Raw genomic sequence first — 54,549 nt, 5'->3', positions numbered from 1 at the left:
TCGCCGAGCTGGTGTCCGGCCTCGCCGAGTACACCGGTAGCGCCGCACCCGGCAAGCACGGAACCCGGCCAAGCCCTGGGTCTGTGGAGAAATAACAGACTGCGGGGCATGGTCTTCCGCAGGTGCTGGTACCTACGGTGAGTTCCACGGTTGCTGCGATACTTACGAGCCATGAGTGCGCAGCCTTCTGGAGATCCGGTCCCTCGACCTGCCGGGGCATTTTGCTGGGTGGACCTGAAGACACGGGATCCGAAGGCAGCGGCGGCTTTCTTCGAAAGCGCGTTGGGCTGGACCGTCGAGATCGACCAGGGCTCGTGGCGACGGGCTACCGTCATCCGGGTGGGCGAGCACCACATCGGTGGACTCAGCGACGTGACCGCAGCTGTGTATCCTCCCGGGACACCCCCGCACATCGCCTGCTACCTGGCAGTCGACGACGTGGACGCGCGGATCGCGGCCGCGGTCGAAGCCGGCGCCCGACTATTGGTGGCGCCCTTCGATGCCGGGGACGACGGCCGGATCGCGACACTGATCGATCCGTTCGGCGCGGCCGCGTCTCTGTGGCAGCGGCAGACACCGCAGCGAGGTTGGACGCATCCGCGGGCGACCAGGGCGGCACCGCGACGATTACAACATCTGAGCGCAGATCCACCGGCGGCCGCCGAGTTCTACCGGCGCTTCCTCGGAATGAGCGATCCTGATACCGATTTCGCCGGAATCGCGGGGAGGAACACGGTGCCGGGCTGGCGACTGATCGTCGCCGTCGACTCCGTCACCGAGGTTCAACGGCGAGCCGGTGGGTCGCCCGGCGGAACTGGGCAGATGGGTCCCGCAAACGACCGGGGTGCGGTTGTCGATCTCACCGCACCCGATGGCCTCACCTTCGCCATAGAGAGCTGACTCCGGGAACCGGTTTCGCCGGGGACCGAGTCCCATCCCGATCCTGAACTCACCGACCGAGCCGTGACCCTGCGCGCCTGGCGCCCGAGCGACCACGCGCAGAGATTCGGTGGCTTCTCCGACCCCTGTGCCGGCGGTTCGGGCGGGCGGGGCATCGGTCGACGGACTCTTCAGCCTCTTACCTACCGACCCGAGAGAGAACAGACAATCATCGCCGACCAGCGGTAATTGCTCCTATCGCTATCCAGGTATGCCTCGTGCGCCCGACCGGTCGATGTGAGGGTGCCGTCACGGTGGACACGTCACTCGGTATGTCCGTCATGGGTATGTCGCGATCGGCACGGGTTATGGATGGTGTCCGGGAAAGCTGCAAGTCCAGACCTGGATAAATCTTAGTGGGCGCAGAGGGGTTCGAACCCCCGACCGCTGGTGTGTAAAACCAGAGCTCTACCGCTGAGCTATACGCCCGGATCCCCCGGAATGTATCCGGGGGGAACGATCTATGAATCTAGCGCGGCGAGCGCTTTCTCCCAAGCCGCCTGGTCACGGGGCTCTCCGGGACCGTTCATCTCCGAAAATCGGATGATTCCCTCGCGGTCGACGACGAAGGTGCCGCGGTTGGCGAAGCCGGTGGTGTCGTTGAAGACGCCATAGTCCTGTGCGGTCTTTCCGTGCGGCCAGAAGTCCGACAGCAGCGGAAAGGTGTAGCCCTGTTCGGCGGCCCAGATCTTGTGGGTCGGCGGGGGGCCCACCGAGATCGCGATGATCTCGGCGTTGTCGTTCTGGAAGCGCGGCAGTTCGTCGCGGACCTTGCACAGCTCGCCTTGGCAGATGCCGGTGAAGGCGAGCGGGTAGAACACGATCAGGACGTTCTTCTCGCCGCGGTAATCCGACAGCGAGACTTCCTGATTGTTCTGGTCCTTGAGGGTGAACTCCGGCGCCTGGGCACCTACCTCGAGGGGCATGGGTATCCTCCGAATCTCCCGCCGCGCACCTGTATTCCGGGTGCGCGGCGCAGCTGTGGGCGGCTCAGCGCTGTTTGGTCGGTGCCTTGGGTTGCACCAGCCGACTGGCCGACCATTCCCCGAGCTTGATCGCCGAGGTCTGGGTGAGCCCGGCCGTCGGTGCGGATTCGGCGATCTCACTGGGATCGACGTGCCCGTCCTTACCGGTCTTGGGGGTCAGCACCCAGATGAAGCCGTCGTCGGCCAGTGGGCCGATCGCCTCCATCAGCTCGTCGACCAGGTCGCCGTCGCCGTCCCGCCACCACAGCAGAACGACATCGATGACCTCGTCGGAGTCCTCGTCCAGCAGTTCACTGCCGGCATTCTCCTCGACGTCGGCCCGGAGGTCGTCGTTGGTGTCCTCGTCCCAGCCCAGCTCCTGAACAACCATGCCGTGGGTGATGCCAAGCTTCTGAGCGAAATTCTGATCGTCCGCCGCGGCGACCACGGTGGCGTCCTCCTCAACTCCCGACTACAAGATATCTGCAAGCGAACATGGTTATCGGCCCTAACGCAAGCCGATCGGGTAGATGGAATTTCTGATGTCGCGACAAAAGCCTGGTGACGGGCGATCGAGATCATCCGGGGCAAGTATCGCGTACCGCGTTGCGCGCGTCGTTCACGCGCTTGCTCGCATCGTTGAGCGGTCCGACGGGGGAGGCGTAGTTCATCTCCCGGGTCGATCGGGACAGGGCGCGGGCCGCGTCGACGTAGTCGGCGAATTTCGCCTTCAGCTCGTCGGGCAGGTCTGCGCCGGCCGCGTTCATGCCGCCTTCGACCTGATCGGCGGCGTTGTCGAGCGCGGTGACCGCGGCATCACGTTTGGCGTCGTAGTCGGGCGCGTTGCTGTCGTGCGCGTCGACGAACTCGTTGTATTTGGTGACGCCGGTGCCGGTGGTGCCGGGGAACAGGCCGCAGTTGTCGGCGATCGCCTTGTCGCGGGCAGCCGCGATCTGCGAAGACGTGGCCGCCGCGGACGAGGACGAGGCGAAACTGCGATAGGCGGTGGCTTCGGCGGCGTTGGGCGTCGCGACGCCCTCGATCTGGTTCGCGCAACCCGCCAGGGTCGCGCCGGTGACCAGTGCCGCCGCGGCGCAGATCAGCCCGAATCGGCGCGGGTCCAGCCGTTGCATCGTCCTCCGACTCCTCGGTTACCACTGCGTAGCCCTGCCTGTCGAACGGTACTGGATGGGCGGCTGACATGATGATGTGGGACGCGCCGCGCAAGGACGCGGGTGCGCCCGGAACTAGTCGTCACGAGTGACCTGCACACCAGCGGGCCACTCGGGGTCACCGCAGCCATCAGCTCGACCACCCCCTGTACGAGGAGCAGTTTTGACCGATCTGATCCACTCTGGCGTCCCGGCGGAATCCGCTGAGCCGGGTTCCGCTCCCACCCCTCGCGACGCCCACGGCGTGCCGCCCGGTGGCCGAGTCCGCGTGATTCGTGAAGGAGTGGCCTCTTACCTACCGGATATCGATCCGGAGGAGACCAGCGAATGGCTCGAATCATTCGATGTGATGCTCGACCGCGAAGGCCCCGCCCGCGCCCGCTACCTGATGCTGCGCATGCTCGAACGCGCGGGTGAGCGCCGGGTCTCGATTCCTGCGCTGACATCCACTGATTACGTCAACACCATTCCGACCGAGAACGAGCCCTGGTTCCCCGGCGACGAGGAGACCGAGCGGCGCTTTCGGGCCTGGATCCGCTGGAACGCGGCCATCATGGTGCACCGGGCGCAGCGCCCGGGTATCGGCGTGGGCGGGCATATCTCGACGTATGCGTCTTCGGCGGCGCTGTACGAGGTCGGGTTCAACCATTTCTTCCGCGGTAAGGACCACTCCGGCGGCGGGGATTCGATCTTCATCCAGGGGCACGCCTCGCCCGGTATCTACGCCCGCGCCTTCCTCGAGGGCCGGTTGTCGACCGATCAGCTCGACGGTTTCCGCCAGGAGTACAGCCACGGCGGTCTCGGTAAGGGCCTGCCGTCGTATCCGCATCCGCGGTTGCTGAGCGATTTCTGGGAATTCCCGACGGTGTCCATGGGGCTGGGCCCGATGAATGCCATCTACCAGGCCCGGTTCAACCACTACCTGCACGATCGCGGGATCAAGGACACCTCGGATCAGCATGTGTGGGCGTTCCTCGGCGACGGCGAGATGGACGAACCCGAATCGCGTGGTCTCGCCCAAGTGGCGGCCATGGAGGGGCTGGACAATCTGACCTTCGTGGTGAACTGCAACCTGCAGCGCCTCGACGGCCCGGTCCGCGGCAACGGCAAGATCATCCAGGAACTGGAGTCGTTCTTCCGGGGCGCCGGCTGGAACGTGATCAAGGTGATCTGGGGTCGCGAATGGGATGCGCTGCTGGGCGCGGACCGCGACGGTGCACTGGTGAACCTGATGAACACCACGCCCGACGGTGACTACCAGACCTACAAGGCCAACGACGGTGCCTATGTCCGCGACCATTTCTTCGGCCGCGACCCGCGCACCAAAGCTCTGGTGCAGGATCTGTCGGATCAGGAGATCTGGAACCTCAAGCGCGGTGGTCACGACTACCGCAAGGTGTATGCGGCGTACGCGGCGGCACTGGCACACAAGGGCCAGCCCACGGTGATCCTGGCGAAGACGATCAAGGGTTACACCCTCGGTAAGCATTTCGAAGGCCGTAACGCCACGCACCAGATGAAGAAGCTGACGCTGCAGGACCTGAAGGATTTCCGCGATCTCCAGCGGATCCCGATCAGCGATGCCGAGCTGGAGAAGGATCCGTATCTGCCCCCGTACTACCATCCGGGCGCGGAAACCAAGGAGGTCCAGTACATGCTGGATCGCCGTAAGGCGCTCGGTGGTTACCTGCCGGAACGGCGGACGAACGTCGCACCCCTGAAGCTGCCGGGCGACGAGGCGTACAAGTCGGTGCGTAAGGGGTCCGGGAAGCAGAACGTGGCCACCACCATGGCCCTGGTGCGGCTGATGAAGGAGCTGCTGCGCGATAAGGAGATCGGCAAGCGGATCGTGCCGATCATTCCGGACGAGGCCCGCACCTTCGGGATGGACTCGTGGTTCCCGTCGCTGAAGATCTACAACCGCAACGGTCAGCTCTACACCTCGGTCGACGCGGAATTGATGCTCGCCTACAAGGAGAGCGCCGTCGGGCAGATCCTGCACGAGGGCATCAACGAGGCGGGGTCCACCGCATCGTTCACCGCGGTGGGCACCTCGTATGCCACCCACGGCGAGCCGATGATCCCGCTCTACATCTTCTATTCGATGTTCGGGTTCCAGCGCACCGGCGACGGACTGTGGGCCGCGGCCGATCAGCTGGCTCGTGGGTTCGTACTCGGCGCGACCGCCGGGCGGACCACGCTCACCGGTGAGGGGCTGCAGCACAACGACGGGCATTCGCTGCTGCTGGCGTCGACCAATCCGGCCGTGGTGTCCTACGATCCGGCGTTCTCTTTCGAGATCGCCCATATCGTGCGCGACGGGCTGCGCCGGATGTACGGCGGTACTCCGGGCGTGGACGGGTTCGGTGGGGAGAACATCTTCTACTACCTCACCCTGTACAACGAGCCCTACCAGCAGCCGGCCGAGCCCGAGGACCTGGACGTGGACGGTCTGCTCAAGGGCATCTACCTGTACCGCAAGGGCGGTGCGGGCGATGTGCGCGCGCAGATCCTGGTCTCCGGTGTCACTGTGCCCGACGGGCTGCGGGCCCAGCAGCTGCTGGCCGACCACTGGGGTGTGGCCGCCGATGTCTGGTCGGTCACCTCCTACGGTCAGCTGCGCCGTGAGGCCCTGGAATTGGAGATCGAGGCGCTGCATCATCCGGGCGAGGATCCGGGGAAGCCCTATGTCGCCCGTGCGCTGGCCGGCGCCGAGGGGCCCTTCGTGGCCGCCTCGGACTGGATGCGTGCGGTACCGGACCAGATCCGCAAATGGGTGCCGGGCGATTTCACCACCCTCGGTACTGATGGGTTCGGGTTCTCCGACACCCGGCCGGCCGCGCGCCGGGTCTTCAATGTGGACGCCGAATCCATCGCCGTCGCCGCGCTGGCGGGGCTGGCCCGGATGGGCAAGCTCGACTCCGCCAAGGCCGCCGAGGCCGCGGCCCGGTACCGGATCGACGATGTATCCGCGGCGGAGAAGTTCACCGCCGGTGGCGCAGGAGATGCGGAGTGACGACAACTCGATGATCGAACGCAGGCCACCGCGACCCCGCCGGGTCTCCGAAGGCTCCTCCGAGCACGAGGTGTATCTGCCGACCGGCGCCCTGTCGCCGAACCGGCAGACCCGCGACCCCTTACCGGACACACTGCTGCGACGCGTCAAGCAGTTCTCCGGGCGGCTGTCCACCGAAGCCGTGGGGTCTATGCAGGACCGGTTGCCGTTCTTCGCCGATCTGGACGCCGCGCAGCGCGCGGGTGTGCAGATGCTGGTGCAGACCGCGGTGGTCAACTTCCTGGAATGGCTCCAGGACCCGGACAGCGATATCCGGTTCAGTCTGGATGCCTTCCAGGTGATTCCGCAGGATCTGGCGCGGCGGCTGACGCTGCGCCAGACCGTGGACATGGTGCGGGTGGCCATGGAGTTCTTCGAACAGTGGCTACCCGCGCTGGCGCGTAACGATCGCCAGCTGGTGGCGCTCACCGAGGCGGTACTGCGGTACGGGCGTGAGCTCGGCTTCGCGGCCGCCTCGGTGTACGCCAGTGCCGCCGAATCCCGGGGCGCCTGGGATACCCGGCTGGAGGCGCTGGTGGTCGACGCGGTGGTGCGCGGGGACACCGGCCCGGACATGCTGTCGCGGGCGGCTACGTTGAACTGGGACGCCACTGCGCCCGCCACGGTGCTGGTGGGTACCCCGCCGCTGGATCAGGGCATCTCGGTGGTCGGGGCAGTGCACACCATCGCGGCCCGGCACGGCCGGGCCGCGCTCGCGGTGGTGCAGGGGGCACGCCTGGTGATGGTGGTGAGCGGCCATCTCAGTGACGCTCCGTACTCCTCGCCGTTCATGGACGATCTGCTCACCGAGGCGTTCTCCGACGGACCCGTGGTGATCGGGCCGACCACCCGTACCCTGGGCGCGGCGCACGGTAGCGCGCTCGAGGCGCTGGCCGGTATGGAGGCCGTCATCGGCTGGCGGGACGCGCCGCGGCCCGTGCACGCGATGGAACTGTTGCCCGAACGCGCCCTGCTCGGCGACCGAGCTGCGGTGGACGCACTTGTCGAGTACCTTGTGCTTCCGTTGGCAGCGGCGGGCTCCGCCCTGGCCGACACCCTGGATGCGTACCTGGAATGCGGCGGTGCGGTCGAGATGTGCGCTCGGCAACTGTACGTTCATCCAAATACTGTGCGTTATCGCCTGAAGCGCATCGGTGAGGTCACCGGCCGGGATCCGCTCAACCCGCGGGACTCCTACGTGCTGCGAATCGCCGCCACAGTAGGTCGGCTGACACGAACACGTAACGAATCGTCGACATCTGCCCCAGAGGAATCTTTTGTCCCGATGGACAAAGATGGGCTGTAACGGCTGGGATCCTTCCGCCGATCCGGGCACCCCACGCGGGCTTTTGTGGGGACCATACAAAAGCCGTCCGCAAGCTCTATTCACGTCGACATCTCGCGAGAGCCGCTTCACAGTGTTTTCTTAGGTACGTGATCGCGTTGTTCGCCCCTGGACAGGGCTCTCAGACACCCGGCATGCTCGCGCCTTGGCTCGACCTACCGGGAGCGCATGACCGCCTGGCACTGTGGTCGAAGGAATCGGGTCTGGATCTGGTCCGGCTCGGTACCGAAGCGACCGCCGAAGAGATCACCGACACCGCGGTGACCCAGCCACTCGTGGTCGCGGCCGCACTGCTCGCCTTCGCCGAGATCGGCGAGAGCCGGGTATCGGCCGACACCATCGTGGCCGGCCATTCGGTGGGTGAACTCGCCGCCGCCGCCGTCGCCGGAGTGATCTCCGCCGACCAAGCGGTTACGCTGGCAGCCATCCGCGGTGCCGAAATGGCGAAGGCGTGCGCGCTGGAACCCACCGGTATGTCCGCGGTGCTCGGTGGCGACGAAGCCGCCGTGCTGGCCCGGCTCGAGGAATTGGAGCTGGTCCCCGCCAACCGCAATGCCACCGGCCAGATCGTTGCGGCCGGCCGGCTCGACGCTTTGGCCGAACTGGCGGCGAACCCGCCGGAGAAGGCCCGAGTGCGGGCGCTGCCGGTGGCGGGCGCGTTCCACACCGAGTTCATGGCACCGGCCCAGCAGGCGGTGGCGGCGGCGATCGCCGAGATCACCCCGCACGAACCCACCCGGACACTGTTGTCCAACTCCGACGGTAAGCCGGTCGAATCCGGCGCCGATGCGGTGGCTAAGCTCGCCGCGCAGGTCACCCGGCCCGTCCGGTGGGATCTGTGCACCGAAACCGTCCGGCAGGCCGGCGTTTCGGCGGTGGCGGAGCTGCCACCGGCGGGAACCCTCGTCGGCATTGCCAAGCGGGAGCTCAAGGGCACCCCCAACCTGGCGTTGAAGACACCCGAGGACATCCCCGCGCTGGCCGGGCTCGCGAGCTCCGGCTAGCGTGCCTGCGGCCGGGTTTCCACCGATTCAGGGCGGGAATCCGGCACCGGGCGGCGTAACCGATCGCCGTCCCGGCCCGAAGTACCAAGTAAAGCCATACCCGGAAAAACAAGAAGGGAGCCACGAAGTGGCCGCTCTGACCCAGGAACAAATCGTCGAGGAACTCGGCAAGATCATCGAAGAGGTGACCGGTATCGAGCCCTCCGAGGTAACGATGGAGAAGTCCTTCGTCGATGACCTGGACATCGATTCGCTGTCGATGGTCGAGATCGCGGTGCAGATGGAGGACAAGTACGGCGTCAAGATTCCCGACGAGGATCTCGCCAGCCTGAAGACCGTCGGCGATTCCGTCGCCTACGTCCAGAAGCTCGAGGCCGAGAACTCCGAGATGGCCGCCGAGCTCAAGGCCAAACTCGGCAACGCCGAGTAGGGCCGACACCGTGACCACTCCTTCCACCTTGAACGGGAACTTCCCCAACGTCGTCGTCACCAGCCTGGCGGCGTCCACGTCCATCGCGGGAGATGTCGATGCGACGTGGAAGGGCCTCCTCAACGGCGAGAGCGGTATCGACGTTCTCGAGGACTCCTTCGTCGAGGAATACGACCTGCCGGTTCGTATCGGCGGCCACCTGAAGGTGTCGCCGGATACCCTGCTGAGCCGGGTCGAGATCCGGCGAATGGCCTACGTCGAGCGGCTGGCCACTGTGCTGGGCCGCGAGGTGTGGCGCAATGCGGGCAGCCCGGAGGTCGATCCGGACCGGCTGGGTGTGGCCATCGGCACTGGACTAGGTGGCGGTGACGCGCTCATCGATTCGGTCGACAAACTGAAGAACGGCGGTTATCGCAAGATCTCGCCGCTCGCTGTTCAGATGGTCATGCCGAATGGGCCGTCCGCCGTCGTCGGTCTCGAGCTGCAGGCCCGGGCGGGAGTGGTCACTCCGGTCTCGGCATGCTCGTCCGGTTCGGAGGGCATCGCGAACGCGTGGCGGATGATCGTCATGGGTGACGCCGATATGGTCGTCACCGGCGGCGTCGAGGGCTTCATCGATGCGGTGCCGATCGCGGCGTTCACCATGATGCGCGCCATGAGCACCCGCAACGACGACCCGAAGGCGGCCTCGCGTCCCTTCGACTCCGACCGTGACGGTTTCGTGTTCGGCGAGGCCGGCGCGCTCATGGTCATCGAAACCGAGGAGCACGCCAAGGCCCGCGGAGCGACCATCCATGCCCGTCTGCTCGGTGCCGGGATCACCTCCGACGGTTTCCACCTGGTCGCCCCCGACCCCGAGGGCACCGGCGCCGCCCGCGCCATGACCCGGGCCATGCAGACCGCGGGGCTGTCCAAACAGGACATCACCCATATCAACGCGCACGCCACCGCCACCCCGATCGGCGATACCGCCGAGGCGAACGCGATCAACAAGGCTGTCGGCAACCATGCCTCGATCTACGCGCCCAAATCGGCGCTGGGGCATTCGATCGGTGCCGTCGGCGCGCTGGAATCGGTACTCACCGTGATGGCCATCCGGGACGGTATCGTGCCGCCCACCCTGAACCTGGAGAACCAGGATCCCGAGATCGACCTCGACGTGGTGCACGGGGAAGCCCGCCGCCAGGAGATCGAGTACGCGATCAACAATTCGTTCGGTTTCGGTGGGCACAATGTCGCGCTCGCCTTCGGCCGGGCCTGACGGCCTTCCGGACCTGATCGAATAGTTCGACGACCCGAAGCGGGGCCGCCGGCGATACCGGCGGCCCCGCTTCGTGCTTCGACACCTGTGGCCCGTGCCTCGGCCACACATCATCGAGGAGAGAACGCGATGACAATCATGGCTCCGGCCCGCCGGCAGGAAACCGCAGTAGATCCGCGGGATCCGCTCGGCCGGCTGCAACGCTTCTTCGATCCCGGCACGGTGCTACCCCTGCATCCGCGGGACAAGTCGGGTGTGCTCGCCGCGATCGGTGAGGTGGACGGTGTGCGGACCGTCGCCTACTGCTCGGATGCCACCGTGATGGGCGGCGCCATGGGTGTCGAGGGCTGCAAGCACATCGTCGGTGCCATCGATACCGCCATCGACTCCGGTGTCCCGGTGGTCGGGCTGTGGCATTCCGGCGGGGCCCGGCTCGCCGAGGGCGTCGAGGCCCTGCACGCCGTCGGCCTGGTCTTCGAGGCCATGGTCCGCGCGTCCGGCCTGGTACCGCAGATCTCGGTGGTGCTCGGTTTCGCCGCAGGCGGCGCCGCCTACGGCCCCGCTCTCACCGATATCGTGATCATGGCGCCCGAGGGCCGCGTTTTCGTCACCGGCCCCGATGTGGTGCGCAGCGTTACCGGTGAACAGGTCGATATGGCCACCCTCGGTGGCCCCGAGACCCACGGCAAGAAGTCCGGCGTCACCCATATCGTCGCCGACGACGAAGCCGATGCCGTGCACCGGGCGCGCCGCCTGGTCTCGATGTTCGCCGAACAGGGCGAATTCGACCTGGTTGCCGCCGAACACGGCAATGTCGATCTGCAGGCCATGCTGCCGGAATCGGTCAAACGTGCCTACGACGTGAAACCGATCGTGCACGAACTGCTCGACAACGTGGACGGCGAATCCAGCTTCGAAGAACTGCAGGGCGGTTACGCCCGCTCCATGGTCACCGGCCTCGGCCGGCTCGCCGGGCGCACCGTCGGTGTTCTGGCGAACAACCCGCTGCGGCTGGGTGGCTGCCTCGACTCCAAGAGCGCGGAGAAAGCGGCCCGGTTCGTCCGGTTGTGCGATGCCTTCGGTATCCCGCTGATCGTGATCACCGATGTCCCCGGCTACCTGCCCGGCGTCGGCCAGGAGTGGGACGGAGTGGTGCGCCGTGGCGCCAAACTGCTGCACGCCTTCGCTGAAGCCCGGGTGCCGCGGGTCACGCTGGTCACCCGCAAGATCTACGGCGGCGCCTATATCGCGATGAACGCCCGCTCGCTCGGTGCCACTGCGGTCTATGCCTGGCCCGGGTCGGAGGTCGCGGTGATGGGCGCCAAGGCCGCCGTCGGCATCCTGCACAAGAAAGCCCTGGCCGCCTCGCCGGAGGACGAGCGCGAAGCGCTGCACGAACGGCTCACCGCCGAACACGAGGCCATCGCCGGTGGCGTGGAGCGGGCGCTGTCCATCGGTGTCGTGGACAAGATCATCGATCCGGCCGAGACCCGCAGCGTGATCGCCGCGGCCCTGGCCGCCGCTCCCGCGCGGGCCAGCCACCACAAGAATATTCCGCTGTGATGCGGTAGGCACTGCCTCGGCGAGGGCCCCGGAGCCGGTTGCTCCGGGGCCCTCGCCTCTGGGTAGGGCCTGCGAACCGTGCGGCACCGGGGTGTTCGGCGGTTCCGCACGGCTGACAATTTCGGAAATGACCGGGTTCACGGCCTGCGTGGACAAGAATGCGCGCATGGGACGCGATGGTGCGGGGGCTCGCGAGCGTAAAAGGCATGGACGGCACTACACACCGACCGCGTTGGCGGAGTTCCTCGCCGGACGGGTGGCGGCGCGGGTGGCGATCCCGGGGGCGGGACTGCGGGTGCTCGATCCCGCGTGCGGGGGTGGGGAATTGCTGTTCGCGATCCGGGCCGCCCTCGCCGAGCGACTGCCGGAGGTACCCGTCGAGATGGTGGGATACGACCTGGACCCGGAGGGTCTGGGAGCGGCGCGAGACCGGGCTGCTCGGGCCGGGGTGGTGGTCGACTGGCGGCAGGCCGATTTCCTGGCCGAATGTGCTGCACTACCGACGGCGTCCTTTCACGTGGTGATCGCGAATCCGCCGTACGTGCGGACCCAGCAGCTGGGTGGTGAAGCGGCGCAGGCGTTGCGTGGGCAGTTCGGTCTGCGCGGCCGGTTCGACCTCACCCATCCGTTCGTCGCCGCGATACCGCGCCTGCTGGTACCGGACGGGGTGTTCGGGCTGTTGTGCGCCAATAGGTTCCTGACCACGAAGGCCGGTGCGAATCTGCGTGCGGTGCTGCTGGGGGAACTGACGGCCGTGGAACTGTACGACCTGGGCGATACCAAACTGTTCGAGGCGGCGGTGCTACCGGCGGTGACCATCGCCGTGCGCGGCCGGGCGCGCGAGCGGTGCCGGTACGTCTCGGTCTACCAGGAGAGTCCCGGCGCGCGGGCGAGTGTGCTTCCTGGGCCGGTGGCGGAGGAGGTGACGCCGCTGCCACCCGGTGGGACCGGCGAGCCGGCATGTGGCCAGGGTGCAGAGTGGCCGGGACGAGCGGCTCCGGCGTCGCCGGGGACGGGGGGCTGTCTTCCTGCCGGCCGCACCGAGCGCGACGGACGGAAGTCGTCGGCCGATTCGGATCGGGACGAGGGCGTGCCGGATCGCGGGCCGTTCATGGAAGGAGCGGACCTGTTCGAGGCGCTGTGCGCTGGTACCGATGCGTCGATCCGGTGGCAGGGGCGGCGGTTCGCGGTGACAGTGGGGGAGCTGGCGGTTCCGGCCGGTTCGGCGTCGGTGGGGTGGCGGATGGCGCGAGTGGGACACGATGACTGGCTGGACGCGGTGTCGGCGCGGATGTGGCGGACATTCGGGGACCTCGCGCGTATCCGGGTGGGGATCAAGACCAATGCGGACCGCGTCTTCATCTCCGAGCACTGGGGAGACCCGGTTACCGAACCGGAGCTGCTGTGCGATCTCATCACCCACCACGACCTGCGTCCGTGGCGAGTCGAGGGGAGTCGCCGCACCCGGGTGCTGTACCCGTACGACCTGGACCATCCGCGCCGGATACCAGTGGATCTGGCGCACTATCCGCGTACCGCCGCTTATCTCGAACAGCATCGGGAGGTGCTGAGCGCACGGAGTTATCTCACCGACGCCGGCCGGAAATGGTTCGAGCACTGGGTTCCGCAGCGGCCGAGTATGTGGCAAACGCCCAAGGTGGTTTTCCCGGATATCAGCGATCAGCCGCGGTTTGCGCTGGACCGGTCGGGCGCGGTGGTCAACGGTGACTGCTACTGGATTTCGCTGTCCGAGCTGGCTGGTGATTTCCCGGCCGAGGAACTGGCCTGTTTGATGATGGGTATCGCGAACTCCGCGCTGGGGGTGCGGTTCTACGACGCCGTATGCGGTAACCGGCTGTACTCCGGGCGCCGCCGCTGGATAACCCAGTATGTTTCCCGGCTGCCGCTACCGGATCCCGCCACTGCGCCGGCGGTGGCGATCGCCGGTCTGGCCCGTGAGCTGGCGCAGGAACCGGAGCCTGCGCCGGCTGCGCAGCACGAACTGGACGACCTGGTGAATCGGGCCTTCGCGTTGTGAGGGTGTTCAGCCTGCGGTGGGCCCGGAGACTATCGGCAGCAGCGTGCGGCGGGCGAATTCGCGTCCGGCCGCTTCGTCTTCGATGGGGATGAGGCCGTCGGGTGTGAGGGCCAGCGACAGGGCCAGCCGGGCCATGATCTCGGCGACCAGGTCGGGGTCGAAATCGGCGCTGTCACCGTAATCGCCGAGTTCGCGTAGTTTCGCGGCCAGATAGGTGCGGCCGACGGCGAGAATCGGACCGGCCTCGGTGGTGAGGCGGGGCAGTACCAGGTCCGGTTCGGTGCGCAGCAGCCGCGACAGCAGCGGATTGCCCGCGATCGCGGAGATGAACGCGACGAAGATCTCCACCAGTTGGTCCTCGGAGCCCGCCACCGTGCGCACCCGATCGTCGATTTCGGCGACGAAACGCTGCGCTTCGCGGACAGTCACCGATTCGACGAGGTCGTTCTTCGATTCGAAGCGGCGATAAAGGGTCGCGGGGCTGATCCCGGCACGCCGCGCGATCTCGCCCATGCTCGTGCGTTTGATCCCGAAGTCCAGGAACGCCGAGAGCGCGCTGTCGAGGACCTTCACGCTGTCGGCGGGTGCTTCGGACAGGATGCGCTGCAGAATCGGTGGTACGGGTGGCATGGTTTCCCCACTGTATCGGACCCCGTGTTCACCACATGACCTGCGCGTTGGTTTCGTGCCTGGCGTCACTCCGCGAACAGGTCGAGCTCGGCCATCTCTCGTTCTATTGCGTTGGCCGCGAAATCTTCGCCGCTGGAACGGAGTTCGTGGACGCGGCGCAACAGTGCTTCGATACCCCCCGGCTGCGCGGCGATATCGGCCACACTGACCCGCCTGCTCGGCCGGCGCGCCTCGGAATGCTCACACGCCACCCGTCACACCTCCTGCCGGCACCCTGGGTGCCTACACGCTCGGGCTTGCTCGAAACGCCGGCGTCTTGCAGGACAGTGGGTTTCGAGCTCACCCGTCTCCCCGGATACGTCCCTCTCATCGTATCAGCCACCAACTGGACGCTTGTCCAGAAAAGTGTCCGGGATGGCGCTTCACAGCTCCTTGGCGGTCTGGTGCTCGGACATATGGTGCAGGTAGACCATGGCATTGAGCTCGAGCCCGCGCTGTTGTTCGGGAGTCAGCTCCCGGCGCACCTTGCCGGGGACACCGGCCACCAGTGAACCCGGCGGAATCTGCGCACCCTCGGGGATCAGCGCATTGGCCGCGACCAGGCTCCCGCGCCCGATCACGGCACCGTTGAGCACTGTCGCACCCATGCCGATCAGGCAATCGTCCTCGATCGTGCAACCGTGCAGGATCGCGTTATGGCCCACCGACACACCGGCACCGACGGTCGTCGGGAAACCGGGGTCGGCGTGCAGTACACAGCCGTCCTGGATATTGCTGCGCTCGCCCACGGTGATCAGTTCGGTATCACCACGCAGGACAGCGTTGTACCAGATACTGGCCTGCGCCTCGAGCTTCACTCTGCCGATCACGCACGCGGTGGGCGCGATCCACGCGGAGTCGTGAATCTCGGGCTGATGTCCGCTGACTTCGATCCTCATCACGCCAACCTAGCGCGGAGCTTCCCGGATTCATCCGCGGGGAGCAAGCGCTGCGGTGCAGCCTCGGCGCGCGCCCGGCTGCCGCCCTGTCCTCTCCCTTTCCGTCCCGGGACAGCACGAGGGCCGTCGGCGTCAGAGCCTGGGGATACGGTGCGGTGACCGCCGCCTCTAGTCCTCGCCCGGACAGGTCTGCCCGGGGGATTCGTTCAGCAACCACTCGGCGCCGACACCCTCCGGCAGGTTGCGCAGCTTGTCGGGGTTGCGTACGGCGTGGATGGCGGTGATCCGGCCCGCATCCACGGTGAAGGAGAAGACCCCGGGATGCCGGCCGTCGAAAACGAGCAGCCCCGGCGAGCCGTTGACCTCGATCGAACGGCCCCAGCCGCCGGGCGCCGACGGTGCGTGATACCAGCCGAGGAGCATCTTGGCGATGAGTTCGGCGCCCTGCACCGGCCTGCGGATCGCGGGCACCTTCCCGCCGCCGTCCGCGGTGAGCGAGACCCGTTCGTCGAGCACACTCAGCAGTGCGTTCATATCCCCGGACCGCCAGGCCAGCGCGAACGCCGAAACCACCTTCCGGTGCTCGTCCGGTGACGCGGGGAATCGCGGCGTACCGTCCTCCACCCGTTTCCGGGCCCGCGAGGCCAGCTGACGGACCGCGGCCGGGGTGCGGCCCACCACCTCGGCGACCTCCGGACCACCCATGCCGAACACATCGTGCAGAACAAAGGCGGTGCGCTCGGCCGGCGACAGCGATTCCAGCACCACCAGCAGTGCCATGGTGACCCGTTCGTCCTGCGAGATCCGGTCCGCCGGATCCTCCCAATCCGCCACTGCGGGCTCGGGCAGCCATTCGCCCACATACTGTTCGCGCCGCACCCGCGCCGACCCGAGCTGGTCCAGCGCCAGTCGCCCGACGACCGTGCTGAGCCAGGCCTGCAGATTATCGATCGCCGCACCACCGGTTTCGATATGCCGCTGCCACCGCAGCCACGCCTCCTGCACCACATCGTCGGCATCGGCCAGGCTGCCGAGCGTGCTGTAAGCGAGCCGGCGCAGGTACGGGCGCAGTTCCTCGAAACGAGCGGCCAGGTCGGTGGGGGCGGGTCCGTCGGTCACTGTGGTTCCTTGTCGTCGGGCCCGTGGGCGCCGGGCGAAACGGTGTCGTCGCGATGACGAAACCGGCATTCGATGTGTGACAATCGCGGCACGCACCAGGATATTGCGCCGTAACCGAATGCGATCCCGCCGACCTGCCGGCCGCGACGATCGGGGAGGCGATCTCCACCGGATCGGCGAAGTGCATGGCGGTTCTCCCAGGCGTCCGGCGCCCCCACAGCCGCACGCATGTGGTGATGGTTAGGCTCGGCCGGTGCGTAGCGGTGTTTCGACGGCGGCCGGTCTGCTGGCCGGATTCGCGCTGGACCGTCTGTTCGGCGATCCGCAGCGGTGGCATCCGGTGGCCGGGTTCGGGATGCTCGCGGCATCCCTCGAGACGACGACCTACGCGGACCGGCGGCGGGCCGGGATCGTGCACGAGATAGTGCTGGTAGGCGCGACCGTGGGCGTAGGTCTCGCGATCCGCCGTGGAGGTGCGTTACCCGTAGCCCTGGCGACCTGGACCGTGCTGGGCGGCCGGAGTCTGGCGCGGACCGGGCATGCGATGGCGCAGCGGCTCGAATCCGGCGATCTGGCGGGAGCCCGGGAACTGCTGCCCGCGCTGTGCGGTCGTGACCCGGAGGTCCTCGATGCCGACGGGCTGGCCCGGGCCGCGCTGGAGTCGATCGCGGAGAACACCTCCGATGCCGCAGTCGCGCCCTTGCTGTGGGGTGCGGTGGCGGGTGTGCCCGGGCTACTGGGCTACCGGGCAGTGAACACGCTGGACGCGATGATCGGGTACCGCAACGAGCGGTACCGGCGGTTCGGCTGGGCTGCGGCGCGCGTCGACGATATCGCCAACCTACTGCCCGCGCGCGTGACCGGCCTGCTGACCGCAGTGGTGGCGCCGGCGGTCGGCGGCCGGTCGGGTGAAGTCGTGCGGATATGGCACCGTGACGCGCACCGGCATCCGAGCCCCAACGCAGGCGTGGTGGAGGCATCGGCCGCGGGCGCGCTCGGTATCCGCCTCGGCGGGCGCACCGAATACCGGCACGGGATCGAACAGCGCCCGGAACTTGGCGACGGCCGGCCCCCGGCCGTCGCCGACCTGCGCCGGGCGGTGCGGTTGTCGACACTGGTGCAATACGCGGCGCTCGCCTCGGCCGTAGTGCTGGTCGTGGCTCGGTCTGCGCCGAACCGCGCTAGAGGTCAGAGCAACGATTGAATCAGTCGGTCGCGGCGTCTTGAAAGAGACGAGAAGGCGGTGGCCTGCCGCGGCGGTGAAGCCAGAAGCTCCATAGCCCCCGTATGGTGTGGCCTCGTATCAGGGGCGGGCGGCGCCCAGGAAGGTGTCCCGCTCGGCCGGTGTGAATACCAGGGCGGGGCCGGTCGGATTCTTGGAATCGCGCACCGCGACCACGCCGCCGTCGAGGTGCGCGATCTCTACGCAGTCGGCTCCGCCGCCGCTGTGGCGCGACTTGAACCACTGGGCGCTGGATAGATCAACGTTCACGAGCTGACACTCCTTGCAATTTCTCTTATCAGGTCGCGGCTCGGCCGAGGTTCTGGCCCCGCTGCTTGCAGGGTGGCGAATGCGTGTCGAAACCTGAGCACATCCGCAAGACGGGATCAGGTCCCCATAAGCGTGCCACCAAGACTTGGCCGGTGTCTGTTCGGCGAGACCTTTCGCCACCGCCGCTTGGTCGTCGTCGAGACCATAGCTCTCGCATAGAGCGAGGACATCGCGTACCCGGACCCGCTCGGTCAGGCCACGTTCCAGCCGGCTGAGTGTCGACTTGTTCCACTCCATCAGCGCAGCGGCCCGATCGAGTGTCATCCCCGACCCCTCCCGCGCCTCCTTGAGATAGCGGCCCAGCTGCCGACGCGGCAGTGTCCCGCCCACCTCGAGCGAGCGATCCTCCTTCATGCGTTCCCCTCCCCGTTGCATTACAAAGCGATGGTTTGTTGCAGAACGCGCCGATCATAGAATGTGTTGCACAACACTGCATTGTGATTCGGTGAAGTTTCGCTGACCAGGTGCTTTGCCCTGTATTCGACAGTTGCTGCGCGGCAGTCTCATAGCGAATCAATCTGACCGAAGACACCGGAGGTGCCGTGATGGATACCGTTCCGCCCCTGAGTCATAGCGCCCTACCCGCCCTGACCGTCGACCGTGCACATCGGATCATGCAAGAGCATATCGACTGCCCGATTACGGTATGCCGCCTGAAATACCAGGCCAAGACCATGCTGGTGGACCATGATCGGCTGATTCCGGCCGACCGCCCGCACTTCGGAGTGTGAAGGCCGTGGACATGGACGGTCAGCTGCGCGAGCTCGAGATCGGCGTGATCCAGGATGTAATCGACGCCGTGGACGCCCAATTGGACGACGCACTGAATCTTGCGGTGCCGCGGTCCCGGGTCTATGCCGCTGTCATCTATGCGGTCATGGTCAGCGCCACGGAATCCGGTCGCTTCGGCTCCGGGATGCTGATCAATGCGCCACTACTGGACTCGATTCTGTCCGGCGCCGAAGGATCCGAACACGGTGCGCTGGTCTTTGCCACTTTGGTGGGGCTGAATACGCTCGAATGACCTCCGGATCCGGTCCTGGCCGGGTGACTCCGGTGGTGACCGATCGCACCCCGGCGCAACGACGGCCGGGCGCGCCGCACTGCACCGTGTGGGCGCCCGGCCGAAGTATCAGTCAGCGGCTGTGGAGAGGGCGACGATTTCGTCCAAAACCTCGGCGGGTACCGGGAGTGCCGCGATCTGGTGCGCGGCCGTCGCGGCTGCCGCGCGCAACGCCGTGTCCTGGAGGGCCTCGGTGACCGCGCCGGGGAGTGCGGCGGCCGTATCCACCACCGATGCGACCCCCGCAGCCTGAGCCCGTGCCGCGTTGATCGGCTGGTCGGCGCCCTGCGGCCAGAGCACGAGTGGCACGGCCCGGCTCATCGCCGCCAGCACAGTTCCGGCGCCGCCGGCCGAGACCACCAGATCGACGCCGGACAGCAGCTGGTCCATCGGTGCGAACTGTACGAAATGCACCGATTCGGGGTGTGTAACAGGTGGCGCGGCGGTCGTCTCCTCCTTCATCGCCATGCCGACCGTCGCGATCACGGTGGCGCCCGTGGATGCAACGGCCCCCACCACCTCGTCGAGTAGGGCCCGGTCCGAGAAAATGGTGCCGAGGGTGACGAGCACGCGCGGCTGCCCGGGTTGCCCGGCCGGCGGCTCCCATACCGAACCCGGTGTGGAATGCGGTTCCGGCCGCATGGGTAGCCGCCGCACATCGCTGCGCAGGTCCGGTCCCTGAACAGCGGGTGGGCAGGGGTCGATATAGCAGCGCGGTGCTGCCGGGACGAGCCCGCGGTCGCTGTATCGCTTCGCGGCCGCGCCGGTGATCTCCGCGACGATCGGTTCGGGTAACGCCGGGCCCAGACCGATCTGGTGCCACGGCACCTCGAGGGTGGCGGCCACCGCCGGGCCGACGGTGTCGAACGCCTCCGCGATCACCGTGTCCGGGCGCCATTCGCGCGCGGCAGCGACAGCATCGTCGATCGCTGTTTCCAGGCGGGCGCCACCGAAGATCTCGCCGATCACTTCCGGCGTGGGCTGCATGACATCGACCCCGGTGCGTTCCTGGGCAAGGAGTGAGAATTCCAGTGGCATGGTCCCGGCGGGAAGAAGGTCGGCGCCGGGCAGTTCGCGCGCCACCACCTCGGCCATCCCGGAGCAGGTGAGAACTCCGACGCGGTGTCCGCGGTCCAGCGCCGCCCGAGCCAGCGGCACGACCGGGAACAGATGGCCGAAAGCCGGGGTGACAGAGAAGAGTAAGCGCAATTTTGCTCCAGAGATGTGCAGTATTCCGGTGCGGAAAGCTCGGCGGTACTTTCCGGCTCGTGTTGTGCAGAACGTATTTCCGATGCTGCCGCACCGCTTTCGGAGTCGACGGTAGTGGGCCCGCGGCGTACCGGCGGAGGTCGGGAGTGAGCGGGTGACTCAGGGCGGGGATCGCCCCTCGGCAGTACGGCGTGACAGGGGGCGACGGGCAGTGTGATCACTGCTGCTCACGTTCCCGTTCGACGGTTGCGGTCAGTTGGCGCGCGGGGCCGGGGGCCGGCGCGCCGTCACTGGGTGCACTCGGCCGGGTTGCCGTCCGGATCGGATTCTTTCCGGGGCGGCCGGCAGCGTTGGAGCGGCCGGTGTGCCGGGGCGGCAGTGCGCCCGGCAGAGTCGGCGATGTGTGGAGTGGCGTCGCTGCGCCGCCCGGTCTGCACACACAAACCTCGGCGCAGGCCACGCCTACCCACGACAACAGCAGCGTCCCGGGGGGCAGCTTGTCGAGCGGACGTGCGGCGGCGGCGCGGTACGGGTGCCGTCAGCGAGGAGTTCGTCCGTAGCGGTCGGCCAGACGTGCTTCCTTGGTAGCGGGTTCGGATTCTGGGGCGTCCGGTTCGGGTTGCGCCGGGGCCCGCGACTTGCGGCGTTCCCGGATCTCGGCCCAGGCGAAGTAGCCGAGGCCCAGGGGGGCCATGATGCCGAACGCGAGCCATTGCAGGCCGTAGGAGAGGTAGGGCCCGGAGTCGAGCTGGGGGAGGGGGACGGGTGTGAAGGCGCCCGGCTGGTCTTCGGAGAGCTGGAGGTAGGCGCCGCGCTCACCCACGGGGACCGGTGTCAGCGGTAGCCCGAGGACGGTGGTTTCCTGCGGGACGTCGATCGAGTAGACGTGCGGGATCCCGTTCTGTACGGCCGGGGCCCGCTCCGGGTCGATGTTCTCCGAGGCCCGCACCCGTGCCTCGACCCGGTGGGTGCCGGTGGGTGCCGGTTCGATCGGCGGCGGCTGGGAACCGTCCACCGCGGCGATCAGCCCGCGGTCGACCAGCACTGTGCGGCCGTCGGTGAGGGTGAACGCCGCCAGCACGCCGTAGGCGGGGGCGCCGTCGAGGTGCCGCAGGCGGACGAGCACGGTCGAATCCGGGACATAGCGGCCCTCGGCGTAAACCTTCTGCCACTCGGTCGCGGCGTCACCGTCGAGTAGATCGGTGATCGGGACCGGGTCGGCGTCCACCGAATCCTCGATCAACTGGTTGCGTTCGGAGGTGCTCTCGTTCTTGCCCAGCTGCCAGGGCGCCAGCACCGTGAAACACATGTAGGCGAACCCGGCCACCACCGCGGCCAGGATCAGCCAGCCCGGGCGCAGCACGAAGGCGAGGCGGCGCATCAGACCGGCTCCGGTTCACCGGCGCGGGCGGCGAGCGTCGCGCGGACCCAGTCCAGCAAGCCCGGCACCGCGGCCTCGATCTGGTCGCGGACCAGGTCGAACTCGGCGGTCGTGCCGTAGTAGGGGTCGGGCACATCCGTACCGTCGGCATCGGGATCGAAACTCCGCAGCAATCGCCGGCGCTCCGACGGCACCCCGCGGAGGGCGAGGTTGCGATCGTGGTCGGTCGTCATCGCGACCACCAGATCCGCGTCGTGGTGCTCGGCGCCGAACTCGGCGGCGCGATGGCCGGTGGGGTAGCCGTGGCGCCGCAAGGTTTCGGTGGTGCGCGGGTCGGCCTCCGCACCCGTATGCCAGCCGTGGGTGCCCGCACTGCTCACCCGGACCCGATCGGTCAGGCCGGCGCGTGACAGATGCCCGGCCAGGATCTTCTCCGCCATCGGGGACCGGCAGATGTTGCCGGTACAGACGAACGATATGTGCAGCTCACCCACGACAGCCATTCTGGCGTGTTGCACCCCGTGAGCGCCACGTAGGGTGCGTCTCATGCTCGCTGACCAGGTCGATCTCGCCGGTTTACGTCATCACGGTGATGTGGAAGCCCTCCCGGGGCTGCTGGATTTCGCGGTGAACGTACAGGGCAGCGGGCCGCCGGAATGGCTGCGGGAGCGGCTGGCCGCGGCCCTCGACTCGCTCGGACGGTATCCGTCGGCCGAGGACGACCGGCTGGCCCGGGAGGCGGTCGCCGCCCGGCACGGGATCGATCCGGGCCGGGTACTCACCCTGGCCGGCGGTGCGGAGGGGTTCGCCCTGCTGCCCCACCTGCGTCCGCGGCTGGCGGCGGTGGTGCACCCGTCGTTCACCGAACCGGAGTTCGCGCTGCGTGCGGCGGGGGTCCCGGTGACGCGGGTCGTATTGGAGCCGCCCTACACCCTGGATCCGGCGCTGGTTCCCGAGGAAGCCGACCTGGTGGTGGTCGGCAATCCGACCAACCCCACCTCGGTGCTGCACCCTGCGCGAACCCTGCGCGCGCTGCAACGCCCCGGACGGATCGTGCTGGTGGACGAGGCGTTCATGGACGCAGTGCCCGGGGAACCGGAATCGCTGGCCGCGGAGGCCGGCGACAACCTGCTGGTTTTGCGCAGTCTCACCAAGACCTGGGCGCTGGCCGGGTTGCGCTGCGGCTATCTCCTCGGTGCGCCCGCGGTGTTGCAGAGACTCGTGCACGGGCGCGCGCATTGGCCGCTGGGCACACTCCAGCTGGCGGCGATCACCGCTACGGCGTCGCCGCGGGCCGTGGCGGAATCAGTGGACCGGGCGCGGCGGATCGCGCGTGACCGGGAGGCGATGGCCGGCCGGTTGAGCGCGGCCGGGCTCCGGGTCGGCTCACCGGCTGCGGCCCCGTTCCTACTGCTGGAGGTCCGGGACGGGGAGCTGGTGCGGAAGTATTTGCGGCAGCAGGGTGTCGCGGTGCGGCGTTGCGATACTTTCCCGGGGCTGGGGCCGGATCATCTCCGTGTCGCGGTGCGGCCGGGTGCGGAGGTCGATCGGCTCGTCGACGCCTTGCGTGCAGCGGGATCATCGGGTTGACGGTTTCGGTGGGCCTCCCGGTCCGCCGGTAGACGAAAGGTGTGGTGTGGCGAGGCTCGCGGAACTCATCCAGACGCTGGAGACGGCCTATCCGCCTCGGCTGGCCGAATCGTGGGATTCGGTCGGGCTGGTGTGCGGGGACCCGGGGGAGGATGTGCGGCGGGTGCTGTTCGCCGTCGATGTGACCGAGGAGGTGGTCGAGGAGGCCGTGTCCTGGGGAGCCCAGGCGCTGGTGGCGCACCACCCGTTGCTGCTGCGGGGAGTGGACAGTGTGGCGGCCGACCGGCCGAAGGGGGCGCTGATCCATCGGCTCGTCCGTGTGGGCTGTGCGTTGTTCACCGCGCATACCAACGCCGATTCCGCAGACCCTGGTGTTTCCGACGCGCTGGCGGCGGCACTCGGCCTGACCGTCATCGGCCCGATCGATCCGAAACCGGTTCCCGCCGTGGACAAGTGGAGCATCCAGGTTCCGGGCGGCCACGCCGAAGCGGTGCTGGCGGCACTGTTCGCGGCCGGGGCCGGCGGCTCCGGAGCGTACGAGGAGGTGGCGTGGCGGGTCGCCGGGACCGGTCAGTTCCGGCCGCGCGGCGGTGCGAACCCGGCCATCGGCACGGTCGGTGAGCTGACCAGGGTGAGCGAGGACCGGATCGAAGTCGTCGCCGCCCCCCGCGACCGCGGCGCGATCCTCGCGGCCCTGCGCGCCGCGCACCCTTACGAGGAACCCGCCTACCACGTCACCGAACGCGCCCAGCTACCCGGCAACCTCGGCCTGGGTCGCGTCGGAATACTCGCCGAACCGCTCACCCTGCGGGAGTTCACCGCCCGCGCGGCCGCCGCCCTACCGGAAACCACCTGGGGTGTGCGCTCCGCCGGCGACCCCGGCCGCGTACTGCGCCGGGTCGCCGTCTGCGGTGGCGCGGGGGATTCGCTGCTCGACACCGTCACCCGGCTCGGTGTCGACGCGTACCTCACCGCCGATCTGCGCCACCATCCCGTCGACGAACATCTACGCCGGTCGGGTCCGGCGCTGATCGATGCCGCGCACTGGGCCACCGAGTTCCCGTGGTGCGCGCAGGCCGCGGACGTCGTCAGGGTGGGTCTGCCGGAGCTGGAAACGCGGGTGTCGCGGGTGCGGACCGACCCGTGGACCGTCGGGTGCGGCGGCTGAGACTGCGGGCCCGGATCGGTCGCCCGGGTTGGGACCGGCGGCCGGTCGGCTCGTCCGGCGACCGAGTACGGTGGACGTTCTATCCGTCCACAGCGTGCAGGGAGTTCGTTCGCGTTGAATGTCGAACCATCGATTCAGGCCCGACTGCTGCGTCTCGCCGAGGTCGACACCGAGCTGACCCGGATCGCGCACCGGCGCAGCGTTCTGCCCGAACAGCAGGAGGTCGACCGGTTCGAGGCCGAACGCAATGCGCAGAAGGACGCGGCCGTGGCCGTCGAGATCGTGCTCGACGATCTGGACCGCGATATCCGCAAACTCGAGGGCGAGGTCGAGGCGGTCCGCAAACGTGAAGAACGCGACCGCGGGGTGCTCGAAGCGGGTTCGGTCGGCGCCAAACAGCTGTCGGAACTGCAGCACGAACTCGGCAGCCTGGAACGGCGCCGTTCGGTACTCGAGGACGAACTGCTCGAGGTGATGGAGCGGCGGGAAGCCTCCGCCGCCGATCACGAACATGCGGGCGCTCGGCTGGACAAAGCCGAATCCGATCTCGTCGCCGCTCGTGAACGCCGCGACGCGGCCGTGGCCGACCTCGACGCGGCCCAGCAGCGATGCGAGACCGATCGCGCGAACCTCGACGGCATCTTCCCGGAAGAACTGCTGAAGATCTACGACCGGCAGCGCACCGAGCGCGGGACCGGCGCGGCCCTGCTACAGGCCCGCCGGTGCGGGGCATGCCGGATCGAACTCGACCGCGGGGAGATCGCGCGGATCGCGAAAACGGCGCCCGATGTGGTGGTGCGCTGCACCGAATGCGGTGCGGTGCTGGTGCGGACCAAAGAATCCGGGTTGTGAGTTCGGGCCCCGGAGCGGGGTCGTGCGGTCGGCACGGAGCGGGAGGCCGGAATGAGTGCGCGTGAGGTGATCGTCGAGGCCGACGGGGGGTCGCGGGGTAACCCGGGGCCCGCGGGTTACGGCGCCGTGGTGTTCGACGCGGATCGGGTGGCGGTCCTCGCCGAACGTAAGGAAGCCCTCGGTGTCGCCACCAACAATGTCGCCGAGTACCGAGGCCTGATCGCGGGGCTGGAGGCCGCGGCGGAACTCGGTGCGCGGGTGGTCGCGGTGCGGATGGATTCCAAGCTCGTGGTCGAGCAGATGTCGGGGCGCTGGAAGGTCAAACACCCGGCGATGATCCCGCTCGCCGACCGTGCCCGCCGCCTGGCCGCGGGATTCGACCGGGTGAGCTATCGCTGGATTCCACGCGCCGAGAACTCGCATGCCGACCGGCTCGCGAACGAGGCCATGGATGACGGCGGGCTGATCGAGGAAGTGCACGAGGCCGTCGCCGCCACCTCCGCGGGAAGTAGCGGGTCCGCGCGCCCGGCCTCCGGGAAAGCGATGGCGAACGCCACGTCTGCCGGTACCGAGGCTCCGGGGCCCGCCGCCAGGTTCGCGGGTGCCGACCCGGTCGCCGATTCCCGCAGCGCCTCCGCACGCCTTTCGGCGTCGCCGGGCTGGACCGGTGCGACCGGCCGCCCCACCCGCTTCCTGCTGCTACGGCACGGGCAGACCGAACTCTCGGTGCAGCGGCGTTATTCGGGCCGGGGTAACCCGCCGCTCACCGCGGTTGGTCGCGAGCAAGCGGCGCGGGCAGCGAAAATGCTTGCCGCCAAAGGTGATATCGGCGCGGTCGTCTCCTCGCCGCTCGGCCGTGCCCGGGAAACCGCCGAAGCGGCGGCCGCCGCGCTCGGGCTGGAAGTTCGGGTGATCGACGGGCTCACCGAAACCGATTTCGGCGACTGGGAGGGCCTGACCTTCCGCGAGGCCGCCGAACGCGACCCGGACCTGCACGCCCGTTGGCTCGGCGATCCTTCTCTGCCCGCTCCGGGCGGGGAGAGTTTCGACGCCGTCCGCGAACGAGTGGAGGAAGCGCGCCGCGACCTGGTGGCCCGGTATCCGGGCGCGAACATCGTTGTGGTCAGCCATGTGACCCCCATCAAAACGCTGCTGCAGCTCGCGCTGGGTGTCGGCCCGTCGCTGCTGTACCGGCTGCACCTGGACTTGGCGTCGCTGTCGCTGGCCGAGTTCTATCCGGACGGTGGATCATCGGTTCGGCTGGTCAACGATACGAGCTATCTCTGACCGGCCCATTCCGCGTCTTGCCCCAACCGTCCTGCATCAGAGCGCGGGCCGGTGAGCGGCCCGGTATCGGAGCGTGCGGTTCACGCACCGGGTATCGCGAGCGTAGGTAGCGGGCGGTGAAATCGTCGAGCGGATAGAAGAGTTCGATCGCCAGTTCCGACAGCGTCACATCGGCGGGAGCGCCGAAGGTGGCCATGGTTCCGAACAGGGACAGCTCACCCTCGGATGTGTTCAGGCGTAACGGCACCTGGAACGGGCCGGGTGCGGTGGAGCCGGGCGTTTCGGTGCTCGCGGCCGGGGCGGGATAGCCGGCGACTTCGTCGTAGAGGTCCCGTAACCGCGGGTCTCCGGTGGTATCGACCTGCCGCGCCAGGCGTTCCAGGAGTTGTTCGCGCACCTGCTGCGGGTTGGCCAGCCGGGCGGTGAGCCCCCGAGGATGCAGAACCAAGCGGTACACATTGGGTTGTCCCGACAACAGATCCGGTGCCACCTCGTCCATCAGGACAGCCAGCGCCGCGTTTCCGGCGATCACATCCCACCAGCGGTCCACCGCGACAGCGGGATAGGGCTCATGGGCGACGAGCATATGGTCGAGCGCGGCGCGTGCCGAGGCCAGATGAGCATCGTCGAGGCTGCTCTCCTGGTACGCCGGGGCGTAACCGGCGGCGACCAGCAACGTATTACGTTCGCGCAGCGGCACATCCAGAGTCCGGCACAACCGCAGGACCATATCCCGGCTCGGGGCCGCCCTACCGGTTTCCACGCACGACAGGTGCCGCGCCGACGAACCGGCCGCCAGCGCCAGGTCCAGCTGGCTCATCCGCCGCCGCTGTCGCCATTCCCGCAAAAGTCCGCCGATCCGGGACGGGCCGGTGCCCGCACGAGGTACCACCGAGCGAGCGTATCCGGCGGCCGGGCGCCGAGACCATGACCTCCGAGGTCATTGAGCCGCTGACCCGTAGCGGGAACAGTCGGAGGCGAGCAGAAACTCCGATCGGAAGGCAGACCATGACCACCGTGACAGCCCCCGCCCCCGCCGCCCACGACGATCTGTTGCGCCGTGTTCTGCGCCTCGACGGCTGGGGCACCGGGGCTTTCGGCCTCCTGATGCTGGCCGCCGCGGCACCGCTGCGGGATCCGCTGGGCCTACCGACTGCGTGGTCGATACCGTTCGGTGTGGCCATGCTCGGCGGTGCGCTGGTCCTGCTGCTGGTCGCCGGCTACCCGGTGATCTCACGGCGGCACGCGACGGCAGTGGTCGCCGTCAATGCTGTTTCCGTGCTGGGCATGCTCGCCCTGGCCGGGTCCGGTCTGCTTCCGCTCACCGCCGCCGGAATCGTGTTCCTGCTGGTCGGCGCCATTGTGGTCGCGGTGTTCGCGACTGCCGAATATGTGGGGTTGCGCCGGATGCCCGGCTGATCCGGCGCCTGCCCCGGAGGGTCAGCTCTGGGCCTGATCGTCCTGTTTGATCGCCGAGACCTCGAATTCCAGGACGACCTTGTCGGAGATCAGGACGCCGCCGGTTTCCAGTGTCGCGTTATAGATGATTCCCCAGTCCTTGCGGTTGATGGTCGTGGACCCCTCGAAACCGACCCGGACGTTGCCGAACGGATCGTTGGCCTGCCCTTCGAAAGTGAACGGGACTGTGACCGGCCGGGTGACGCCCTTGATGGTGAGGTCGCCGGTGACGTCGAAGGTGTCGGCGCCGGTGGGGGAGATCGCCGTCGTGCGGAAGGTGATCTCGGGGTACTCGTCGAGGCCCAGGAAGTCCAGTCCGCGCAGGTGGTTGTCGCGATCGGCGTTACGGGTATCGATGCTGGCGACCTGGATGGTGACCTCGCCGGACGACTTCGCCGGGTTCTCGCTGTCGAAGTAGGCGCTGCCGGTGAACTCGTTGAACGAACCGCGCACCTTGGTCACCATCGCGTGCCGGGTGACGAAACCGACCCGGGTGTGGGTGGGGTCGAGGGTGTAGGTGCCGCTGAGTTCTTTCAGGTTCGTCGCGCTCATCGAGATCCTCCGGTTCGAAGAAGTAGTTGATGTGTCATACATATGGTGCGGCCATCTTGGTGATATGTCAACTACTGCGTTAAGCTGGCCATATGACCGAGACGCGATGGCTCGACGAACGGGAGAGCCGAGCCTGGCGGGGCTACCTGACGATGCACACCCAGCTGGTTGCCCGGCTACACCGGCAGCTGCAACACGACTCGGGGCTGTCGCTCTCCGATTTCGAGGTATTGGTCCGGCTCACCGACCGGCCGGAACCCCGGATACGGGTAGGTGAACTGGGACAGATCATGCAGTGGGAGAAGAGTCGCCTGTCACATCATCTCGGCCGGATGCAGAAGCGCGGACTGGTGCGTCGCGAGGACTGCCCCGACGATGCCCGCGGCGCCTTTATCGTGCTCACCGAACAGGGGCGCACCGCGATAGAACAGGCTGCCCCCGGCCATGTGGAAACCGTGCGCGAGCTGCTGTTCGATGCCCTCACCGACGAGCAAGTGGAAGCTTTCGGCGCCATCGTCGGCCGTATCCTCGAACGACTCGACAACGTGCAATAGACGAGCTCCAGCCCTCGTTACGCCGGATAGGTGTGGATCTCGGTGGCCTTGAGCGCCGCCCATAGTTCCGTCCCGGGCGTGATCCGGAGTTCGGCGACTGTGACGGGGGTGATATCGGCCAGCGCCGGCACCGCGCCGTCGAGGCGCACCCGCACGGTATGGGCGTGCTGCTCCAGACCCGCCACGGTCACCGGCCACGTATTGCGCGGGCTCCCACCAGGGCGCTCCGGATGCAGACCGACGGCCGACGGCGCGAAGGTCAGATACACGGGGCCGGTGGCCGGTTCGGCGACGGTGAGTTCACCACCGCCGTCGAGTCGCACCCGAGTGCCGGTCGCGGTTCCACGGAACAGGTTGAGGCCCACCAGATCTGCCACATAATCCGAGCGTGGACGCCGCGCGACCTCGGCCGGCGCCCCCTGCTGCACCACTGCACCCTGCTCTACGATTACCAGCCGATCGGCGAGCACCATAGCGTCGAGCGGGTCATGGGTGACCAGCAGTGTATGCCCGGGATAATCGCCGAGATGGTGGGCCAGTTCGGCCCGCACCCGCACCCGTGTAGCGGCATCCAGCGCGGCCAGCGGTTCGTCCAGTAACAGCAGCGCCGGGTCGACGGCCAAGGCCCGCGCCAGCGCGACCCGCTGCGCCTGACCCCCCGAAAGCTCCCGCGGCCGGGTCCGGGCGTAATCGGCCAGTCCCACCCGGCGCAGCCAGTCCGCAGCCTGTTCGCGAGCCGCTGACCGTCGCATACCGCGGGCGCGGGGCCCGAAGGCGACGTTGTCGAGGGCGTCGAGGTGGGCGAAGAGCAGATAATCTTGGAACACCACGCCGACCGACCGGTGTTCGGCGGGCACGAATTCGGTGGGTGGCGCGTCCCAGACCTGTTCGTTCAGCCGGATCGCCCCCTCGGTCAGCGGAGTCAGCCCGGCCAGTGCGCGTAGCGCGGTGCTCTTCCCGGCGCCGTTGGGGCCGAGTAGTGCGACGACCTCCCCGGGGTCGAGGGTGAGGTCCAGGTCGAGGGTGAAATCGCCGCGGGTGACCCCCAAGTGCGCCGCGAGTGTCACAGTGCCCCCCGGATCCAGCGTTCCCGCAGTGCCGCCAGCACCACCACCGACACCAGCAGCAGCACCAGGCTCAGCACGATAGCGGCCGCAGGATCGGTTTCCAGCGCCAGATACACCGCCAGCGGCATCGTCGTGGTGCGGCCCGGGAAGTTACCGGCGAAGGTGATGGTGGCACCGAATTCGCCCAGTGCCCGCGCCCAGCACAGCACGGTTCCGGCCACTACACCGGGCAGTATCGAGGGCAGGGTTACGCGCCGGAAGGTGAGCCAGCGGGAAGCCCCCAGGGTCGCGGCCGCCTCCTCGTACCGGGGGTCGGCGCCCCGGAGCGCGCCCTCCACGGAGATCACCAGGAACGGCATGGCGACGAACGCCTCGGCCACCACCACGCCGGCGGTGCTGAACGGCAGCGCGATCCCGAACCAGTCGTAGAGGTACTGGCCGATCACCCCGCGTCGGCCGAGCACCAGCAGCAATGCCACACCGCCGACCACCGGCGGCAACACCAGCGGCACGGTGACCAGCGCGCGGATCAGCCCGCGTCCGGGTAGATCACCCCGCGCCAGCAGCCAGGCGAGCGGGATACCCAGTAGCAGGCACAGCACGGTGGCCAGGCTCGCGCACACCAGCGAGAGTCGCAGCGCCTGCCCGACTTCCGCGCTGAACAACCGTTCCGGAAGGCCCTGCCACGGTGCTCGGATCAGCAGTCCGGCCAGCGGAACCATCAGAAACAGCAGGCCCAGCACCGCGGGGACCAGCAGCACCAGCGGCCGCCGCCCACGCACTGCCCGGCGCCGGCGCAGTGTGGCCATGCGGGATTGTCCCGCTGCCGGGCGCCGCGCGGGCCCGCCGCTCACGGAGCGTCGAAACCGGCCGTCGTGAAGACCGATCGAGCCTGCGGAGTCAACGCGAAATCGACGAACGCCGCCGCCGCGGCCGGATTCGGGGCCGCGGCCACCGGCGCCATCTGATAGTCGTTGATCGCTTTCTCCGATTCCGGGAACTCGATCCCGGTCACCTTTTCGCCCCCGGCCCGGACATCGGTCCGGTACACCAGCGCGGCATCCACCTCACCGAGCGTGACTTTCGTGAGCACCGCTTTCACATCGGGTTCACGGGTATCGGGTTGCGGGGTGATACCGGCCGCGGCGAAGGCCTTGTCGGCCGCCGCCCCGCACGGCACCTGTTCGGCGCACAGGGCGATCCGGGGTTCGGTACGGCCGAAATCGGCGAGACCACTGATACTGCCCGGATTCCCGCGCGGCACCGCGATTTCGAGGCGGTTACGCGCGAAGGTGACCGGCCCCCCGGTGATATCACCGGAGACCACCACCTGTTCCATATTGTGTGGCGACGCCGAGGCGAACACATCGGCCGGTGCGCCCTGCCGGATCTGTTCGGCCAGCGCCGAACTGCCCGCGAAACTGAACACCACATCCACGTCCGGGTGGGCGTCCTCGAACTGTGCACCGAGAGTGGTGAATACCTCGGTGAGCGAGGCCGCCGCGAACACCGTGAGGCTGCCGCCGAGTCCATCACCCGGCCCGCCGCTCGATTCACCCCCGGAGTCCTCCGACGCGCAGCCGGCCAGCACAACGACCAGCGCGACCGCCGGGGTCAGACGGCGTAATACCCGACCTGTCATCGTTTTCATGAGATCTCCGGTATCTCGACGACCACATGCGTCGACTTCACCGACGCCACTGCCACACTGCCCACTTCGAGCCCGAGTTCTTCCACCGATTCCCGGCTCAGCAGCGATACCAGCCGGAACGGCCCGGCCTGCATCTCCACCTGCGCCATCACGGTATCGGTGAGCACCCTGGTCACAATGCCACGCATCCGGTTGCGCGCCGAGGCCGCCACGGTTACGCCCGGTTCGGGCGCGTCGGCGATCTCCCGCGCGAACTCTGCCAGATCCTGCCCGCGCACGCCTTTGCGTCCGTTTTCCAGCCGGATCGACGGCAGCCGTCCCTGGTCGATCCAGCGCCGCACGGTGTCATCGCTGACCCCGAGCAGTCCGGCAGCCTCACGGATTCGCAGATACGTCACGAACAGCAGTATATCTACTTGAATACGGAGATATGTAGCCTGAGGATCCTCGGGTGCAGTCGCCGGCATGATCCGGCATCCTCGTGTTTCTCGGTATCGGCTCGGGTGACGATCGCCGAAAGGTGATACCGGAGTATGAGGCGGCCCGCCTGGCTGCGCACCTAGCGTTGTGGGAAAGATCAGGAGCGTGCATGTTCTTCCCTCGGACCGCCCGGCGTGCAGCCACACGTCATTACTGGTCGATGGGTACCGCGGCGGTGGTGATTGCGGCATCGGCCATCTCCGGCTGTGCCGGGGCACAAGTTCCCCGAGACGACGGGCCACATCTTCAACGCTATGTGGATGCGATTACGGCGCTCGGTGTGACCGGTGTGCAAGCTCGCGCCGTGGACGACGCGGGCCGGAGCGCGCTGGCGGTCAGCGGCGTAGCCGAAACCGATACCGAACGGCCGGTGCCGCACAACGGGTATTTCCGCGTTGCCAGTGCCACCAAACCCATGGTTGCCACCGTGGTTCTGCAGTTGGCCGGGGAAGGGCGGCTATCGATCGACGACAGCGTGGAGGCGTACCTGCCCGGAGTGGTCGTGGGAACCGGAGCCGGACGCGAGATCGATGGCCGCAGGATCACACTTCGGCAACTGTTACAGAACACCAGCGGTCTACTCGACGACTATCCGGGGTTCGATTCGAAGGCGCAATACTACGAGCATCGGTTCGATACCTATTCACGTGCCGAACTGATTCGGCGCGCTATGGCGGTTGCACCCGCTTTCGAACCCGGCCAGGGGTGGGCATACTCCAACACGAATTTCCTTCTTGCCGAGAGCATTATCGAATCGGTCACCGGTAACAGCTGGCAGGTAGAGATCGAACAGCGAATCTTGCGGCCACTCGGCATGCGGCATTCGGTATGGCCCAGCGGGAGTACCACCCTGCCCGATCCGCACGCCCGTGCCTACTCGGTATTTCCCGGCAGCGACGAGCTCGTCGACACCACCGAGGTACTCGACGGTACGGAGAATCTGATTTCCACGACCGCCGATATGAATACGTTCTATCGGGCACTGCTCGGTGGAAAGCTGCTGCGGCCCACGGAACTCGGCGAAATGCAGAGAACCGTCGATATCGACGACCGTACCGAATTGCTCTGGCCTGGCGGGAAATACGGTCTCGGATTGGTGCAACGGCCACTTCCCTGTGGGGGCGAATACTGGGGTCACGGCGGCGGTGATGCCGGGTATATCACCAGCGACGGGGTCGCTCCCGACGGCAAACGCAGCGTAGTGGTTTCCCAGACGACGGCCCTGCCGGAAAAGATGATCGAACAGGAAGCCGAGGCGAGTGAACTGGTCGCTCACGCACTGTGCGGCACATAGTGACCGGCTCGGCAGCAGTCTGCATTCGAGGTTCCCGTCGAGCACCCACAACCGCAGCCGGCGGGCCGTCCACTCCCGCCACCGCTGTTCACTCCACTGCGTGGCTTCCGCATGGAAGTGCCCGGCGGCGACCCGGCGAGCGCTTCCAGCCGCACCGTCCGCGCTGTCGGCCATTCGTCCGGCCCGATCGTTCGGATCGCCATGCCCAGATGTTCCACCGAAAAACCCTGTGCAGCAATCGATTACTCGCCTCAGGCGCGCTGCCGCACCAACTCCGACACCGGGCTGATCCTGGTGCCGAATGCCGACCACAGAGTCCCGTCGGTCGTCCGGCGCAGCGTGAACCGGTACTTGCCGTAGCACGCACGCGATACCGGCGACAGCGGCAACCGGCCGACAACACGGTAGGGGTTCCCGTTGATCCGTACATTCTGCTTCATACCTGCTTGCCCCTCTCGCCGTTCCTGATGATGTCGAACGCCACAGTGGCAGGAGGGTGCTGAAATACACCTGAAACCAGCTGAAAGCCCTTTCAGACTCGCCGGGAAAGCGCTCTGCCGGAGCGAACCGGCGAGCATTGCGAAGTATCCGGACCCGGCGCCGCACGGGTGCTCATATGCTGGGTCAACGTGCAGGTGAAAGCTCTGATTGGGCTGCCATGACACCATGCCGTGGCCGGATGTACAGCGCCCCGAGCCCGAGTACATGACCTGGGAGGAGCTCGAGTCCCTGCCCGAGGAGATTGCTGAACGCATCGAACTCTGGGAGGGCCGAGTGGTGTGGTTGCGCCGAGGTCCCCATGAGCACCAGGAATTCACCAATCTCCCGTGGAATGGTCTGCGGCGATGTGCGCGGACCCTACACCCTCGTGCCGGATGTGCAGCCTCCCCGAGCCCGGGATCACGGTGCTGCACCGCGCCAACTACATCCTGGCAGGTGCCTGGTCACCGACCGCTCCGGGAGTGATCGCGATCAACCGTTCCCGATCGGTATCCCCTGGCCCGACCTGGAATTCTGACCGCATGCGTCGATGGTGTGTGCCCTATACCCACAGCGCGATCTGCTCTGACTGCCGAACAGTCTCGTGGCTACGAGACCCGCGGTTCAGCGCTCTGCGTCCGGCAAAAGGCTTCCGGAGCGTTCGGAGATCTGGGGGCCTCAGAGAGAGCCTTCGCTGCCGGGATTTTCGCGAAGTAGCCCGCGCCGACGGCAATGTGCATCGGTACATACCAGAGCCGCTCAGCCCGGTCATGGTGGTGAAACCGAAATCCTGCAACGCTTTCTTGGCCGGAATCTTGGTTAATTGGGCAGCGCCCAAGCTGACCGGAGTGGTGGTGGCGAAGCGTCGGGGCGTGATTGATCCGAGCTCGCAGTTCGTGCTGATGACGGTCCGGGATCTGGTGGTTATGCTCACTGGCAGCAGCCGAGTGAGTTGCCGTGAAATGCCGTGTGAACTGGCCATATTCGAGGTGGCCGGGAGTATCGCACAGCCGGGCATCGACCGAACCATGAAGGGATTCAGTCATGATCAGTCCTGCATCTCTCGGTGTGATCGGTGTCTGTGAGTGCTGGGTGTGGCGGCCGTGCCCGCCCCCGAAGTTCCCGTGGATCGACGACCAGAGGGTCGCGAATCGAATAATATTCAACGCCTGGATGTTTCGCCGGAAATCGGCTGTAGTTCGGTCTACCACGTGCGCTGGCACGTATGAGATGGCAGGTTATTACGCATGTCGGGTGTGGAGACAGCAGTCGCGGGCGGGGTCGGTAAGGCATTGGTCCAACCGTCGATGTCGTTGTGGCGCTGGTGGAGACCACCCACGGACAGGGCATCGGTCGCGGCGTGGGCCGATGAATTGGCTGTGGCAGTACGTAACAGGGAACGACGGTCGGGTGAGGATCTACGGGTAGGCAAGGGAAACTACATGCGCGTCAGTTTCACCACCACCTCGCCATCACAGCCTGATGAAATGATCGAGTCGGCTGATGTCTCCGACATCACGGCCTATTACGAGCTGCTCGATCGACCGCTCCCGCGTCTGGTCGTACTCGGTGAGCCCGGTAGCGGCAAAACCGTCGCCGCAATCCACCTGGTGCTGGGACTCCTGGACACACGCCGGGGCTTGGCCGACGCGGTGCGCGCTGAGCACCCGGTTCCGGTGCGAGTCAACGCCTCGGGGTGGGATGGCACGCAGGATTTCTCCGGCTGGTTGACGACCCGGCTCGGCTACGACTACCCCCAATTGCGGCCGGTACTGGCACGAAAGTTGGTCGAGGACAGGATGATCCTGCCGATCATCGACGGTCTCGACGAAATGGACACTCCCGACGGTCAAGGGGCGCGGGCCCGCGCGCTGCTGGACCAGCTCAACACTGCCTGGCGCAACGAACCCGTTGTCGTCGTGTGCCGCACCACCGAGTTTCAGGAACTGGCAGACCTCCGTGCAGACAACGGGCTGCACGGCGCCGAAACCGTCACCCTGCAGCCACTGTCAATCGACCGGATCGACAGCTACCTCACCAGCTATCGGAAGGGTATCGGTCCCGCCAGCGAGGACTGGTCCGAGGTCACCGCCCACATCGTTTCCGAGCCGGACGGAGCCCTGGCAACTGCGCTACACAGCCCTTGGATGCTCAGCCTCGCCATCAACGCCCTGCACCCTGCCCCTGGCATCACTCCTGCGCCAGGCATCGCTGACCGGCTCACCAGTTGCACCACCGTAGACGCCGTCGAGGACCTCCTGTTCGCCGCCCAGATCCCCGCAGCGGTCGGTCTCAAACAGAAAAAGCAATACCGCAAGTACACCCGCGATAATGTCCACGTCTGGATGCAGTCACTAGCCCATTTCCTCGAAGACCGCCGTAACACCGGGCGCGACGGTACCTCCGTTCGGCTCGATGAGATCTGGGAAGTCGCAGGGAGTACCCGATGTCGTATCTTGCACGGACTTACCGTCGGCATCATCGTCGCGATCACGTTCGGTTTCGGCATCGCTGCTTACTATGTCGGGCTCTTGCGAGTGCTCATTATCGGGGTTGTGGTGGGAGCCATGATCGGGCTCGTGGTCGGGGGCAGGGCTGGACTCATCGAACCTACGGCGAAGCGCATGGTATGGCGGGCGACCGAAAAGTCGAGATGGCGCAAAGCGCTCTCGGTCGGGCTCGTGGTTTGGCTTGTGGTCGCAGGCGGTCTTGAGCTCGGGATCGAGCTCGCTGGCGAGAGCGAAATAGATTCTGCCCGCCACCCCTTGGCTTACCTCGTGGCTGGGGGTTTGTTTGGTGTCGCGTTCGGGGCCATGTTCGGGGCCATGTTCGGGGTGGTCGAATCTACGCGAGTGGTGAGGCGGGCGCCCGGACGGTCGAGATGGCGCAGAAGGCTCGTGGTCGGGGTTCTGCTCGGGTGGACAATCGTCAGTCACACCGTAGGCGTGATCCTCGGGGGCTCGGTCGACTCGTCGTGGTGGGACCAGCTCGCGGCGAACGTGGTGCTGGTTGTGGTCGCGGTTGGGCTCGTCGAACCTACGACGAAGCGAGTCGCGGTGTGGCGGGCGCCCCAGCTGTCAGGATGGCGCAGAGGTCTCATCATCGTACTTGCGCCCGTTGTCGTGCTCGTTGTCGCGGTCGTTGCCGTGCTCTGGGGCATTTTCATTTTCATGGCCCTGCTCGTGCCCATGCTCGAGTTCCAGGTCGTGATGTCGAGGTCTGACAGGATCGGGGTCGTGGCCATGTTCGCGGTTGTTGCCGTGCTCGTGGTCGCGGTCGGCGTTGATGCTAAGGACCAGTTACGCAGCGTGGTCGATGAAAGGCGACTGATTCGGGGCGATATCCAAGTCGCAGTCCTTGCCGGCGTGATGGCCTGCCTCGCGTCCGGTCTGATAATCGCATCTGTACATATATTCATGTTTACTGTTGACCGAGGCTTGTTTATGCGTGAGCTTCTGTTGGCGTTCGGACTCGTGTTGACGGTGGTGTTCGCGTCCGGTCGTGCGACTGGGAGATTCTTAACTGCGACGCTTATCTTCCGGTGCACCAAGGCCTTTCCGAATCGACCGACTGTGTTTCTGGACTGGGCTCGCCGCAATGGATTGCTACGTGTGAACGGCACTGCCTACCAATTCCGGCACGAAACCTACCGGCAATGGCTACTACAGCAACCCTCACTCGAGTAGCTGGTATGCGATGACCAGGGCGGCGACGGCATCGACTCTGGCGAGAATGGTCAGCGTGACTGCCCGGGAGACAGTGATGCGCTCGCCGCTTGGTGGTGGCGAAGCGTCGGTGGGATCAGCGATCTGTGCGCGCTGCTATGAACCGGGCGTGGACACGTACCTGGATCTAGATCGGCCGATCGGCGTCCTGCTGTGGGGTTCTGCATCACATCGACGACGTTCTCGATCCGGCCGGGAACGTGCGCGGCTGGATCAATACATTGCCAACCGGCTCGTTCGTGATGCTGACACACCTGTGCGACCCTGACCCCGGCGACATCCTGCACCGGTACGCGCTGTCGTGCCGGATGCGATACCTGGAAACGCTCGGGTCCGGCTGGTTTCGAACCCGCGAGCAGATTGCTGGGTGCTTCGATGGACTGTGGCTGGTCGAGCCCGGGTTGATCAAGCCCGGCGACTGGTGGCCGTGTGGTCTGCCGGCGCGGCCGCGGTCCGGCCTGGACCTCGCTGAAAAGCGAGCTTTTGGTGACGGACGCTGTCATGGCGACTCCGGCGGTCTTCCAGCCGAGTGCCGCGGTATCGACTCGGTTACCGTGAGACTCATGACGATCGAGCCGACGCCCGAATATCTTCCCGCATTGCGGGCCGGAGATGCCGATCGCGAGCGGGCCGCCACGATCGTCCAGGCGGCATTCGCCGAGGGGCGGTTGGAGCTGGCTGAGTTCGACGAGCGCATCGCAGCTGTCTATGCCGGCCGCACCGTGCCGGAACTGGAAACGCTCACCGCCGATCTGGTGCCGGCCGCGCACGGAAGCCGGACCGACCGGCTCGTTCTGCGATCCACCGGTAGCTCGGTGAAGCGCGAAGGGCAATGGCGGGTGCCGCCGCAGATCGTCGTCGAAACCGAGCACGGCGCCGTCCGTCTCGATTTCACCGAGGCCGTGGTGCGCTCACCGGAGGTGTGGGTGGAGGTGAAATCCGCGCACGGGTCGATTGTTCTGATCGTCCCCCCGGGCTGGAGCGTCGATATCGACGAAGTGACCAGCGAGTGGGGCAAAGTGACCAACACAGCGGGCCCGCCGGTATCCGGTCTGCCGCTGCTGCGGGTCTCCGGAGTCGTCCAGCATGCGAGGGTCACTGTCCGGCATCCCAAGCGCCGCTGGTGGTGGCCGTTCGGAGCACGCGCGAACAATCGGTGAAGCGCTGGCGCACCCTCGGGCTACCGAGGCGATAGCGAGTATTCGACGGAAACCGAATCAGGCCGGCGCTGTTCCTTTGTGGTGACCGTCGCCTTGTAGTGGCCCGGTTCGGTAGGGAGCTGGGCGGTGTCGTACCAGGGCAACTGCTGGTCGGGGTCGATGATCGAGCCTGCGGCGCCGGCGAACTGTAGTGGGACTTCGCCGGTGGCGCCGGTGCCGAGGTTCTGCCAGGTGATGTATGCGGTGGTTCGGCAAGGGCTGTCGGGGTCGGAGGGCTGGTCGGCGACGAAGGTCGGGTCGGTGTTGTAGAACGCGAAAGTGAGTGTGATCCGGCCGGTGGGTTCGTCGACGTTGCCGCGTATGTTTCCGTAGCAGAGGCCGCTGCCTTCGGTCACCAGGGTGTTGAGCGGTTCCTGTAGTGAAGGGCCGGCCGATGCCGGGGCCGCGAAGGCGATAACGGGGACGCAGACGAGTGAGGCCGCGGCCAGAGTGGTGCCGAGATTCCGTGTACGGCGCATATCTTTCCTCCCGGTAGTGATCAACTCTTTCCCTGCGTAATCGTTGCGCGTCGGTGCACGCGTTACCCGGCGGGACGGTGCGGTTGCTCGTGGCCGATATTGCCGACTGGATGAGATTGCACGGCTGATGCGTTGCGCCACAGCAGAGAGGTTGAGGAGGACTGATGCGCATCTCCCTGCTGGACCGCGCGCGGACACGTAGCGGTGAGCCCGATGCCGCGGCCGTGGCCACCACGGTGGAGCGAGCGGTTCGGGCGGATGAGCTCGGCTTCGAGCGATTTTGGACTGCGGAACATCACGCGGTGCCGGGGATCGCCGGCGCGGCCCCCACAGTGTTGCTTGCGGCGATCGGGGCACGCACCCGCAACATCCGGCTCGGTACGGGCGGAATCATGGTTCCGAATCACAGCCCGCTGGTGGTCGCGGAGCAGGCGCTGCTGCTCGAGGCGCTCTATCCGGGTCGGGTCGATATCGGGCTGGGTGGCTCGCTCGGGTTCACGGCTCCGGTGCGCCGGGCGCTGGGGCGAACGACCCTGCGTCCGGGCGAGTACGAGACCGATATCGAGGAGATCCGCTCCTATCTGAACGGAGACGCCGATATCACGGTCAGGCCCCGGGTCGGGCCGCCGCCGGTGTTCCTGCTCGCCATCAAGGATGGGTTGTCGCTGGCCGCCGAGCTGGGGCTGCCTGCGGTGATCGGAGGTCCGCTGCTGCGGAACTCGAAGGCGATCGACGCCTATTTCCGTGATTTCCGTCCAGGCGCCCGCACTCCGGATCCATACCTGATGGTGAGTGTCGATATCTCCGTCGCGGAGACCGCCGAGCGCGCCCGGGACCTTCTGCTGCCGGAGGCATGGGCCTTCGCCGATTCCCGGGACGTCGGGGAGTTCCGTGCACTGCAACCTGTCGAGGACGTGCGGCGGATGCTCGGTAGCACTCGCGCGAAGAAGGCCGATGCTGTGAACGGTTGGATGGACGCGGCTGTTTCGGGCACCCCTGAACTCGTGGCCGATACGCTGACGGATCTTCTCGAGCGAACCGGCGCCTCGGAAATCCTCGCGAGCGTGAGCGCCTACGATCGCGACGACGTCAGGAAAACCGACGAGTTCCTCGCCTCACTACAGGATCGATAGCTGACTCGGCGATGCGGGCGAGGGCGTGCCGGCAGCCCGGTCGGCGGGATGGTGCGGTTGTTCCCCGGACACCACCCCGCCGGGGACGTCAGTCCTGCGGCCCGCCCGCCACATAGATAACCTGCCCGGACACGAATCCCGCTCCCTCACTGACGAGGAACGACGCGGTGTTCGCGATATCCTCCGGCCGGCCCACCCGCTGCACCGGGATCTGCGCGGCGGCGGCCTTCTGGAAGTCATCGAAATCGACGCCGACCCGGGCCGCGGTGGCCGCGGTCATATCGGTGACGATGAAACCGGGAGCGATCGCATTGGCGGTCACACCGTATTTGCCCAGTTCGAAGGCCAGGGTTTTGGTGAAGCCCTGCATACCGGCCTTGGCCGCGGAATAGTTGACCTGGCCGCGGTTGCCCTGCGCCGAGGTGCTGGACATATTGACGATCCGGCCCCACTTCTGCTCGACCATGTACTTCTGGGTGGCCCGGGTGAGCAGGAAGGCGCCGCGCAGATGCACACCCAGCACGGTGTCCCAGTCGTCGACGCTCATCTTGAACAGCAGGTTGTCGCGCAGGACGCCGGCATTGTTGACCACCACGGTGGGTTCGCCGAGTTCGGTGGCCAGCCGTTCGACCGCCGCGTTCACCGAATCCTCTTTGCTCACATCGGCGGCGAGCGCGAGCGCTTGCCCGCCGGCGGCGGTGATCGCCGAAACGGTGTCGGCGCAGGCGGCCTCGTCGAGGTCGAGGACCCCGACCTTCATCCCGTCGGAGGCCAGTCGTCGAGCGATGGCGGCCCCGATTCCCCGGGCGGCGCCGGATACCACTGCGATCCTCTCGGCCATACGTCTGATCCTCTCCTGTGGGCGGTAGTTCTTACGCCATCTAACAGCGTGCGCGGGCCGGGAGCGAGGGGTGGCGGGTCAGAGGGTGCGGATGCGTGCGCACACGGCCTGGTAGATCGACGCCAGATCGGAGTCGCCACCGTTCGGCCCGCAGGCCTCGACCCATTCCTCGAACGCGAGCTGTACCGAGACCTGCGCGATCTGGACGATCGTCCGCACTCGGGATCGGTTGCCGGCCTGGCCACGTCCTTCGATGAGCGCCATCGAACGTTTGGTGTTGTCGGCATAGTGGGCGAGCGCGGCCCTGCTGAGGGCGGCGTCCGCCGAGACCAGCTTCTGGATTCGCAGGGCGGTCGCGGCGACCTCGCTCTGTTCGTCGTTGCGGATATCCTCCATCACCCGGCCGATCGCGGTCTCCAGATCGGTGAGCGACAGCGACTGCATATCCGCGGTTTCCAGACAACTGTGCACGGCCTCGTCGAAGCCGAACGAGTCGAACAGGACGCATTCTTCTTTTGTCGCGAAATAGCGGAAGAACGTCCGCTGGGAAATACCTGCCGCGCGGGCGATCTCCTCGCTGGTGGTGTGGTCGACGCCGTGGCGTTCGAACAGGGCGAGTGCGGCCTCCCGGATCTCGATACGGGTGGCATTCCGGCGGCGCGCACGCAAATCGAGGGGCGGCGTAGCAGAGAGCACGGCCACAGGGTACTTCCTCGCGGTGGTGGCGGGGCAATCAATGCCAATATGTCAGCGACTGCCACTTTTGTTAGGGTGGCTCGGTACCAGCGGCACTATCGAGCGGATGAACCCAGGTGATAGACAACTCGGTGGCGACGACGGCCGATGACGCGCACCACGACGGCGGGCGTGCCCCGGGGGCGTTTCTACTGATCGGGCTCTTGCTCGTCGCAGCGTTTGTCGTGATCCTCAACGAAACCATCCTCAGCGTGGCCCTGCCGACCCTGATGGTGGACCTCGATATCAGCGCGGCCACCGCACAATGGCTGACCAGCGGTTTCCTGCTGACCATGGCGATCGTGATTCCCACGACCGGGTTCATCCTGCAGCGGTTCGCGTTGCGCGCGATCTATATCGCCGCAATGTCGCTGTTCAGCGGCGGCACAGTGATCGCTGCGCTCGCGCCCGGATTCGAGGCCTTGATCGTGGGCCGGATCGTGCAGGCGGTGGGTACGGCGCTGATGATCCCGTTGCTGATGACGACCATTCTCAACCTGGTGCCCGAACGGTCACGCGGTAAGACGATGGGACTGGTGTCGATTGTGATCTCGGTGGCGCCCGCCATCGGGCCCACCGTGTCCGGCCTCATCCTGCAGTCGCTGAGCTGGCGGGCGATGTTCTGGATCGTGCTGCCGTTCGCAGTCCTCGCCCTGGTTCTGGGCGGGGTGTTCATCCGCAACGTCACCGAGCCGCGCAAGGCGCATCTCGACTACATCTCCGTACCGCTGGCGGCACTCGGATTCGGCGGGCTCGTCTTCGGGTTGAGCAGTATCGGCGAATCCGCGTCCGGGCATGCGCCGATCCCGCCGTGGCTGTCGCTCACGGTCGGTGCGGCCGCACTGGCGCTCTTTGTCGTGCGCCAGCTGAAACTGGTGGACCGGGGCCGGGCACTACTCGATCTGCGGACCTTCGCGGTCGGCCCCTTCCGGCTCGCCGTCATCCTGATGGCCTGCTTGATGCTGAGCCTGTTCGGCGCGCTCATCATCCTGCCGATCTACCTGCAGACCGTGCTCGGCAAGGACGTTCTCACCACTGGGCTGGTCCTGCTGCCCGGCGGGCTGGTCATGGGTTTGCTGGCCCCGGGTGTGGGTGCCCTGTTCGATCGGTGGGGAGCCCGGCCGCTGGTCCTGCCCGGAACCATCGCGCTCAGCATCGGCTGCTGGATTCTGGCCACCCTGGACGAGAACTCCTCGATCGCCCTGGTGATCACCGCGCATGTGATCGTGAGCGCGGGTATCAGCTGCGGTTTGACGCCGTTGATGACCTCGGCGCTGGGTTCGCTACCGCCGGAGCTGTATTCCCACGGCAGTGCGACCGTCAGTACTGTGCAACAGGTCGCGGGCGCGGCGGGGACCGCGTTGTTCATCACGATGATGACGCGCGGTACCGAATCGGCCCTGGGCGACGGCGCCGAGCCGGTTGTGGCTGCCGCCGACGGCGTGCATACCGCTTTCCTGGTCGCGGCTGTGCTGTCGCTGGTCTTGATCGCCGCGGCGGCGATGGTGCGCTCCCCGAAGCCGGCGGTCCCGGCCGAAGTCGGTGACCGACTGAAGAAAGTGTCGCAATGAGGACGGTGGCGTAGCGGCCGTGGCGTAGTGAGCGGCGTAATTCTCGAATCCCCGGTGCCCGGCAATGCCGGGTAGCGGCGGAATTCACCTAGGGGTGGGAAACCTGCACTCCCGTAGGACTGTTCGTGCCCCCTATGCTCGGGAAGTCCTGTCGCCTGCAAGTTTGGAATGTGATGACCGATCCTCAGCCGCCCTTCGACCTGTCCAAAGGGCAGCAGAACCCGCCGGGGCAGCAGTATCCACCCGGCCAGCAGTACGCATCGGGGCAGCAATACCCACCTGGGCAGCAGTTCGCAACGGGGGAGCAGTACCCGTCCGGCCAGCAGTACGCTCCGGGCCAGCAATACCCGCCGGGGCAGCCGTACCCCCCGGGCCAGCAGTATGCGTCGCAGCCGGATTTCGGTGGGCAGCCGCAGTACGGTGCGCCGCAGCAGGGGTACGGCCACCCAGGGCAACAGCCCTATGGTGCTCCGGTGGGGGCCCCGGTATCGCCCGCCGATGCAAAGATGTGGGGCATGCTGGCTCATGTGGGCGGCATTCTGCTCGGCTGGATCGCGCCACTGATCGTCTGGCTGATGTACAAGGATCGTGACGAGTTCGTTCGCCGGCATGCGGTCCACGCGTTGAACTTCCAGATCCTGCTGTTCATCAGCATGATGGTGTCGGCGTTGCTGTCGATCATCCTGATCGGGCTTCTCCTGCTGCCGATCGTCTGGATACTGGGGCTTGTCTTCTCGATCATGGCCGGAATCGCGGCCAACAAGGGCGAAGAGTACAAGTACCCGATCAATGTCTCGTTCGTGAAATGAGCGGATGCGGGCCGGTGTTCGCCGGTCCGCATCCCGGCCCCGCGGTACCGGACGGTGCAGTTTCCCGGTACCGCGGCGCTTGTCACGGCCGTAGTACCGCGGTCAGGAATTCGGTCTGGTCGTGGACGGTCTGCTCGAACAGATCATCGAAATAGATATCGAAATGCCCGGCGGTATAGCGCTTCACCTGGGCATGCTTGGTTTTCCCGGCGGCCCGCAGCGCGGGTTCCACCGGTGTGATCGAATCCTGGTCACACAGGGCATACAGCACCGGCATCTTCAGTTCCTTGGCATGCCGGCCCGGCCGGTCGAACAGCAGCGGGAAGGCCGCGCGCGCCGGAATCTTCGGCCGATAGGCCGGGCTCTCTTCGGCCAGCCGGCCGAATCCGGTCGGTACTTCCGCACCGGTGGCCATTGCCGCGGCGCGTTTACGCCCGGCGAGCCGGACCTGGACCGGCTTCCGAAAGATTGTGCCGAACAACGCATCCGTGAGGGCCAGGGTGCCCACCTTCACCAGGCTGATCGGCCCCTTCGCCAGTGCGGAGGAGAATCCGCTGACGAACGGAGCCTGTGCCACCACCGCCGCGATATAGGCGTCGTCGGGTGCCACGGTCAGCGCATGACCGCCGCCCAGCGAGGTCCCCCACAGCGCGATCCGCGTGGCATCGAAGCCTCGGAGAGTTCGCGCGTAGGCGATGGCGGAGGTCCAATCCTCACGTTGCCGAGCGATATTGACCGTCTGCCGCGGTTCGCCGTCGCTGCTGCCGAAATGCCGGTAGTCGAATACCAGGACCCCCATTCCCGCGGCGGCGAACCGCCGCGCGTACCGATCCAGACCCATTTCCCGGTTCGCTCCCAGCCCGTGCCCCATCACTACGATGGGGCGGGGCTTGGGTGGACCGGCCGGTTGGTACAACCAGCCGGCACATTTCTGACCTCCCGACGGGAAGCCGACCTCCACACGCTCCATGAGCAGTGACGGTACCGAGGTGTTGTTTCGCCGAAGTTGTCAGTCCGGCTGGGCGCCGGCGCCGTGACGGGCCGTGGTCGCGGTCGTGGTCGAGCGGTGGATGTGGTCGGCGGAGCGGATGAGGGTGATTCCGTAGCCGATGAGCCACACCGCCCACAGTAGCCAGCCGGCCAATCCGAACAGTGCGAAATGGTCGTGACCGGTGACGATCAGCGGGGTGAGCGTAGCGCCCGCGAATTGCAGGCAGGCCGCGACGGTTCCGAGGACCAGCTGCCATCGGGTGAGCAGACCGGCGGTGAACCCGGCCGTGCCGAGTCCGAACATTGCCAGCGCCAGGAATGTGCCGTTGAACCCGAATACCGCTTCGTGTAGTGCCCAGAGCGTGCCGACACTCGCCGGATCGCCGGCCGTCGACATCGCCAGGCGTATCGCGACGACCACGGTGAAGGTGGCGTTCTGCAGCAGGACTCCGGCGAAACCGGCGTAGGCCCAGGCGGTTCGGCCGCCCGTGGCCAGGACCGCCGCCAGTGCGCCCGCGGCGAACAGCGTTGCCAGGGCCCATACGGCAGGTAATAGTGCCGATACCGCGATGGTGGGCGGGTCGGCGGACAGGAAGAATTCGATCGCCTCCTCGGTGGATGAACCGGGCGAGGGCATTCCGGCGGGAACGAGGACGAGATTGGCGGCGACGATGAGCAGTGCGAAGCCGATTCCTGCCGCGCCGGCGGTCTGCTGGGCGACCACGGCATCGAAGGATTTTCTGGACATATATTCAATATAAGGCACGTAAACCGAAAGGGGAACCATGGACGGCGAGCCCGACCGGCGCCGATACGATTCGCTGCGCAGAACCGCGCAGGCACAGGAGACCACCGCGCAGATCGCCCGCTGCGCCCGCGAACTCTTCATCACGCGGGGCTGGGCGGCCACCACGGTGCGCGAGGTCGCCAAACACGCCGGAGTCTCGGTACCCACGGTGTACGCGGCCTACGGCAACAAAACCGGGCTCACCCGGGCGCTCGCCGACGCTGCCGACCTGTCCGGCGACCTTCCGCGCATGATCACCGAGCTCGAGGCCGCACCCGGTCCGGCCGCTCAACTGGCGGCCATGGCAGGTTACGACCGCCGGCTGTTCGAGCGGGCCGGAGATGTCATCGTGCTGCTGCGGGAGGCGGGCCGCGCCGAACCCGAACTCGCGCGCGAATATCGCGACGGTCGCCACCGCGCCGACGAAACCCGCATCCAGGTGTTCTCCGGATGGCCGGACGGTGTGCTGCGCCCCGGGCTCATGGTGGACGAGGCCGTCGATATCTACGCCGCACTCTGCAATATCGACGTGTTCACCGTGCTGACCGGCGAGCGCGGGTGGGCACCGGACCGGGTCGAGCGCTGGTGGGGCACGGCCCTGATCCGGGAACTGCTGGCGGTCCCGTGATCGGCTGGGCGGAGCGGGGGCCGAGGCCGGTAGCGAGTATCGTGTGCGGCGGATGAGCCGGCCGGGCGGCCGCGGCGCCGGGAACGGACACTCACACGGTGTCACGCCGGGCGCCGAGGAAAGTCCGGACTCCACAGAGCAGGGCGGTTGCTAACGGCAACCCGGGGCAACCCGCGGGACAGTGCCACAGAAAACAGACCGCCCGTGACCCGTCAGGGCCACGGGTAAGGGTGAAACGGTGCGGTAAGAGCGCACCAGCGCCCCGGGTGACCGGGGCGGCTCGGTAAACCCCGCCCGGAGCAAGGTCGAAGGCCGCACCCCAGGGTGCGGTTGCGCAGGTGTTCGAGGGCTGCTCGCCCGAGCCTGCGGGTGGACCGCTCGAGGTACCCGGCGACGGTGTGCCCAGATGGATGGCCGCCACCCGGTGCGAACCGGGGACAGGATCCGGCTTACAGGCCGGCTCATCCGCGCCCGGAACATCCCATGATCACAGGGGGTAGAGCCCGCTGGAACCGGTATGTGCGAACCGGTTTTCCACCGGGGCCGCCGCTCGGCGACTCGGACGGTAGGCACACCGTGGGTGCCCGGGGCGGATATCGACGGGACAACTACGGGACGGGGCCGTGACGGCAGGTCCTGATCCAGGGGCCGGGGCCGACAGCTCGAATCCCCGCGCTTCCGGTGGCGCCGTGTCACCGCATCCGGCTGACCCAGGGAGCATGGTCGACCGGTGCGGTGGCGGCCCGGGTGGAGGCGAGTTTGCGTATCGCAATGGTGCCGCCCGCCGGCTCGGTCGGCGTGGCCGCCCGGTTGCGTGGCCGGCGTACGGGTGTGGCCCCGACTCTTCCGTGGGCCGTTTCCCAGCCCGCGACGAACGCTGCCCGCACCGCGTCCGTCTCGGCAGTACCGATGCGGTGGGTTGTGCGGTATTCGTCCCAGGCAGCGTTGCGTGCTTCCCGGGCCCGGCTGTGGATACCGGCCCGCAACACCTCGGTGGCCAGCTCGGTGACGGTGCGGCCCTTCACGGCTGCTCGGTCCATGAGGATCCGATGGTCCGCACTCTGCAGACGGACCAGGATGTCGATATAGCTCATCGGAACTTCCTCGGGGCTGAGCCTTCGCCGGAGCTGCGGCCGCTTCGGTTCGGGCGGGGCGGTTTCGGTGGCGGACGCCGGGGCGCTACGGGCCTGCGTGCCCGCCGGCAACCGGTCGGTGCGCGGCAACGACGCGGTTGCCTGTGTAGTCGCGCCGGCGCGTTCGGGGGTTACTCCCCGGGGTGTCCCAGAAAATAGGGGTTGGACAGCAGGATCCGTGCGCATTAAAGTCGCCGTCGGCAAATCGTGGGGACGGGAGGACCTATGACGATTCTGGTAACCGGCGCCACCGGCAATATCGGCCGGAAGGTCGTCGACGAACTACTCGCCCGTGGCATCGGGGATATTCGCGCACTGACCGTCGACCCGGCCAAGGCGGCGCTGCCGGAGGGGGTCACAGCCGTCCGCGGGTATGTGCGCAAACCGGAGACCCTGCGCGGGGCGCTCGACGGCGTCGAACGGATGTACCTGGCGCCGGCGCCGGACACTGTGGACGAAGTAGTGGCGCTGGCCCGGGCCGCGGGGGTGCGTCATATCGTCGACCTGTCCGGCGAACCCGACAGCTGGTGGGGCGCGGTCTCGAACGCGGTCGAGGCGAGCGGGCTCGCTTGGACGCATCTGTGGCCCGGGGATTTCATGGAGAACACCGAGATCTGGGCACGCCAGATCCGGGAAACCGGTACGGTCCGCGAACCCGACCCCGATGCCGGCAGCACCCCGATCGCCATGGACGATATCGCGGCCGTGGCCGCCGCGGCGCTGTCCGGCGACGGCCATATCGGCCACGCCTACTCGTTGACCGGGCCGGAGAAACTCACCCGGGCACAACTGCTGGCGCAGCTGGCATCCGCGCTGGGCCGGCAGATCGAATTCGTGCGGGCGACCCGCGAGGATACGATCCGGGTACTCACCCCCACCATGGGCGATACCGCGACCTGGTACGTCGACAATGTGCTCAGCGGCTTGGACGGGGTCACTTTGCCGGCGAACCGGGTCGCCGAAGAAATCCTGGGACGCCCGGCGATGACGTTCGCCGAATGGTCGGCCCGCTACGCCTGCGGGATTTTCGGTTCGGATACCGGGACGCGGGATTGAGCACAAAGGGATTTCCGCCCGGTCCGGGTAATTCGAACCGTTGATTCCGGCGCGGTTCGAGCCAGTTCCCGGGTATCGATCGGAATGCCCGGTACAGGCAGTTCTACTGCTGTCCGCACATCGCGGCGACCATCTGATGGACGGCCGCGGTTTCCTGCGGTGTCGGCGCGGTGCCGCCGGTATCGAGGCGTTCGGTGAGCGCGGTGGTGATCTCGTCTTCGGAGGCACCCGACCGGATATCGGCACAGGTCTCGGTGAAGATCGCGGTGAGCGCGGCATCGTCGCGGCCCTCGGTCAGCCCGGGGAAGGCGCCGCGGAAACCGATGACGAAGGAACCGGCCTTCACCTGGTCGACTTTCGCGATATCGGGGTTCACGACCGATGAGGTCGCGGCGGTTTCCTGCTCTGCGCTGTCACTCTGACAGGCTGTCGCGGCGATCGCGAGCACTACGAGGGCGGCGGGTAGAAGAACTGAGGGTCTTTTCACGGCCCGGATGCTAACTCCACGAGGTGGACACCGTCCCCCGCCGGGCGGGGGACGACGTTCACCCAGTGGCCGTTCAGGCCGTGGGTCCGACGACGAACATCTGCGCCAGGGTGGTGGCCTGTTGCGGGCCGACGAGGGGGAGCAGATAGTCATAGATGAGAGTGGACATACGTGAGGAAACTCCAACTCGGGTTCGTTGAACGCTTACGGTCCGCCACAGTAGCAGTTGCGGGGGAGGGGCGAACTTTTCGCGAGAGATTCGTGCAGAGGTGGCATAAATGGTGATCGGCATCATAAGGTATGCGCGTCGGCAGGCTCGCCGGCGCCCTCCACTGTGCCGTCGAGCCGATTCATACCTATAAAAGACGGGTCACATCACATATGCGGGTAGTACGTACCTTGGCAGCCGGAGCCTTCATCGCCGGGGCCGCATCCGTTCTCGCCACCGTGGGCGCCGGTTCGGCCGGTGCGGTCGCGGTGACACCGATGCCCGAAGTCGGTGGGGTGCGGGTCGATCTCAGCCCCGCGGACACGCAGTGGGTGCACAACAACAATTTCGGGCATGTGCTCGCGGGTATCCCGCATCCGTCGGCTCCCTCGTTCGGGATGGCGCTGGACGCGGCCGCGGCGGTGTCGTCGGCGCAGCCGAACGGCCGGGTGGTTTTCACTGTGTTCGGTCCGTTGCACGAAATGAACGGGTCGATGCTGGCAGTGCAGTAGCGCGGCAACGTTTTCCGCGGCTCGGGCCGGTACCGGAACTCGGTGCCGGCCCGAGCCGTCCGGGTTCGGCCGCGTACGGCTCAGGATTTGTCGATCGCCGCCGCGGCCGCCGGATACCGGGCCAGGCACCGCCCGGCCGCGGTGTCCTCGGCGTCGGCGAGGGTTTCGTACAGGTGGGTGGCCTCACCGGCGGCGTGCGCGGCGGCGGCATGCACGCGGAGGGCGTCATACGATTCGACTGCGTCGCGGTGATCGCCGAGGACTGTCTGCAAGTGTTTGGCCCGGCCACCCAGGTCCGTGGCGAACTCACCCAGCACGGCTTCTGCGGCTTCGCAGGAGTACCGTAACCGCTTGGCGCTCTTGCGGATATCGTGCAGTAGTTCGACGCGTTCGGTAGGTGCCGCGGTCGGTTCGGCACGCACCAGCCGGCGTACCCGCTTACGGTCGGCCCGCAGAACGGCGTCGAAGACCTCGGCCGCAGGCGCCCCGCTCACCGAGGTGCTCAGCGGTGGATGCTTGCGCCACTTCTTCAGCTCGCCACGGACAGTCCGATAGCGGGTGCTGTCCAGGGCGGTGAGTACCGCGCCGTGGGCGGCGAGGTAGCGGTCGCGCTCCGCCCGGACCAGCCGCTTACGGGTGGGCTTCAATGCGGTGCAATCCTTTTCGGCATACCGGTCGAGGAGGTCGGCGAAACGGGCGCCGCGGACCTCGGCATCCCGGGCGACCCCCAGAATTCCGGCGAGCCAAGCCAATTCGGTGCGTACCCGGCCGGCGGTATCGGGGTCGAGCAGCCGTTTGTAGGAGCGCAGCACACTGCGCAGCCGCCGGGTCGCGACCCGCATCTGGTGCACCGAATCGTCGGCGTCGGCACGGACTTCCGGTTCGGCCGCGAGCAACCGTTCGATATCGGCACGCAATGCGGCGGTGAGAGCGGCGCCGGCCGTGCCGGGCTCAACCGGGCTCATCCGGGCACCGCCACAAAGGTATCGGTCGCTTCGACGAGGTGATGCACGATTGCGGGTTCGGTGGCCGAATGCCCGGCATCGTGGGCGATCCGAAGCCGCGATTGCGGCCAGGCCCGGTGCAGGTCCCATGCGCTGACCGCCGGGCAGACGATGTCGTGGCGACCCTGCACGATGATTCCCGGAATATGGGTTATCGCGCCGATATCGCGCAGCAGCTGCCCCTCGTCGAGGAAACCGCCGTGCCGGAAATAATGGTTCTCGATACGGGCGAAGGCCAGCGCGAAACGCGGGTCGCCGGCATCGGCCGTGCGCTCAGGGTCGGGGCGCAGTGTACTGGTCGCGGCTTCCCAGGTGGACCATGCGACGGCGGCGGCGGTCGCGACCTCCGGGTCGGTGCAGTGCAGTAGCCGGTGGTAGGCCTCCACCAGGTCGCCGTCGCGTTCGGCGGCCGGGACCGGGGCGAGGAACTTCTCCCACTCGTCCGGGTACACGTATCCCGCGCTGCCGTTGTAGTACCAGTCGATTTCTTTGCGGCGCAGCAGGAATATCCCGCGCAGCACCAGCTCGGTCACGCGGTGCGGATATTTCTGCGCGTAGGCCAGCGACAGCGTCGAACCCCAGGAACCGCCGAAGACCAGCCACCGCTCGATTCCGAGTTCGGCGCGCACCGCTTCGATATCGGCGATCAGGTGTGCGGTGGTGTTCACCGACAGGTCGGCACCGTCGGCGATATGCGGAGTGGAATTGCCGCAGCCGCGCTGATCCAGCAGCACGATCCGGTAGCGGTCGGGATCGAAGTAGCGGCGGTTGAGGGCGGAGGTGCCGCCGCCGGGGCCGCCGTGCAGGAATACCGCGGGTTTGCCGGCCGGGTTACCGCTGGTCTCCCAGTAGATCGCCTGACCGTCGCCGACCTCGAGCATGCCCCGGTCGTACGGTTCGATCGGCGGGTACAGGCTGCGCATCACAGCGTCAGCACGCCGGCCGCCAGCTCGGGCAGCTCCAGCGCCTCGAGGGCCTGGGTCCGCACATCCGGGCAGGCGGCGGAGGTGGCCCGGTCCACAATCGCGGTATCCCCCAGCAGCTGCTGATTTCCCACACCATTGGTGAGCGCCCATTCGTGCACCATGAGGTTCAAACCGATCCGGCCGATCGTCGGCCCCTGAACTCGCCAATTCGACAGCTCCGGCGCCAGCATGTCGCACAGGTTCTGCGCGGCGGCGTCCGAAACCTCGAGCGGGGTCGCGGGCGCGGTGCTCGTCGGCGGCGCGGTCGCGCTCGTGGTGGCGGAAGTGGCGGTGGAGCTCGCGGTCGGTGAACCGGTCTGCACACCACCACATGCGGTGAGCAGCGCCGCTCCGCACACTCCCGCCACCATCAAGGCGCCCCGTGCCGTCCGAACGGTTGTCCAAGCGCGTTGCCGCATCAGTACCTCTGTACTCGAGTCGAAAAACTTCCCGACACCGAGTTTGCCATCTCCGGCAGAGGTGGGAAGCGGCTCCGGCCCGGACGCGGGCTCAGAAGCTGTGTTCGGGGCCCGGGAACGTACCGCTGCGTACCTCGTCGGCATACGCGGCGGCGGCCGTGCGCAGGTCGTCACCCACGGCGGCGAACCGCTTCACGAACTTCGCGGTTTTGCCGCTGGTGTACCCGGCCATGTCCTGCCAGACCAGCACCTGGGCGTCGCAGTCGGCGCCGGCGCCGATACCGATGGTCGGGATGGTCAGCTTCTGGGTGACCTGGCCGGCGACTTCGGCGGGGACCATCTCCATCACCACCGAGAAAGCGCCCGCGGCCTGCACCGCGATCGCGTCGGTCAGCAGTCCTTCGGCGCCCGCGCCGCGGCCCTGGACCCGGAAACCGCCGAGGGTGTTCACGCTCTGCGGGGTGAATCCGATATGCGCCATCACCGGGATACCGGCGGCGGTGAGCAGGGCGATCTGATCGGCGACACGTTCGCCGCCCTCCAGTTTCACCGCGTGCGCGCCGCCCTCCTTCATGAACCGGGTGGCGGTCGCGAGCGCCTGTTCGGGGGAGCCTTCGTAGGTGCCGAACGGGAGGTCGGCGACCACCAGAGCGTGCGGGGCACCCCGGACCACGCCGCGGACCAGCGGGATCAGCTCATCGGTGGTGATCGGCACGGTGGTGTCGTACCCGTACACCACATTGGCGGCCGAATCGCCGATCAGCAGGACCGGGATCCCGGCCTCCTCGAAAAGGCGGGCGGTGGAGTAGTCGTACGCGGTGAGCATGGCCCAGCGTTCGCCCGTCGCCTTCATCTGCTGGAGATGCTGGACGCGGGTCGGGCGGCGAGCCGGTTTCGCGGAATCCGCGGCGCCGGGAGATTTCGCGGCGCCGTAGGCGGGAGTTTCCGCGGCGGAATCGGGCATGGCTGATGATTCGGACATCATCGTCCCTTTCGTCTCCTCGAGGCCCTGACCGGGTCCCCGGGTGGGTGTGACGCCTACCAGTGTGCACCCGCGGCGGAGCCGGAACTAACCCCGCGACCTGGTGCGGTTTGTCACATCCCCGGGTGTCGGCGCTGGTGGCGCTAGCATGGCGCCGGTGCGCAGTGGGTGGTGTGGAGTGCCGGCGGGTGTGCTGGCGGCGGTGGCGATCCTCGTCGCGGGATGTGCGGACGAGCCAGAGGTGGCGACGGCGCCACCGGCGCCCGTCCCCGCGGAGCTGACCCGCTTCTACGCCCAGGTTCCGCAATGGGAATCCTGCGTCGGGTACGTCGCACCGGAGGAGAGCCTGCCGCCGGCCGCGCAGTGCGCCCGGATCGAGGTACCGATCGACTACGCCGACCCCGACGGCCCGACCGCGCAACTGGCACTGTCGCGGCTGCGGGCGACCGGGCCGCGGATCGGGTCGCTGCTGCTCAATCCGGGTGGGCCGGGGATGTCGGGACTGTCCACCGCCACGATCGGCGGCGGGACGCCGGTGGCCGAACGATTCGACCGGGTGGGTTTCGACCCGCGCGGGGTCGGCGCGTCCACCCCTGCCGTGACCTGCCTGACCCCCCAGGAGGCCGATGCCGAACGTGCCGAAACACCCGCACCGAACACGCCCGAGGGAATCGCCGCCGACGAGGCCGAGAACCGCGAATACGCCGACCGCTGTATGGCGCGCAGCGGCGCCGATCTGCTCGCCCATATCGGGACCCGCGAGGTCGTGCAGGATATGGACGTCATCCG

General features: G+C 67.2%; 58 protein-coding genes, 1 tRNA gene, 1 other RNA gene and 1 pseudogene (2 of these 61 running past the window's edge). 30 read left to right on the top strand and 31 right to left on the bottom strand.

The features are described 5' to 3' along the window. Together NS6_RS09105 and NS6_RS09100 are read left to right on the top strand one after the other, a co-directional pair. Positions 1–95, top strand: partial view of a Dabb family protein gene (locus NS6_RS09105; protein WP_068039439.1) — the end only. Its footprint begins 349 nt before the window's first position; 95 of the gene's 444 nt are visible here — the last part of the coding sequence; the start codon falls outside the window, past its left edge; its stop codon occupies positions 93–95. 133 nt (positions 96–228) lie between these two features. Further along, positions 229–900 carry a VOC family protein gene (locus tag NS6_RS09100; RefSeq protein ID WP_210747336.1) on the top strand — a complete coding sequence of 224 codons (672 nt, stop codon included), beginning with the start codon at positions 229–231 and terminating at the stop codon, positions 898–900. Between the two features lie 396 nt (positions 901–1,296). On the opposite strand, the gene NS6_RS09095 is transcribed toward NS6_RS09100, so the two are convergent. The 4 genes from NS6_RS09095 to NS6_RS09080 all read right to left on the bottom strand — a co-directional run bounded on the left by NS6_RS09095 (position 1,297) and on the right by NS6_RS09080 (position 3,037). Next, positions 1,297–1,368: transfer RNA gene (locus NS6_RS09095), tRNA-Val, on the bottom strand. A gap of 32 nt (positions 1,369–1,400) precedes the next feature. Further along, the gene (locus NS6_RS09090) at positions 1,401–1,865 is read right to left on the bottom strand and encodes a peroxiredoxin (protein WP_068039433.1); all 465 of its coding nucleotides are present in this window, start codon (positions 1,863–1,865) and stop codon (positions 1,401–1,403) included. A gap of 64 nt (positions 1,866–1,929) precedes the next feature. Continuing rightward, positions 1,930–2,352: a DUF3052 domain-containing protein gene (locus NS6_RS09085; protein WP_068039430.1), complete on the bottom strand. Its 423-nt coding sequence runs from the start codon at positions 2,350–2,352 to the stop codon at positions 1,930–1,932. Positions 2,353–2,482: 130 nt separating this feature from the next. Next, complete coding sequence (locus NS6_RS09080) at positions 2,483–3,037, bottom strand: Rv2240c family protein (RefSeq protein ID WP_068039427.1); 555 nt, start codon at positions 3,035–3,037, stop codon at positions 2,483–2,485. 283 nt (positions 3,038–3,320) lie between these two features. On the opposite strand from NS6_RS09080, the gene aceE reads away from it, so the two are divergent. From aceE to NS6_RS09045, 7 genes are all read left to right on the top strand, one after another. Further along, positions 3,321–6,092, top strand: a complete 2,772-nt coding sequence (gene aceE, locus NS6_RS09075) for a pyruvate dehydrogenase (acetyl-transferring), homodimeric type (protein ID WP_245669228.1) — start codon at positions 3,321–3,323, stop codon at positions 6,090–6,092. Positions 6,093–6,102: 10 nt separating this feature from the next. Beyond that, on the top strand, positions 6,103–7,437 hold the full coding sequence (locus NS6_RS09070) for a PucR family transcriptional regulator (RefSeq protein WP_068039656.1): 1,335 nt from the start codon (positions 6,103–6,105) through the stop codon (positions 7,435–7,437). 128 nt (positions 7,438–7,565) lie between these two features. Further along, positions 7,566–8,480: an ACP S-malonyltransferase gene (locus NS6_RS09065; protein WP_068039421.1), complete on the top strand. Its 915-nt coding sequence runs from the start codon at positions 7,566–7,568 to the stop codon at positions 8,478–8,480. A gap of 127 nt (positions 8,481–8,607) precedes the next feature. Then, complete coding sequence (gene acpM / locus NS6_RS09060) at positions 8,608–8,910, top strand: meromycolate extension acyl carrier protein AcpM (protein WP_068039418.1); 303 nt, start codon at positions 8,608–8,610, stop codon at positions 8,908–8,910. A gap of 10 nt (positions 8,911–8,920) precedes the next feature. Further along, the gene (locus NS6_RS09055) at positions 8,921–10,171 is read left to right on the top strand and encodes a KasA/KasB family beta-ketoacyl-ACP synthase (RefSeq protein ID WP_068039415.1); all 1,251 of its coding nucleotides are present in this window, start codon (positions 8,921–8,923) and stop codon (positions 10,169–10,171) included. A gap of 129 nt (positions 10,172–10,300) precedes the next feature. Continuing rightward, positions 10,301–11,734, top strand: coding sequence for an acyl-CoA carboxylase subunit beta (locus tag NS6_RS09050; RefSeq protein WP_068039413.1), 1,434 nt, complete (start codon positions 10,301–10,303; stop codon positions 11,732–11,734). A gap of 127 nt (positions 11,735–11,861) precedes the next feature. Continuing rightward, positions 11,862–13,772, top strand: coding sequence for an Eco57I restriction-modification methylase domain-containing protein (locus tag NS6_RS09045; RefSeq protein ID WP_245669207.1), 1,911 nt, complete (start codon positions 11,862–11,864; stop codon positions 13,770–13,772). A gap of 6 nt (positions 13,773–13,778) precedes the next feature. Here NS6_RS09045 and NS6_RS09040 read toward each other — a convergent pair whose 3' ends face one another. The 4 genes from NS6_RS09040 to sigJ all read right to left on the bottom strand — a co-directional run bounded on the left by NS6_RS09040 (position 13,779) and on the right by sigJ (position 16,459). Further along, positions 13,779–14,402: a TetR/AcrR family transcriptional regulator gene (locus NS6_RS09040; RefSeq protein ID WP_068039410.1), complete on the bottom strand. Its 624-nt coding sequence runs from the start codon at positions 14,400–14,402 to the stop codon at positions 13,779–13,781. Between the two features lie 65 nt (positions 14,403–14,467). Next, positions 14,468–14,653 carry a hypothetical protein gene (locus NS6_RS09035; RefSeq protein ID WP_068039408.1) on the bottom strand — a complete coding sequence of 62 codons (186 nt, stop codon included), beginning with the start codon at positions 14,651–14,653 and terminating at the stop codon, positions 14,468–14,470. Positions 14,654–14,824: 171 nt separating this feature from the next. Next, positions 14,825–15,340 carry a gamma carbonic anhydrase family protein gene (locus NS6_RS09030; protein ID WP_068039405.1) on the bottom strand — a complete coding sequence of 172 codons (516 nt, stop codon included), beginning with the start codon at positions 15,338–15,340 and terminating at the stop codon, positions 14,825–14,827. Positions 15,341–15,508: 168 nt separating this feature from the next. Next, complete coding sequence (gene sigJ, locus NS6_RS09025; protein WP_068039402.1) at positions 15,509–16,459, bottom strand: RNA polymerase sigma factor SigJ; 951 nt, start codon at positions 16,457–16,459, stop codon at positions 15,509–15,511. A 253-nt stretch (positions 16,460–16,712) separates the two neighbouring features. On the opposite strand from sigJ, the gene NS6_RS09015 reads away from it, so the two are divergent. Beyond that, the gene (locus NS6_RS09015) at positions 16,713–17,663 is read left to right on the top strand and encodes a cobalamin biosynthesis protein (protein WP_068039397.1); all 951 of its coding nucleotides are present in this window, start codon (positions 16,713–16,715) and stop codon (positions 17,661–17,663) included. Between the two features lie 99 nt (positions 17,664–17,762). Here NS6_RS09015 and NS6_RS36435 read toward each other — a convergent pair whose 3' ends face one another. Beyond that, positions 17,763–18,365: a DUF397 domain-containing protein gene (locus tag NS6_RS36435; protein ID WP_168443516.1), complete on the bottom strand. Its 603-nt coding sequence runs from the start codon at positions 18,363–18,365 to the stop codon at positions 17,763–17,765. Between the two features lie 191 nt (positions 18,366–18,556). Here NS6_RS36435 and NS6_RS09005 point away from each other — a divergent pair, with 191 nt between their 5' ends. Together NS6_RS09005 and NS6_RS09000 are read left to right on the top strand one after the other, a co-directional pair. Continuing rightward, positions 18,557–18,742: a hypothetical protein gene (locus NS6_RS09005; protein ID WP_068039389.1), complete on the top strand. Its 186-nt coding sequence runs from the start codon at positions 18,557–18,559 to the stop codon at positions 18,740–18,742. Further along, on the top strand, positions 18,739–19,035 hold the full coding sequence (locus NS6_RS09000; RefSeq protein WP_068039386.1) for a hypothetical protein: 297 nt from the start codon (positions 18,739–18,741) through the stop codon (positions 19,033–19,035). The genes NS6_RS09005 and NS6_RS09000 overlap by 4 nt, the downstream gene beginning before the upstream one ends. Positions 19,036–19,143: 108 nt before the next feature. Here the strand turns inward: NS6_RS09000 and NS6_RS08995 are convergent, their stop codons facing one another. The 3 genes from NS6_RS08995 to NS6_RS08985 all read right to left on the bottom strand — a co-directional run bounded on the left by NS6_RS08995 (position 19,144) and on the right by NS6_RS08985 (position 22,167). After that, positions 19,144–20,283 carry a glycosyltransferase gene (locus NS6_RS08995; protein WP_068039383.1) on the bottom strand — a complete coding sequence of 380 codons (1,140 nt, stop codon included), beginning with the start codon at positions 20,281–20,283 and terminating at the stop codon, positions 19,144–19,146. A 538-nt stretch (positions 20,284–20,821) separates the two neighbouring features. Beyond that, the gene (locus NS6_RS08990; protein WP_068039379.1) at positions 20,822–21,664 is read right to left on the bottom strand and encodes an SURF1 family cytochrome oxidase biogenesis protein; all 843 of its coding nucleotides are present in this window, start codon (positions 21,662–21,664) and stop codon (positions 20,822–20,824) included. After that, positions 21,664–22,167 carry a low molecular weight protein-tyrosine-phosphatase gene (locus NS6_RS08985; RefSeq protein WP_068039377.1) on the bottom strand — a complete coding sequence of 168 codons (504 nt, stop codon included), beginning with the start codon at positions 22,165–22,167 and terminating at the stop codon, positions 21,664–21,666. The genes NS6_RS08990 and NS6_RS08985 overlap by 1 nt, the downstream gene beginning before the upstream one ends. A gap of 43 nt (positions 22,168–22,210) precedes the next feature. Between NS6_RS08985 and cobC the strand changes: the two genes are divergently transcribed. The 4 genes from cobC to NS6_RS08965 all read left to right on the top strand — a co-directional run bounded on the left by cobC (position 22,211) and on the right by NS6_RS08965 (position 26,561). Continuing rightward, positions 22,211–23,254 (top strand): Rv2231c family histidinol phosphate aminotransferase CobC, encoded by a 1,044-nt coding sequence (cobC, locus tag NS6_RS08980; protein ID WP_068039374.1) that lies wholly within the window; start codon positions 22,211–22,213, stop codon positions 23,252–23,254. Positions 23,255–23,300: 46 nt separating this feature from the next. After that, positions 23,301–24,422 (top strand): Nif3-like dinuclear metal center hexameric protein, encoded by a 1,122-nt coding sequence (locus NS6_RS08975; RefSeq protein WP_068039371.1) that lies wholly within the window; start codon positions 23,301–23,303, stop codon positions 24,420–24,422. 114 nt (positions 24,423–24,536) lie between these two features. Next, positions 24,537–25,274: a zinc ribbon domain-containing protein gene (locus NS6_RS08970; protein WP_068039368.1), complete on the top strand. Its 738-nt coding sequence runs from the start codon at positions 24,537–24,539 to the stop codon at positions 25,272–25,274. 51 nt (positions 25,275–25,325) lie between these two features. Then, complete coding sequence (locus tag NS6_RS08965; protein WP_068039365.1) at positions 25,326–26,561, top strand: bifunctional RNase H/acid phosphatase; 1,236 nt, start codon at positions 25,326–25,328, stop codon at positions 26,559–26,561. Here NS6_RS08965 and NS6_RS08960 read toward each other — a convergent pair. Further along, positions 26,539–27,453: a helix-turn-helix domain-containing protein gene (locus NS6_RS08960; RefSeq protein WP_245669205.1), complete on the bottom strand. Its 915-nt coding sequence runs from the start codon at positions 27,451–27,453 to the stop codon at positions 26,539–26,541. The two genes, NS6_RS08965 and NS6_RS08960, sit on opposite strands and share 23 nt — an antisense overlap. A gap of 116 nt (positions 27,454–27,569) precedes the next feature. Between NS6_RS08960 and NS6_RS08955 the strand changes: the two genes are divergently transcribed. Further along, positions 27,570–27,980: a hypothetical protein gene (locus NS6_RS08955; RefSeq protein WP_068039362.1), complete on the top strand. Its 411-nt coding sequence runs from the start codon at positions 27,570–27,572 to the stop codon at positions 27,978–27,980. A gap of 21 nt (positions 27,981–28,001) precedes the next feature. Here NS6_RS08955 and NS6_RS08950 read toward each other — a convergent pair whose 3' ends face one another. Continuing rightward, positions 28,002–28,571, bottom strand: a complete 570-nt coding sequence (locus NS6_RS08950) for a YceI family protein (protein WP_068039359.1) — start codon at positions 28,569–28,571, stop codon at positions 28,002–28,004. 92 nt (positions 28,572–28,663) lie between these two features. Here NS6_RS08950 and NS6_RS08945 point away from each other — a divergent pair, with 92 nt between their 5' ends. Beyond that, entirely contained in the window at positions 28,664–29,125 is a 462-nt protein-coding gene (locus NS6_RS08945) for a MarR family winged helix-turn-helix transcriptional regulator (protein WP_068039354.1), read from the top strand. Between the two features lie 17 nt (positions 29,126–29,142). On the opposite strand, the gene NS6_RS08940 is transcribed toward NS6_RS08945, so the two are convergent. The 4 genes from NS6_RS08940 to NS6_RS08925 are packed head-to-tail and all read right to left on the bottom strand — an operon-like array spanning position 29,143 to position 32,241. After that, entirely contained in the window at positions 29,143–30,192 is a 1,050-nt protein-coding gene (locus NS6_RS08940; RefSeq protein WP_068039351.1) for an ABC transporter ATP-binding protein, read from the bottom strand. Further along, a complete protein-coding gene (gene modB / locus NS6_RS08935; protein WP_084470864.1) occupies positions 30,189–31,001 on the bottom strand; it encodes a molybdate ABC transporter permease subunit in 813 nt (270 codons plus the stop codon). Before modB ends, NS6_RS08940 begins: the two co-directional genes overlap by 4 nt. Positions 31,002–31,042: 41 nt before the next feature. Further along, positions 31,043–31,834, bottom strand: a complete 792-nt coding sequence (gene modA, locus NS6_RS08930; protein ID WP_068039651.1) for a molybdate ABC transporter substrate-binding protein — start codon at positions 31,832–31,834, stop codon at positions 31,043–31,045. Between the two features lie 5 nt (positions 31,835–31,839). After that, the gene (locus NS6_RS08925) at positions 31,840–32,241 is read right to left on the bottom strand and encodes a TOBE domain-containing protein (RefSeq protein WP_068039648.1); all 402 of its coding nucleotides are present in this window, start codon (positions 32,239–32,241) and stop codon (positions 31,840–31,842) included. A 191-nt stretch (positions 32,242–32,432) separates the two neighbouring features. On the opposite strand from NS6_RS08925, the gene NS6_RS08920 reads away from it, so the two are divergent. After that, positions 32,433–33,617, top strand: coding sequence for a serine hydrolase domain-containing protein (locus NS6_RS08920; RefSeq protein WP_210747333.1), 1,185 nt, complete (start codon positions 32,433–32,435; stop codon positions 33,615–33,617). Between the two features lie 251 nt (positions 33,618–33,868). Here NS6_RS08920 and NS6_RS08915 read toward each other — a convergent pair whose 3' ends face one another. Both NS6_RS08915 and NS6_RS34590 read right to left on the bottom strand, forming a co-directional pair. After that, positions 33,869–34,057, bottom strand: a complete 189-nt coding sequence (locus tag NS6_RS08915; protein WP_068039343.1) for a hypothetical protein — start codon at positions 34,055–34,057, stop codon at positions 33,869–33,871. A gap of 648 nt (positions 34,058–34,705) precedes the next feature. Next, positions 34,706–35,143 (bottom strand): hypothetical protein, encoded by a 438-nt coding sequence (locus tag NS6_RS34590; protein WP_157112671.1) that lies wholly within the window; start codon positions 35,141–35,143, stop codon positions 34,706–34,708. 396 nt (positions 35,144–35,539) lie between these two features. On the opposite strand from NS6_RS34590, the gene NS6_RS08900 reads away from it, so the two are divergent. From NS6_RS08900 to NS6_RS33765, 3 genes and pseudogenes are all read left to right on the top strand, one after another. Next, on the top strand, positions 35,540–37,783 hold the full coding sequence (locus tag NS6_RS08900) for an NACHT domain-containing protein (protein WP_068039335.1): 2,244 nt from the start codon (positions 35,540–35,542) through the stop codon (positions 37,781–37,783). A 170-nt stretch (positions 37,784–37,953) separates the two neighbouring features. After that, a pseudogene (locus tag NS6_RS36430) lies at positions 37,954–38,238 on the top strand (SAM-dependent methyltransferase); the annotation flags it as partial. Between the two features lie 147 nt (positions 38,239–38,385). Further along, positions 38,386–38,982 carry a DUF1707 SHOCT-like domain-containing protein gene (locus NS6_RS33765; protein ID WP_068039645.1) on the top strand — a complete coding sequence of 199 codons (597 nt, stop codon included), beginning with the start codon at positions 38,386–38,388 and terminating at the stop codon, positions 38,980–38,982. A gap of 20 nt (positions 38,983–39,002) precedes the next feature. Here NS6_RS33765 and NS6_RS08890 read toward each other — a convergent pair whose 3' ends face one another. Then, positions 39,003–39,500, bottom strand: coding sequence for a hypothetical protein (locus NS6_RS08890; RefSeq protein WP_068039332.1), 498 nt, complete (start codon positions 39,498–39,500; stop codon positions 39,003–39,005). A gap of 164 nt (positions 39,501–39,664) precedes the next feature. Between NS6_RS08890 and NS6_RS08885 the strand changes: the two genes are divergently transcribed. Next, the gene (locus NS6_RS08885) at positions 39,665–40,633 is read left to right on the top strand and encodes an MsnO8 family LLM class oxidoreductase (protein WP_068039329.1); all 969 of its coding nucleotides are present in this window, start codon (positions 39,665–39,667) and stop codon (positions 40,631–40,633) included. A gap of 88 nt (positions 40,634–40,721) precedes the next feature. Here NS6_RS08885 and fabG read toward each other — a convergent pair whose 3' ends face one another. Next, positions 40,722–41,474 carry a 3-oxoacyl-ACP reductase FabG gene (gene fabG, locus NS6_RS08880; RefSeq protein WP_068039326.1) on the bottom strand — a complete coding sequence of 251 codons (753 nt, stop codon included), beginning with the start codon at positions 41,472–41,474 and terminating at the stop codon, positions 40,722–40,724. Positions 41,475–41,552: 78 nt separating this feature from the next. Next, on the bottom strand, positions 41,553–42,170 hold the full coding sequence (locus tag NS6_RS08875; RefSeq protein WP_068039642.1) for a TetR/AcrR family transcriptional regulator: 618 nt from the start codon (positions 42,168–42,170) through the stop codon (positions 41,553–41,555). Between the two features lie 119 nt (positions 42,171–42,289). Between NS6_RS08875 and NS6_RS08870 the strand changes: the two genes are divergently transcribed. After that, positions 42,290–43,780 (top strand): MDR family MFS transporter, encoded by a 1,491-nt coding sequence (locus tag NS6_RS08870; protein WP_084470885.1) that lies wholly within the window; start codon positions 42,290–42,292, stop codon positions 43,778–43,780. A gap of 173 nt (positions 43,781–43,953) precedes the next feature. Further along, positions 43,954–44,589 carry a DUF4870 domain-containing protein gene (locus tag NS6_RS36195; RefSeq protein ID WP_210747332.1) on the top strand — a complete coding sequence of 212 codons (636 nt, stop codon included), beginning with the start codon at positions 43,954–43,956 and terminating at the stop codon, positions 44,587–44,589. 82 nt (positions 44,590–44,671) lie between these two features. On the opposite strand, the gene NS6_RS08860 is transcribed toward NS6_RS36195, so the two are convergent. Continuing rightward, positions 44,672–45,559 (bottom strand): alpha/beta hydrolase, encoded by an 888-nt coding sequence (locus tag NS6_RS08860; RefSeq protein ID WP_068039322.1) that lies wholly within the window; start codon positions 45,557–45,559, stop codon positions 44,672–44,674. A gap of 39 nt (positions 45,560–45,598) precedes the next feature. Next, the gene (locus NS6_RS08855) at positions 45,599–46,327 is read right to left on the bottom strand and encodes a 2-oxoglutarate/malate transporter (protein WP_174552576.1); all 729 of its coding nucleotides are present in this window, start codon (positions 46,325–46,327) and stop codon (positions 45,599–45,601) included. Between the two features lie 37 nt (positions 46,328–46,364). Here NS6_RS08855 and NS6_RS08850 point away from each other — a divergent pair, with 37 nt between their 5' ends. Further along, entirely contained in the window at positions 46,365–46,994 is a 630-nt protein-coding gene (locus tag NS6_RS08850) for a TetR/AcrR family transcriptional regulator (protein ID WP_068039319.1), read from the top strand. Positions 46,995–47,047: 53 nt separating this feature from the next. Further along, positions 47,048–47,462, top strand: an RNA gene (rnpB, locus tag NS6_RS08845) — RNase P RNA component class A. 224 nt (positions 47,463–47,686) lie between these two features. Here the strand turns inward: rnpB and NS6_RS08840 are convergent. Next, on the bottom strand, positions 47,687–48,088 hold the full coding sequence (locus NS6_RS08840; protein WP_157112668.1) for a hypothetical protein: 402 nt from the start codon (positions 48,086–48,088) through the stop codon (positions 47,687–47,689). A 264-nt stretch (positions 48,089–48,352) separates the two neighbouring features. Between NS6_RS08840 and NS6_RS08835 the strand changes: the two genes are divergently transcribed. Further along, on the top strand, positions 48,353–49,183 hold the full coding sequence (locus tag NS6_RS08835; protein ID WP_068039315.1) for an NAD(P)H-binding protein: 831 nt from the start codon (positions 48,353–48,355) through the stop codon (positions 49,181–49,183). Between the two features lie 103 nt (positions 49,184–49,286). Here NS6_RS08835 and NS6_RS08830 read toward each other — a convergent pair whose 3' ends face one another. Further along, positions 49,287–49,670 carry a hypothetical protein gene (locus tag NS6_RS08830; protein WP_068039312.1) on the bottom strand — a complete coding sequence of 128 codons (384 nt, stop codon included), beginning with the start codon at positions 49,668–49,670 and terminating at the stop codon, positions 49,287–49,289. Positions 49,671–50,051: 381 nt separating this feature from the next. Between NS6_RS08830 and NS6_RS08825 the strand changes: the two genes are divergently transcribed. Beyond that, complete coding sequence (locus NS6_RS08825) at positions 50,052–50,390, top strand: hypothetical protein (protein ID WP_068039309.1); 339 nt, start codon at positions 50,052–50,054, stop codon at positions 50,388–50,390. An 80-nt stretch (positions 50,391–50,470) separates the two neighbouring features. On the opposite strand, the gene NS6_RS08820 is transcribed toward NS6_RS08825, so the two are convergent. From NS6_RS08820 to panB, 4 genes are all read right to left on the bottom strand, one after another. Continuing rightward, positions 50,471–51,355: a CHAD domain-containing protein gene (locus NS6_RS08820; RefSeq protein ID WP_068039306.1), complete on the bottom strand. Its 885-nt coding sequence runs from the start codon at positions 51,353–51,355 to the stop codon at positions 50,471–50,473. Further along, positions 51,352–52,317: a prolyl aminopeptidase gene (gene pip, locus NS6_RS08815; protein WP_068039302.1), complete on the bottom strand. Its 966-nt coding sequence runs from the start codon at positions 52,315–52,317 to the stop codon at positions 51,352–51,354. The genes NS6_RS08820 and pip overlap by 4 nt, the downstream gene beginning before the upstream one ends. Continuing rightward, on the bottom strand, positions 52,317–52,778 hold the full coding sequence (locus NS6_RS08810; RefSeq protein ID WP_068039299.1) for a hypothetical protein: 462 nt from the start codon (positions 52,776–52,778) through the stop codon (positions 52,317–52,319). Before NS6_RS08810 ends, pip begins: the two co-directional genes overlap by 1 nt. A gap of 91 nt (positions 52,779–52,869) precedes the next feature. Further along, positions 52,870–53,742, bottom strand: a complete 873-nt coding sequence (gene panB / locus NS6_RS08805; protein ID WP_371859320.1) for a 3-methyl-2-oxobutanoate hydroxymethyltransferase — start codon at positions 53,740–53,742, stop codon at positions 52,870–52,872. A gap of 166 nt (positions 53,743–53,908) precedes the next feature. On the opposite strand from panB, the gene NS6_RS08800 reads away from it, so the two are divergent. Further along, positions 53,909–54,549, top strand: the 5' portion of a protein-coding gene (locus NS6_RS08800) for an alpha/beta hydrolase (protein ID WP_068039296.1). The gene runs 904 nt beyond the window's last position; 641 of the gene's 1,545 nt are visible here — the first part of the coding sequence; the start codon lies at positions 53,909–53,911; the stop codon falls past the right edge of the window.

Source organism: Nocardia speluncae NBRC 108251 (genome assembly GCF_001613245.1).
GTDB classification, from domain to species: Bacteria; Actinomycetota; Actinomycetes; order Mycobacteriales; family Mycobacteriaceae; genus Nocardia; species Nocardia speluncae.
Note: the sequence above shows the minus strand (reverse complement) of the source record. Positions and strands in the feature narration are given on the sequence as shown.

What these genes read in the sequence shown, in the direction of transcription:
- NS6_RS08850 (WP_068039319.1), top strand. Translation starts at nt 46,365, where the DNA reads ATGGACGGCGAGCCCGACCGGCGCCGATACGATTCGCTGCGCAGAACC.
- NS6_RS09005 (WP_068039389.1), top strand. Translation starts at nt 18,557, where the DNA reads ATGGATACCGTTCCGCCCCTGAGTCATAGCGCCCTACCCGCCCTGACC.
- modA (WP_068039651.1), bottom strand. Translation starts at nt 31,834, where the DNA reads ATGACAGGTCGGGTATTACGCCGTCTGACCCCGGCGGTCGCGCTGGTC.
- NS6_RS36435 (WP_168443516.1), bottom strand. Translation starts at nt 18,365, where the DNA reads ATGAAGGAGGATCGCTCGCTCGAGGTGGGCGGGACACTGCCGCGTCGG.
- NS6_RS08990 (WP_068039379.1), bottom strand. Translation starts at nt 21,664, where the DNA reads ATGCGCCGCCTCGCCTTCGTGCTGCGCCCGGGCTGGCTGATCCTGGCC.
- NS6_RS08965 (WP_068039365.1), top strand. Translation starts at nt 25,326, where the DNA reads ATGAGTGCGCGTGAGGTGATCGTCGAGGCCGACGGGGGGTCGCGGGGT.
- fabG (WP_068039326.1), bottom strand. Translation starts at nt 41,474, where the DNA reads ATGGCCGAGAGGATCGCAGTGGTATCCGGCGCCGCCCGGGGAATCGGG.
- NS6_RS08855 (WP_174552576.1), bottom strand. Translation starts at nt 46,327, where the DNA reads ATGTCCAGAAAATCCTTCGATGCCGTGGTCGCCCAGCAGACCGCCGGC.
- NS6_RS08820 (WP_068039306.1), bottom strand. Translation starts at nt 51,355, where the DNA reads ATGAGCCCGGTTGAGCCCGGCACGGCCGGCGCCGCTCTCACCGCCGCA.
- panB (WP_371859320.1), bottom strand. Translation starts at nt 53,742, where the DNA reads ATGCCCGATTCCGCCGCGGAAACTCCCGCCTACGGCGCCGCGAAATCT.
- modB (WP_084470864.1), bottom strand. Translation starts at nt 31,001, where the DNA reads ATGGCCACACTGCGCCGGCGCCGGGCAGTGCGTGGGCGGCGGCCGCTG.
- NS6_RS08945 (WP_068039354.1), top strand. Translation starts at nt 28,664, where the DNA reads ATGACCGAGACGCGATGGCTCGACGAACGGGAGAGCCGAGCCTGGCGG.
- NS6_RS34590 (WP_157112671.1), bottom strand. Translation starts at nt 35,143, where the DNA reads ATGACTGAATCCCTTCATGGTTCGGTCGATGCCCGGCTGTGCGATACT.
- NS6_RS09070 (WP_068039656.1), top strand. Translation starts at nt 6,103, where the DNA reads ATGATCGAACGCAGGCCACCGCGACCCCGCCGGGTCTCCGAAGGCTCC.
- NS6_RS09030 (WP_068039405.1), bottom strand. Translation starts at nt 15,340, where the DNA reads ATGAGGATCGAAGTCAGCGGACATCAGCCCGAGATTCACGACTCCGCG.
- NS6_RS08955 (WP_068039362.1), top strand. Translation starts at nt 27,570, where the DNA reads ATGACCACCGTGACAGCCCCCGCCCCCGCCGCCCACGACGATCTGTTG.
- NS6_RS09045 (WP_245669207.1), top strand. Translation starts at nt 11,862, where the DNA reads ATGACCGGGTTCACGGCCTGCGTGGACAAGAATGCGCGCATGGGACGC.
- NS6_RS08985 (WP_068039377.1), bottom strand. Translation starts at nt 22,167, where the DNA reads ATGGCTGTCGTGGGTGAGCTGCACATATCGTTCGTCTGTACCGGCAAC.
- NS6_RS08825 (WP_068039309.1), top strand. Translation starts at nt 50,052, where the DNA reads ATGCGGGTAGTACGTACCTTGGCAGCCGGAGCCTTCATCGCCGGGGCC.
- NS6_RS08900 (WP_068039335.1), top strand. Translation starts at nt 35,540, where the DNA reads ATGCGCGTCAGTTTCACCACCACCTCGCCATCACAGCCTGATGAAATG.
- NS6_RS33765 (WP_068039645.1), top strand. Translation starts at nt 38,386, where the DNA reads ATGACGATCGAGCCGACGCCCGAATATCTTCCCGCATTGCGGGCCGGA.
- NS6_RS08810 (WP_068039299.1), bottom strand. Translation starts at nt 52,778, where the DNA reads ATGCGGCAACGCGCTTGGACAACCGTTCGGACGGCACGGGGCGCCTTG.
- NS6_RS09050 (WP_068039413.1), top strand. Translation starts at nt 10,301, where the DNA reads ATGACAATCATGGCTCCGGCCCGCCGGCAGGAAACCGCAGTAGATCCG.
- NS6_RS08950 (WP_068039359.1), bottom strand. Translation starts at nt 28,571, where the DNA reads ATGAGCGCGACGAACCTGAAAGAACTCAGCGGCACCTACACCCTCGAC.
- NS6_RS08840 (WP_157112668.1), bottom strand. Translation starts at nt 48,088, where the DNA reads ATGAGCTATATCGACATCCTGGTCCGTCTGCAGAGTGCGGACCATCGG.
- NS6_RS09080 (WP_068039427.1), bottom strand. Translation starts at nt 3,037, where the DNA reads ATGCAACGGCTGGACCCGCGCCGATTCGGGCTGATCTGCGCCGCGGCG.
- cobC (WP_068039374.1), top strand. Translation starts at nt 22,211, where the DNA reads ATGCTCGCTGACCAGGTCGATCTCGCCGGTTTACGTCATCACGGTGAT.
- NS6_RS08835 (WP_068039315.1), top strand. Translation starts at nt 48,353, where the DNA reads ATGACGATTCTGGTAACCGGCGCCACCGGCAATATCGGCCGGAAGGTC.
- NS6_RS08915 (WP_068039343.1), bottom strand. Translation starts at nt 34,057, where the DNA reads ATGAAGCAGAATGTACGGATCAACGGGAACCCCTACCGTGTTGTCGGC.
- NS6_RS08860 (WP_068039322.1), bottom strand. Translation starts at nt 45,559, where the DNA reads ATGGAGCGTGTGGAGGTCGGCTTCCCGTCGGGAGGTCAGAAATGTGCC.
- NS6_RS08920 (WP_210747333.1), top strand. Translation starts at nt 32,433, where the DNA reads ATGTTCTTCCCTCGGACCGCCCGGCGTGCAGCCACACGTCATTACTGG.
- NS6_RS08885 (WP_068039329.1), top strand. Translation starts at nt 39,665, where the DNA reads ATGCGCATCTCCCTGCTGGACCGCGCGCGGACACGTAGCGGTGAGCCC.
- NS6_RS09090 (WP_068039433.1), bottom strand. Translation starts at nt 1,865, where the DNA reads ATGCCCCTCGAGGTAGGTGCCCAGGCGCCGGAGTTCACCCTCAAGGAC.
- NS6_RS08890 (WP_068039332.1), bottom strand. Translation starts at nt 39,500, where the DNA reads ATGCGCCGTACACGGAATCTCGGCACCACTCTGGCCGCGGCCTCACTC.
- NS6_RS09040 (WP_068039410.1), bottom strand. Translation starts at nt 14,402, where the DNA reads ATGCCACCCGTACCACCGATTCTGCAGCGCATCCTGTCCGAAGCACCC.
- NS6_RS36195 (WP_210747332.1), top strand. Translation starts at nt 43,954, where the DNA reads ATGACCGATCCTCAGCCGCCCTTCGACCTGTCCAAAGGGCAGCAGAAC.
- pip (WP_068039302.1), bottom strand. Translation starts at nt 52,317, where the DNA reads ATGCGCAGCCTGTACCCGCCGATCGAACCGTACGACCGGGGCATGCTC.